Genomic DNA, 56,831 nt, shown 5'->3' with positions numbered 1-56,831 from the left:
GTCCTGGACTCGCGGCCGATGTCGGCGCCGATCCGAAACCACAAGATCAACCCCAATGACGCACCACACCCCCTCCCCCGCGCGAAGAAGGCCCGCAATCGTGGCCGCCGTCGCGGGAGTGCTCGCCCTCACGGCCTCCATCGCCTGGGCCTCGCCCGCTGCCGCGGCGCCCACCACGCCGTATCTCCCGAAGCCGACCGGCCCTCACCGCGTCGGCACGACGACCCTGCACCTGACCGACACCTCCCGCTCCGACCCGTGGGTCCCCGCGGCCAAGACGAGGGAGCTCATGGTCTCCCTGTGGTATCCGACGGCGGCGCACACCGGCCGGCGCGCGCCTTACGTCACGCCCAAGGAGTCGGAGCTGCTCCTGAAGGGCTCGGGGATCAAGGAACTGGAGACCATCCCGCCAGACGGGCTGAGCCGGACGCGTACGAACGCCTTCACCGACGCCGAGCCCTCGGGACGCCGGCGCAGCCTCCCGCTCGTGGTGCTGTCGCCCGGCTTCACCTGGCCTCGCACTTCGCTGACGGGCCTGGCCGAGGACCTGGCGAGCAGGGGGTACGTGGTGGCCGGCATCGACCACACCTACGAGAACTTCGCCACCACCCTCCCCGGCGGCCGGGTCGCCACCTGCGCCGCCTGCGCGAACGTCAATGACGACGACTTCGGCCAGAAGGTCATCCGCGGCCGGGCGATCGACGTCCCCTTCGTGCTCGACCAGTTGACCGGACCGCGACCGAGGTGGAAGGGCAGCGCCCTGATCGATCCGGCCCGGATCGCGATGGCGGGCCAGTCCATCGGAGGGGCCGCCGTCCCGGAGACCATGTCGAAGGATTCCCGGGTGCGCGCTGGGATCAACTTGGACGGCAGCCTGTTCCTCCCGATCCGCGACAGCGGACTGGCGCGACCTTTCATGCTGATGGGCGCCCCCTCGAACGACGGCACCTGGAAACGCGACTGGGAACGCCTGACCGGATGGAAGCGCCGGCTGGTGGTGAAAGGGGCGCTGCACCCGTCCTTCACCGACTACGACATGCTGCTCCAGCAGCTCGGCGTGAGCCTCGGCAGCGGCCTGAAGGCAACCCGTTCCGTCGACATCACCCGCGAGTACGTCGCCGCCTTCTTCGACCTGCACCTGCGCGGCAGGCCGCAGCCCCTCCTGGACAAGCCCTCCCAGCGCTACCCCGAGGTGCGATTCTGCACACCGTCGGCCAAGAACTGCTGAGGTGAACGCCGGTCCACCCTGGGAGGGCGGGCGTCCCGGGCGCAGTGGGCCAGAGCCGTGAAGCGGTCGGGGTCGGCGCCGAGCATCGCGACGCGGAACAGCTCCCGAGCTCTTCTGGGGTGAGGATGCTGATCCCGGCCTCGCGGAATGAGGACCACGAGCCGGTGGTGGCGCCCGGGGATCTGCGCACGCGCAGGGCCCGGGTGATGCGGGATCGGCAGACGTATGCACTTGGCGATGCACGCGGTGCGTGCATAATAGGGACATCAGCCCGGCCCCGACGAAAGGACGCGTGTCATGAGAAGTCCCGAAGAGCTGAACGCCGCCCTGGAGAACGTCCACCGCGCCGGAATGCCCGGCCTGTTCGCCGAGGTACGGGACGGCGACGAGGTCTGGCGCGGCGCCGCCGGGGTCGCCGACCTCGCCACCGGCCGCCCCGTCTCCCCCGACATGCGGCACCGGGTCGGCAGCATCACCAAGACCTTCACCGCCGCCGCGGTGATGCAGCTGGTCGAAGGCGGTCAGATCGGTCTCGACGCGCCGATCGGCCGCTACCTGCCGAAGCTGGTTCCCGGAGAACGCGGCGGCGCGATCACGGTCCGGATGCTGATCAACCACACCAGCGGCCTCGCCGAATACCTCCCGTACGTCTACCCCTCCCTCAATGCCTTCCCGGCCCTGGCCGACACCAGGCCGCAGAGCCTGGAAGACCACCGGCTCACCCGGTTCCACCCCATCGAGCTGATCGAGAAGGGCGTCTCCGCCCCCGCCTTCAGCGCGCCAGGCGGCACTCCGGGGTTGTACTCCAACACCAACTACCTCCTGCTCGGCCAGCTTCTGGAGCAGGTGACCGGCACGACGGCCGAGACGTACATCACCCGGAACGTCATCGAGCGCGCCGGGCTGCGGGACACCGAGCTTCCCGACGAGCCGCGGTTCGGCGGCCCGCAGTCGCAGATCTACGAGGCGTGGTTCGGCATGATCGAGCCGCCGCGCGACTTCAGCGTCTTCGACATGTCGTTCGCGGGACTGGCGGGTTCGCTGATCTCGACCGTCGCGGATCTCAACCGGTTCTACGCCTCGCTGTTCGCCGGTGAGATCGTCGGCCCGTCGTCGCTGGCGGAGATGCGGCGTACCGTCCGCGTCGTCTCCCAGGAGAGCAAGATCATCGAGTACGGGCTGGGCCTGTACCCGATGGAGACGCCCGGCGGCACCTTCTGGGGGCATGGCGGGACCGTCTGGGGCGCCGGAGCGCTGGCCATGAGCAGCGCCGACGGCAAGCGGCAGATGTCCGTCGCGGTGAACATGCAGAGGTGGAACAGGCTCGACTCCACGGGCAGGCCGCAGCCCCATCCCATCGACGAAGCGCTCGCGGCTCTGTACGACGTCGCGCTGCACGGCTGACCGTGCCGGAGAAGCGGCGCGCAGCCGGTCGACCGCGGCCGACAGGTACGTCGAGTTCCACAGCGCGGCCGCGTTGACGACCAGCCCCAGCGGACCTGGTTGGTGACCAGGCATCCGGCGACCCGGGTCATGTCCGACCACTGCGTAGAGATCTTCTGCCGGTTGATCTTGTTACGGGCGATCGCCTCCAGCGGCCCGTACGACGGCGTCGTCACGTCGGGCACCTCGGCGCGCCAGAGCCGCTGGTCACCCAGGTCGGCGAAGCGAGGCGCGAACCGATGGCCCAGCATGGAGAAGATCCCGAATACCGTGTCCAAATTCCGATCCCCATCATCTGATCATTTACTGGGCCAGAGCACTTATTCGATGGATGCAGCATTCCGTGATCAGTACTGCCAGATGGCGTTGCGACGGTGTCGCGCGGGGTGAACTTCGAGATCACCGATGGCCTCGACGGCAAGAGAGCCATCGGCAGTGGCGTTGACCCTCTTGCGGATGGCTTCGAGCCTGAGGCGCAGGCGTTGGCGTGTCCGACGCTCCTCGACGTCGGCCCACTCTGATACCGACTGGTCCCGCGGGTCGGCCCTGGCCCAGGAGTAGACGTCGACCTTGCGGCGGAGGGACATCGGAAGTGGCCGGTGACCGGCCCGTCGTGCCTGTCGCAGGCATGCGGCGCTGTAACGGCGATCAACTATTGTCACTGATCGCCATGGGACTCCCCTCAGGCCACCCCCGTCGGGAATCGGACGATCAATGTGATGGGCAGTGCGGGACATGAGGCTCCCCGGGTAGCACCGCCAGGTATTTCCTGGCGCACTACTGGAAGCCGGTCGGTCCCGTTGATCGCTGTTGAGTCATGGCGGGACCATAGCATTGCGGGCGGCGAGGTAGGCGCTCCAGTCCCGTTTGGCGACGTTGGCCCACCGGACGGCGGTGTTGATGTGCAGGCCGAGAACGTCGGCCAAGATCGGCGCGGGGATGTCCTCGACCAGGGCGATGAGGGCGGCGTTGCGCGCGGGGCGGATGTCGACGCCATGCTCGAGGAGCTTGCCGCCGAACCCGGAGCTCGCGGGCCGGCCCGGGAGACAGCCAGGTGACGGGGACGGCCATGCGGGTGCGGTTGACCGGGGCGGCGGCTAACTGGCGGAGGAGGTTCGCGAGCCGGGGCGGTTGAGCAGCGGGTGGCGTCCGACGTTCAGGTGAGTGCCGTCGTCCTGGTCGCGCAGGTGCTCGGCGCGCAGCCGCCGGATGCGTGAGATGGGCATGCCGAACAGCAGGAGCAAGGCTCCGGCGGCCCGGACGTCGAGTGGCAGGGCGGAGTCGGCGAGGCAGCGCTGGAACTGGTCCCAGCGCTCTTGCTCGTCCAGGATGCCGGCCGGGTCCTGGACTGGAATGGCTGGATGGTCAGGCGGGCGGCGATGCCGCGCGCTGCCGGGCATTGAGACGGTCTCTCTCAGGATCGTCCCCCGCGGGAGAGCGCCGCCACGGCGCTCGGCATCCGCGTCGGAACGGTCCGCTCGCCCGTCAACCGGGCTCGCGCGAAGGTCCGGGCGGAACTGGGCGGGGCCTACCCCGCAGCACTCGTCATGGATGAGCCGGCCCAGCTCGACCGTTTCCGCTCCGAGGTCCCCGCGCAGGAGGACCTGCGCGCCGAGGCGGAGCGCCTGATGGTCGCAGAGCATGGACATGTCCGAGGGAAGCGGAGGGGGCTGGTTGTCGCGCTCCAAGCGTACGATCCGGCTGCCGGTCGAGGGCAGCGCGGTCAAGGGGGGCGCTGCAGGTGGAGGTGCTGGTGGGGAGGCCTGGCCGTCCCGATCGGACGGCCGACTTCGACGATCGCGCCGAGTTCCTGCGCAACGACTACGCCTACGTCGGCAAACTCCCGACAGGCGGACGCCGTGCTGCTCGCACAGGGGCGAGGTGGTCGTCCACGGTCCAGCCCGATGACGGGCGTGACGGGGCGGTCGGCGTCACTGAGCGTGGGCCCGATTGACCCCTAGTTTGTCCAATTTGTCCAAGCTTCGATCTTGTGAGCGAGCGGGAGCTACAGTGTTGACGGCCAGCAGTAAATGACAGTAAGGGCTGGCCGAAAACCCGAGGAGAACACGAATGCGAAGAACGTGGCCAATGGCGTTGGTCGCACTAGCCACTGTCGTCATGGGCGGCGCGACGCCGGCGAATGGCGATGCCGTCAATCCGGCGACCAAGGCTACGACGGCAACGGCGACAAAAGCTGCGGTCTGCGGAAGTTCGTCGCTGAACGGCCCCACCACACCACCCGCCGGTGCGGTAGTGGTGCCCGCGGGAGACAACAGCGGCGTGGATTTACGCAAGGCGAACACCACGTACTACTTCGAGACCGGCACGCACACGCTGGAACCCGCCCAATACGCCCAGATCCTGCCCGGTGAAAACGCGACGTTCATCGGCGCGCCCGGCGCGGTGCTGGACGGGAAGGGGGTGAACCAGTACGCCTTCGGCGATACGGCCACCGGGGTCACCATCCGGTACCTGACCGTCACCGGGTTCGTCGCGCCGCAGGAAGAGGCTGTGGTCAACCACAGCGCCGCCAACGACTGGGTCCTGGAGCACAACACGTTCCGTGACAACTCCGGCGCGGCGCTGATGGCCGGGGCCAGGAACCAGATCCGCGGCAACTGCATCAAGGACAACGGCCAGCTCGGCCTGAACGCGTCCCAGCACGGCGACCACATCACCGGCCTGGTGGTGGCGGACAATGAGGTCACCGGCAACAACACCGACGACTGGGAACACCAGGGCCAAGGGTGCGGATGCACCGGTGGCCTGAAGTTCTGGGCGGTGAACGGTGCCGACGTAACCGGCAACTGGGTGCACCACAACCACGGGCCGGGGATCTGGGCGGACACCAACAACAACGACTTCCTCATCGAGAACAACCTCATCGAGGACAACGAGTCGATCGGGATCTTCTACGAGATCAGCTACAACGCCGTGATCCGGAACAACACCCTCCGTCGTAACACCTGGAAGGCCGGCGCCGAGCGGGCGGCCAAGGGCGACTCGTTCCCCGATGCGGCGATCTACCTGTCCGAGGCGGACGGTGAGCCGCGCATCCCCGCGCGGACCAGCAAGATCGAGGTCACCGGCAACCTGCTCGAGAACAACTGGGGCGGGATCACCGCGTGGGCGAACGCCGACCGGTTCTGCGGCAGCGCCGCCTCGACCACCAGCGACTGCACGCTGATCGTCGGGCCGGCCAACACCTCGAAGTGCTCGGCGCCCGCCATCAAGGACCAGCCGCTCTACACCGACTGCCGCTGGTGGACGAAGAACCTCGACATCCACCACAACACGTTCTCCTTCGACCCCGGTACCGTCGACGGCGGCTGTTCGACGCAGTACTGCGGGCAGATGAGCCTGCTGTCCAACTGGGGCACGGCACACCCGGATTGGTCCCCGTACCTGGGAGAGAAGATCGAGAAGTCGATCGTCTACGAGTCGAACAACTCCTGGCACGACAACACCTACACGGGACCGTGGCAGTTCAGGATCTACGACATGGGCAGACGCGTCACGGCCGCGGAGTGGGTCGGCCCCCAGTACGGCCAGGACGCCGGCAGCACGTTCGACGGCAAGGCGCCCGCGACGCCGCCGATCACCGAGCAGAACTTCGAGGACGTTTCGACGGCGCCCTACTCCGCCTGGTACGGATCCAGCGTGACGCACCAGACCGGCGACGCGCACGGCGGCACGGGCTCGCTGCAGCTGACCAGCACCGAGGGGTCCGGCAGCGCGGTGGCGATCGACAAGTACCCCGGCTACAGCGGTGTGATCGCCGGTAAGAGCTACCGCGTTTCGCTGTGGTACCGCGAGGCCGTGGCCACCATGCCGACTGTCACCTGGAACGTGCGCTGGCGCGACGAGAACGGCACGGTGCTGCGTACCGACCCCATCTCCCTGGCCCAGCAGACGGCCTGGACCGAGGCGGCCGGCACGTTCACCGCGCCGACGGGCGCGACCCGCGTCGACTGGACCTTCGTCTGGAGCGCCCCCACCGGGTCCGCCTTCCGGATCGATGACGTGGCGATGCGCGGCGCGGAGACGCAGAAGGCCTGAAGAACACGGAGGCCCCTCTGATGGGTGCCTCATCCCGGAAAGGTGCGTGACGCACCCGGCCTGAGGCCCCACAAGTGGTCAAGGGCCCGGTTCTCGACTTGACGGGAGCCGGGCCCTTGACGTTCGGGAAACGGCGTCGGCCATGTGCCGGGTGTCGGCATACCCGACACCGGAGACGATCTCGCCGTGGACGTGCTCCGTCCGCGCTTCGGACGCGCCAAGGTGGGTGAAGGCCAGTTCGAGCACGGCCGTGCGTCAGGTGGCCAGGCGCAATCCGAGCAGAGGCCACACCTCCACCAGCGTGGTGTTGTGGCGGCCGCGGTCCGCCTGAACGCCGTTGTCCGTAGCCTGCTCTCCAGAACGGGTCCCGGCCTCGCTGTCGGCTGCCGGTCACATCGCCTCCCCTCGCTTCGCGCGTGCGTCATCACTGGCTCTCGACGGCCGTGGGCCGCGGTGATGCGCTTCGAGGATCGCACTGTGGGGGTGCACGGCCGGCCGTCCTCGTTCGACGCGGACCAGACGTTGCGCAACGCAGTCGGCACGCCGCCGTCACAAGGCGTGGTGCCGGCTCGGCATCTGCCATATCGTCCGCGGATGGCGAGGACGTTGCGACTGGCGGTTGCGCAGAGCACGGTACCCGAGAATCCGGCCGATCCCGGTGCGCTGCGGGCCAGTGGCGCGCAAGTGCGCGCTCTGATGCGAGAGGCGGTCGCGGCCGGGGCGCGGCTGGTGCAGTTTCCGGAGGGGGCGATCACGTATCCGAGCAAGCACGTGATGTCTTCGGGGCCGCCTGGGACGCTGAGCGCATCGGATTGGAGCCGGGTCCGATGGGACGTGCTGCGCGAGGAGGCCGAATCGATCGCCGAACTGGCGGGAGAGCTCGGGCTCTGGGTGGCCTTCGGCTCGATCCACCCGCTGACCCCGCCGAACCGGCCGCACAACAGCCTGTACGTGGTGTCCGATCGAGGCCGGCTGGTCACGCGGTACGACAAGCGGTTCTTGTCGAACACCGAGGTTTCGTACATGTACGCGCCTGGTTCGTCCCCGGTCGTCTTCGAGGTCGACGGCATCCGGTTCGGGTGCGCGCTGTGTATCGAGGCCGAGTTCCCCGAGGTGTTCGCCGAGTACGAGCGCCTGAACGTGGACTGCGTGCTGCTGTCGGTGATGGTCGACGACGCGGCGCGGGCGGTTGTCGCGCAGGCATACGGGAGGCTGTACGGCTACTGGATCGGGTACTCCGTCCCGGCGCAGTTCAGTGCGACCGTCCCGTCGGGGATCGTCGCGCCGGGCGGCCGCTGGCTCGCGCGCTGTCCGGCGAACGGCCGACCGGCGCTGGCCGTGGCAGATCTCGACCTGGACGCCTCAGAGGCGGATATCGACGTGTCGGTCCGCCTGGCCCGGCCCTGGCGCCGGCTGGCACGCGCCGGACTCTATGACGATCACCTGGTGTCGGGAGATCCCCGCAGTGAGACACGCACGACGTTCTGACCGTGCGACGGCGTCACCCGCCGAGCCTGAAACCGCATCGCGTCCGGCGACACGCTCGGGCTACCCTCCCCTCAACAACTCAGGAGCCCCACGATGACGACCACGCCACTGCTGGACTTACACCGCTCGCTCGACCGCCGCATGCGTCCCGAGGACGTCGCCGACCTGATCTCGCTCGCTCTCGACGGCGCGCTCTCCGCGCCTGAGCGGCTGACCCTCGACCAGGCTGCCGTGCACTCCTTCCGCCGCCGCGGCTACGTGTCCTCCATGACCGAGGAGTTCGCGAAACCTCGGGGTGGCGGGCCGCAACTCGCTGCGGTGGCGCGGCTGTTCACCCACACGGAGTGGACGGAGAGAAACGCCGACGACCCCGTGTCGCTGGCGGAGGTGGCACAGCTCGCGGGACAGGCGATCGGCTGGAGCCCGGACCGGGCCGACTACAAGTACGACCGGCTCAACCGGGCGGCCCGCCGGGAAGCGGGCGTCGACCTGCCCAAACGGCAGTACAACCGGCGGTTCCGTGCGCTCGGACGCCTCTCGGCCAAGGCCGCCAAGCTCGGCGACGGCCAGGAGTTGCGGAAACTGCTGCTGGTGGGCCGCAGCGGATTCGCGGCCACCCTCGCCGAGGACAGGTTCGCGGCAGATCCGGACGCCGCCTGCTTCGTCGCCTACTTCACCGCCCGCCGCAACCTGCGCCGCCAGTTCAGCCTGAACGGCAAGGACAACCCGTTCGACGACATTGCGCAGATGCTCCTGGCCCGCTGCGAGAAGAACCCGGGCGCCGATTGGGCGATGATCGCCGTCGTGTACGCCAAGCCGTCCATCCTCGCCCGGCTCTCCGACGCCGAGCGGGGGCAGATGCTGGGCGCCTGGTACGCGGTGATGCGGCAGTGCGCGGAGCGGCTGGAGAAGCTGTGGAAGACCCGTCCGCTCAACCGGCAGTCGATGGTGGTGCGCCGCGGGGACGACTCCTCCACCTGGAACACTGTCGCGCAGGCGTACAACGCCGCTCGTGCCGGCTGGCTGGCGTGCCTTCAGTCGATGAACGCCCTGCCGCTGCTGGACGCGGCCTGCCCAGGGAAGGTGATGCGGCTCATGGCCGCGGACCTGGCCTGGTGGCATCGAGAGACCGGCGGCGATCTGGACCCGAACACGAAGGTGTGGGCGGAACTCCCCCTGCCGTGGGAGGTACTGTCCGGGCGAGTGACGTGCACCCGCGCGGATGTGGAGCAGGCGTGCGAGGAGGCGGGTCTCGACCCGGCGGAAAGCGGCTGGACGGCCGGCCCCGCCAAGCACCGCGTGGCACGGTTCACCCCGACGCCAGAACTGGTGCACGGGGTGACGATCGCCGATCCGGTGTGGGCGTCGCTGCTGCGCCGGGCCGGTGTGTTCAGCGGTAAGCGGATCAAGCCCGACATGGCCGATGACGCCGCTCACGGCCTGGCCGCCGATGTGGTCGTGGCGGATCTCCCGTTGCGCCCCTTTTCGGGTGGCGAGTAGGCACCCTCATGCGCGAAGATGAGGAACGCCTCGCTGTAGCTCAGTGGTAGAGCGCCCGGCTCTTCGGACCGGGTGGACGCTGGTTCGAGCCCAGTCAGCGAGGCCTGATCATGCCTGGACCTCGGTCGTTGACGGGCGTTTCCGCGAGGAACAGGGCGCTGGACGTCCACCAAGGGCACGACCCAGGCCGATTCCCGGGCAAGACCAAAGGCGAGCCGGGGAACCCTGGCGAAGCGGCCGGTGTGATGGGCGCCGGACCGTGACCGGCCGGACGATCCGGGTGGGACGTCGCATCGCCGACAGGGGTGACGTTCGACCTCATCGGCGGCGCGGGTGAGGTCGTCGGTGGTATCGGAATCGGTCGTCTGCGAGAGCCTCGGATGTCGATCATTTTTCCCGGCCTCGGTCCACCGGATCACCGGACTTGGCCGCTTCACGGGCCACCCTCTCGGGGCGATGATTCACGGGAGGAGGCCGTTCACGATGGCACGCACGCCCTTGGCGTAGGTGTCGCGGGCGGTCAGGTCTTCCCATCGCCTTGCCACCGTGCTCAGCCGGGGGAACTCCTTGGCATCCAATTCGGCGAAGACCCGCTCTCGGTAGGTGGGTCCGCCTTCTTCTCGCCGCCGGCGAGCCGCCGCCCGGCCGCTGATCTCGCCGGCGGTGTAGCGCCAGATGATCCGGTACGCGTCCACCGCCTCCTCGATCGTCAGCCCCCCGCGTACGGCGGCATCGACGATCTGCTCCGGGTACCACAGCGCGCCCACCGACATGAGGTCGTCGGCCTTGAGGACGTCCACGGCCCACCGGCATCCGGACACGGCGTCATGCATGGCCATGGCGGCGGCCACCATGCGCTCGTGTGGCTCGTCCGGCAGTTCGGGGCGGGGAATTCCGGCCGCGTAGTCGTCAAGGAGCAGCAGGAGGAGTTCCTCCTTGTCGCGTACGTGGTGGTAGAGCGCCATCGCCGTGCTGCCGACCTCTCTGGCCAGCCTGCGCATGGTGAGTGCGCCCGTCCCGTCTTCCTCGATCACTCGCAGGGCGGCGGCGAGGATCTCTGGCCGCGAGATCTTGGGTGGTCGTCCTGTACGCGTCGGCATCCTGCCATGCTACTTTCTATACGTGTATAAAAACTCGTGGGTCGTAGCGGTGCTCGCATTCGCGGTAGCCGTGGGGACCCTCCAGATGACCGTCGTCGTACCTCTGCTACCCGGCCTCGAACAGCAGCTCCATGTCCCGTCCACCACCGTCTCGTGGACGCTCACCGCCGGGCTGCTGTCGGGAGCGGTCTCGATCCCGCTGCTGGCGCGGCTCGGCGACATGTACGGTCGGCGCACGACATCGCTGGTCGCACTCGGCCTGCTCGTGGCCGGTTCGACACTCAGCGCCTTAGCGGGCACGCTGCCCCTGCTCATCGCCGGCCGGGTGCTGCAGGGAACGGCCGCGCCGCTGCTCCCACTGGCCATGGGCCTGGTCCGGCAGGTAGTGCCAGGCCACCGGCTGCCCAGCGCGATCGGGGTACTCAGCGCCACCATCGGGGTGGGCAGCGGCGGCGGCATGATCCTCGCCGGGGTGCTGGACGGTAACCACCGGACGGTGTTCTGGGCGCTGGCCGGGCTGGCTGGGCTGAGTTTCGTCCTGGTGGCGGCCGTGGTGCGGGAGGCGCCGGCGCGCGGATCCGGACGGCCGGACCTGGCCGGGGCGGCGCTGGTCGCGGTATGGCTCGTCTGCCTGCTGCTGGCCATCAGCAAGGGCGCGGCCTGGGGCTGGACCTCGCCACTGACGCTGGGCCTGTTCGCCATGGCGGTGGCGGTGGCGGCGGCGTGGGTCACGACCGCCCGCCGTACCGCGTCGCCACTGATCGAGATCCCCATGCTGCTGCATCGGGGGACGGTGGGGGCCACCGTGGCGTCGTTCCTGCTGGGGTTCGCGCTGTTCGCCGCCATCACCACCGTGTCGGCGGTGGCCCAGGGCGCGCTCGGGGCCTCGGTGCTGCAGGTCGGGATCTACCTGCTGCCGACGACGGTGCTGATGCTCGTGGTCTCCGTGCTCGCGGGTCCCCTGATGCGCCGTTTCACCGCTGCCGCGCTCGTGGCGGGCGGCTCGGTGCTGGTGAGCGCCGCCGCCCTGTGGCTGGCGGTGTCCAGGTCCTCAGGTGCAGACCTGTACGGGGCCGCGACGCTACTGGGGTTGGGCATCGGACTCGGCTACGCGGCGCTCGGAACGATGGCCGTCGAGCACGTGGAGCCCGCCAAGACCGCGGCGGCCGGCGGGGTGAACGCACTGGTCAGGGTCGTGGGCAGCAGCGTGGCCGGGGCAGTGGGGGCGGCGGTGCTCTCCAGCGGGGGCGCCGGATGGACCTTCGGCATCGCGGCCGGCGCGGCCCTGCTGGCGGCCCTGTTCTCCGCCGTCCACGGAAACCTCTCGCGAAAGGAACTGGTATGACGGACGAACAGCGCATCGTCGCATGGGGCGACGAGCTGATCAAACTGCACGACGGCTTCCGCAGGGACCTGGCGGACCTGCGGTCACCGCGGGCGGGTGCAGTGGACTTGCGTACACACTGCCTGACGTTCTGCGATGCCCTCCACGCCCACCACGAAGGCGAGGACAACGCGCTCTTCCCCCATCTCGGCGCCGAGCACCCCGAGCTGGCTGAGACCCTGACCCGGCTCCGCTCGGAGCACCGGGTGGTGGCCCGGCTGATGGAACGGATCAGGCAGCTTCTCGACCACGACGGTACGGCGATCGGCGAGGAGTTGGACCGGCTCGCCACTGAACTGGAGGCCCATCTGGACTACGAGGAGGAGCAGTTGGTCCCGATCCTCAACAAGATGCTCACCCTCCCCGAGGAGGCCTAGCCTCGCCGCAGGACATTGGGGACGAGGTGACCGTCAGCGCGTCTGAGCGTCGTACGGCAGGCCATCCGTCGCGCCGCGCAATGCCAAGACGTGAGCGGGACTGCCGAAGTTGACCGCCATCGTCGGGCGCAGGGGCCGCCGGCCCTCGATGTCGAACAGCCCGGAGTTCACCAAGGTCGCGCCATGGGTGTCGGTGGCGTTGCCGAGCAACTCGTCCAGGGTGTCGTGGCCCTCGCGGGCGGTCGGGACGATCTGCTTGGTCCCGTAGGTCGACCACTGATCGGACACGTGTGTGTAGGCCGGGGGCTGACCGCTGTGGTGGTCGCCGCCGCCTTGTCCACGGCGGTCTCGTCGCCTGCCTACGCGGCCAGCAGCACCTGTTCAACCCCGCAGAAGCCGGACAACACATACGGCTCGTGCACCACCGGCACCCTGGCGGCGACTAACGGCTGGATCAGTTGGCAGGCATCCCCGTACCTGACCGGCGAACTGTGGGACGTTGACCTCAACGTCAAGGTTGGTCCGACCTACACGTGCGGTGGAACGACATGCGGTGCGGTCACGCGAGGCCCGACCAACCACTACCGGCTCAAGATCACCCACCTCGTCCCCCTGCAGTCCGGCTGGGGGAAGATCAGCAACAGCTAGTGCCGTGACCGGAACTTGCCGGGTTGCGTGCCCGCTCGCGGTCGGGTGCCCGTGCGCAGGAAGCAACCCGGTGAACTCCTCTCGGACGCCCCTGGGAGGCGGTTCCCACAGCGCGTCCTGTGGATCTTCCTGGCGCGTCCGTTCGGGCTGCGATCACCGCAAGGATGTCGCTCGGCGCCCGGGAACGCCTTGCCGGGCAGACGCCCGGCTTGCACCTGTCCGGATCGCGGGCCGATTGGACCTGTCGTATGCCGAGGTGCAGCACCCTCTGATCTTGACCAAGTGCGAGTTCGAGGAAGCGCCGGTCCCTACCGGAGCCCGCACCGGCCTGGTGGACCTCGCGGACTCCCGGGCGCCCGGACTGCAGACCGTAGACGCCGTGATCGGCGGGGCACTGCGCCTGGAAGGCTGCGAGATGGCCGGCTGTGCTCCTCCCGTGGCGAACGCCGCGTCGATCAGTTCATCAACCTCAGGAGTCGAGCACGGCGGCGATGGCTTCGATCTCCACGAGTTGATCTTCGTAACCCAGCACCGTGACGCCCATCAATGTGCTGGGAACGTCGTGATCACCGAAGAAGGCCCGGACTACCGCCCAGGCGGCCCCCAGGTCCTGCTGCCTGCTGGACGCCACGAGAACCCTGGTGCTGATGATGTCATGCAGGGAGGCGCCGGCCTCCGTCAGCGCGGTCTGCATGTTTTCGAGGGCCTTCGCTGCCTGACCTGCGTAGTCTCCCACCGCCGCCGTGGACCCATCCTTGTTCAGCGGGCAGGCGCCGGCAAGGAAGATCAGGCGGGATCCGGGGGGTGCCGTGGCCGCGTAGGCGTACTCGGCGACGTCAGACAAGGAGGACGAGCGGATCAACGTAACTGCACGGCCCATGGTCGTTTCCCTTCGAATCAGCCAAGAACGTGGTCACCATGTCAAAGGATCTTTCGTTACGCCACAGGTTTATCCGGCCTGGGAGTCTTGCCGCTGCCCTTCTTGTGGTGGGTGAGTTGTGGCCTTTGTTCTTGCCAGTGGGGATGAGGAGCTTGCGGGCGATGTCGGGCATCGGTACGCCGCGGGCGCGCAGGCTGCGAGCGTAGGCGATCATGTCGTCTGAGGCCGGCGAGCGGCCGCCCTCACGGACCGAGGAGTCGTGGAGGCCCCGCACCGGGCCGGTGGGCAGTTCCAGGTCCTCGGCGATGGTCGGCAGCTCGGCCGCGCTACGGCCGAGGCGTTTCCTCTCGTGCACGGTGAAGAAGACCTGCTGGTGCGCAACGGCCTGCTCCTGCGGTCCCGGTCAGGTGGGAGATCCCCGGAGCGTGTCCGATCCGTACAAGACCGATGCCGATCTCGCTGAATATCGTCACGGCTGTGCGCCTCGCCGGCGCATGAGGACAGCCGGAAACGGACTGTCCGAATCGTTGTGCCCGTAGTGAGATCTGGTTGAGACGGAGTGCTCGTGAATATTGGAATTGGTCTGCCGATCGCCGTTCCCGGACGTCCTGCGCGGGAGGTCAAGCAGTGGGCGGAGGACAGCGAGCGCCTCGGCTTCCACTCCCTGGGATCCATCGACCGCCTGGTCTACGACATCCTGGACCCGCTGGTCTCCCTCGGCGTCGCCGCGGCGGTGACCGAGCGCGTCCAGCTGTTCACCAGCGTGCTGAACGTCGGATGGCGGGGCAACCCGATCCTGTTCGCCAAGCAGCTCGCCACCATCGACCTGATCTCGGAGGGCCGGCTCACGGCGGGCCTGGGCATCGGGGGCTGGCCGGACGACTTCACCCTCAGCGGTGCTCCCGAAAAGGGCCACGGCAAGATCTTCGACGACACCCTGACCGAAATGCGCCGTGTCTGGGACGGGGAGGTCACCAGCGTCTCCGGCCCCGCCCCGCTGCCCGGCAAGGGCCGTCCCAAGCTGCTCATCGGTGGCCTGATCCCCGCCGGCTATGCCCGCGCCGCCCGCTTCGGCGACGGCTGGGTGGCGCCGACGCTGAGCCTGGACCTGCTGGTGAACGGCGTGCAGGGCGCCACCGAGGCGTGGGCCGCGGCTGAGCGGCCCGGCAAGCCGCACATCCTCACCGGCCGCTACTTCTGCTGCGGTTCCGAGGCCGTCCAGCTCACCGACGAGTACGTGGCCCACTACTACGGCTCCAGGGAGTCCCCGTACTACGAGCCGGTCCGGGCCGACTCGCTCGACTCCGACGAGCGCCTGCTCAAGGAACTGATCGCTTTGTCGGACGCGGGCGTCGACGACCTGGTGCTCTACCCGGCCAGCAGTTCCCTGGACCAAGTCCACCTGCTGGCCGAGGCGCTGGAGCGGGTGGGGGCCCGGCGGAACCCGACCTTCGAGTTCACCACGGGCTGACCTGGACCGGCCGACGCACCACCTGAACGACGACACGTGAGGACATGTCAGTGATCGAGCAGACCCAGCCGACGGGTGCCCCCATTCTGACCGCCGGGGCGGTGACGATACTGGCCGACAGCGTCAAGGGCCCGATCTTCCTCCCCGGCGACCCGGGGTACGCCGAGGAGGCGGAGGGCTTCGACCGCTCCGTCGTACACCACCCGGCCGTCATCGTCGGCGCGGCGGGCGCCGACGACGTGGTGGCCGCGGTGCGCTTCGCCCGCGACCACGGCCTGGGCGTCGCCGTACAGGCCACCGGCCACGGTGTGGGATTGCCCGCCGACGGGGGCCTGCTCATCTCCACGCGGCGCATGGACGGCCACCGGATCGACCCCGAGCGCCGCACCGTGCGGCTGGAGGCGGGCGCGCTGTGGCGGGAGGTCATCCCGTCCGCCGCCCGCCACGGCCTGGCCCCGCTGAACGGCTCGGCGCCGTTCGTCGGCGCCGTCTCCTACACGTTGGGCGGCGGCATCGGCGTCCTGTCCCGCCGTTACGGTTACGCCGCCGACCACGTCCGCACCATCGAGGTCGTCACCGCCGACGGCGAACTGCGCACCGCCTCGGAGGAGGAGAACGCCGACCTGTTCTGGGCGTTGCGCGGCGGCAAGGGCAACTTCGGTGTGGTCACCTCACTTGAGGTGGAACTGGTGGAGGTGTCGCGGATCTACGGCGGCGGCCTGTACTTCCCGGCCGAGTCGATCCGGGATGTGCTGCACTTCTACCGCACATGGGTCACCGGGGTGCCCGACGAGCTCAGCTCCTCCTTCTTCATGATGCCCTGGCCCGATGTGCCCGAAGTCCCCGAGGAACTTCGCGGGCGTTTCGCCCTGCACCTGCGCCTGAGCTACCTCGGCTCGCCGCAGGACGGTGCCCGGCTGGTCAAGCCGCTGCGCGAGATCGCCACGCCGCTGCTCGACACGGTCACCGACATCCCGTACACCGAGGTCGGCACCATTCACAACGATCCGCCGACGCCCGGCTCGTACCACATCGACAGCTTCCAGCTCACCCACCTCGACCATGACGCGGTCGAGGCGATCCTGGCGCTGGTGGGCCCCGGGTCGAACAGCGCGGTCGGCATCGAGATCCGTCATCTCGGCGGCGCCCTCGCCCGTCCGCCGCGCCTGCCGAACGCGGTCGCGCACACCACCGCCCAGTTCCAGCTGTACTCCGCCGGTGTCCTCGGCATCGGTGAGGACCAGGCCGTGTACGCCGGGCACGACCGGGTCATCAAGACCCTCGCCCCGTGGAACAGCGGGACGCGCATGCTCAACTTCATGGCGGGCGTCGCCCACACCGACCCGGAGGACGTGCGCCAGGCGTTCACGCCGGAGGCGTACGAGCGGCTGGTCGCCGTCAAGACGGCCCACGACCCCGGCAACATGTTCCGCTTCAACCACAACATTCCGCCGGCGGGCGGAGGGAGTCGATGAGGAGCTGAAGCGGGCCCCGGCAGCCTTCACCGACCGGGTCACCGCCGACGGCCGCTTCGAACAGGAATCTACCTAACCTTCAAAGACCCACGGACGAGCCTCGCCCGGCTCGGGCGCATCAGCCACCCGGCAGCGGCGAGTGTGAGCACCCAGCCGATCACTTCGATGAGCAGGTGATCGGTTGCGTTGGGGACGGATTGCAGCAGGTACACCCGGACGCTGTTGATCGCTCCGTGTGTCAGGACCGCGGGCCAGACACTCCCCGACTGCCGGCGAAGTGCGAGCAACAGCGGAGCCCATGGCAGCATGCCCGCGAAGTAGATGACGATGTCCCAGGGTGGTCGATCACCGATGACGGCGAGGACCGGCAGGTGCCAGACGATCCAGACCAGACCGCTGACAAGGGCCAGCGGCCAGAATCCCCATGACGCGGCGCGCGTCGCCAGCCAGCCGCGCCAGCCGAACTCCTCGCCGATGGCGAAGACCGACTGCATGAGGAAGACCGGAACGATCCACATGGTCGCCGTGAGGATCTGGTCAAGCGGGTTGAGCCGCCAGATCCCCAATGCCAGTGCGGTGGCGGTTTGGATCGCGGCGATCGCGGCGATGAGGCCGATGCCGATGCCGGCCCACTTGGGTGTGCCGCGCCACCTGGTGGCGAACGTCTCTCGGAACGTTCCGGGGCGTCGGGCAAGCCACATGATGATCGCTGCGAGCAGCGGGGTCAGTTGCAGGATCGGAGTGATCAGGTTGTAGAAGGCCGTCGGGACCAGCCGGAAGACCATCGGAACGGACAGCGCGAAACACAGCAGGACGGCGATCGCGAAGAACCACGTGACATCGATACCTGTTGATCTGGCAGAACCGGAGCGCGTGGAGGACGCCGTCATGATGACCTCGTCTCGTGCGGGCGCGAGGATCCAGCTCGATGAGTGATCTTGGTGTAGCGCGGATCGGCCATCTTGAACTCGGGGAGTACCTGGACGACCGGGTCGTCCACGGAGTATCGGTCCGTCAGCAGCGTGATCGTCTCGACGGACGAACCGTCGATCAGCTCCTGGTCACCGGCATAGGACGGGGATGTCCAGCCGACGGGCATGACGACGCCGAGAGGTAGGAGACGTAGGAAACGCACGATCTCGAAGCTAGGGCGGGCGGAATCGTCCGGCCTCACCCGAAGGGGTGAACCTGGTACCGCCCGTCAGGATGGAAATGGTGGCGAGCGACGAGCCCGTCCTCGCAGGCGTAGATCACCACGTGCACGCGGTCACGCAGGTCCAGCTTGTGCAGGATGGCCCGGACGTGCGACTTCACCGTGCTCTCACTCGCCACCAGTGCCCCGCCGATCTCGCCGTTGGACCCTCCATGAAGACGCCTGATCGTCCTGCAGGATCGGAGGCGACAGGTTCATGCCACGAGCAGCCGGCGCGGCCTCAAGCGCCCTGAGGTCGGGTACCCGGTCCTTGAACCTCGATCTCCTGCCTCGCACCGGTCACCCAGGGCCCGGCCACGGTCAGCCGCCTGGTGCGCAGGGCCACGGCCCCGAGGGCGGCCATCGCCGCGAGGCAGAGCCAGGCGAACACGTCGCCGATGCGCGCATATATCGTCGGATCACTGGCGACAGGGACATACGCGGACATCGTCTGCTGCTTGGTGGTGAAGTAGTCGGCCGAGGTGAGCGTCCGGCCCTGCGGGTCGAAGACCGCGGCCAGGCCGTTGCTGGCTTGCCGGATCAGCGAGTAGCCGTTCTCCACCGCCCGGACGGCCGACTTCTCGGTGTGCGTGGCGCCGAAGCCGTACCAGTCGTTGGACGGCACCATCATCAGGTCCACGTCGGCGGCCTGCCTCATCAGGGCGGGGAAGTCGGCGTCGAAGCAGATGACGTTGGCCAGGCGGCCGAACGGGGTGTCGGCGGTCGGCACCCTGCCGTCCCCGGGGTCGAACGGATCCATTCCCGGCACCGGGCGGGCCTTCTCGTACGTCCATCGGACCCGCCCTCTCGGATCGACGAGCACCGTCTCGTTACGCATGTACGGCGGCGCACCTGTGATCACGATCATTCCGGCGTTCACATAGCTGCCGGTCCTGACGGCGACGGCGGCGATCTCGTCGATCAGCCGCTGCCTGTCGGCCTCGCGTGCCGCACCGCCCGCCTCCGGCCAGACCACGATCTCGGCTCCGGCGCCCGCCTCGCGTTCGGTGGCGGTCAGCAGGGAGTCGTTGACAGGGGCGAGCGCCCGCCGAGCCGTGTCGGGATCCGCCCCGGCGAGCTGTTCAGGCGAGGGAAAACCGTTCAGGGCCTTGTTGGACGCCTCCAGAACCGACCGTGCGGGACTGACTCCAGCCACCCGTACGGTCTCGCCGGCGGGCGCCGCGAACGCCAGGCGCATGCTTCCGCCGACGAGCACCAGCGTCAGCACGGCCCCGAAGGGTGTCACCCGCCGCCAGGTGAATCCGTCCTGCCAGAGGTGGTTGCAGACGGCGGCGAACCAGGCGATGAGGAAGCTGATGCCATAGCCACCGGTCACCGAGGCGAGCTGGAGCAGCGGGAGGTTGTCGTGCTGGGTGGCGGCCAGCGAACTCAGGATGTTGCCGACGGGACTGACATTCGCGAGCGCGTACTCCACGCCGACCACCCCAAGGGGGAAGACCAACGTGGCCCACGCCCCGGGTAAGCGCGCCGCGACGAGACGGTCGAGAACGTACGGCACTACGCCCGCCAGCGCCATGACCAGGGAGAGCGCCAGTACCGGACTGAACACCGGCAGTCCGCTCTCGTAGAGCCAGAACGTGGTGGACACCACGGTGGCGAGTGCGATGCCGCCCATCGCCGGAAGCGTCCGGCTGGTGCGGGAGAAGCGTAACAGCAGGATCAGATAGATCCATGCCGCCCCTGCCACCTCCCATCGGCCGTGCGCGGCCACGAGCGAGAGGGCGGTTCCGGCAGCGAGCGCTGCCCAGCGAGTCACATGATTCATGCGGCGAATGTAGGCAGCGCGGACCTCACCTCCCCATCCCGAACCCCCCGAACCGCAGTAGGGAACACCCCCGGCCTGGTGCCGCGCCCCTGATCCCACCCGGACGTCCCGAAGCGCAAGGACGTGCCCGCGGTGGTCTCCGCCGGAGAGGGCTGGAGGCGACCGGAAGGCCGCGCAGGCAAGGGACGAACCCGCCTCTACTCAACCCGCGACACACCAAGGCATCCACCGAACCCGGGGCGATTCACAGTGCCGCCGACGGACAGCCTCTCGAAGTAGCCGCGGAGTTCGGCGTCGTCGCCGCCCAAGACGTCGCGGTAGAACTCCATCGCCTGCCGTGCGTTCCCGTTGCGGGCACCGACGGTTGCCCGAACCTGGCGTTGACCGCCGAGGTTCTGGCCACGCGGGAACTGCTTGCGCGTCTGGACCTGTAGGGAGTGACCGCTCAGGGGGCTGAGGATTCACGCCGGAAAGCCCCCCAAGGAATCACGACATCCCGTGTCGCGTATTGCCCTCCAATGCGCGCTGGGCGTTCCTTGCCGACTTCTTGTCGGCGAAGACTGGGCTCCAGGACGTCCTGTGCCCCGACCCCGACCCCGGGCCTGAGGTCAGAGCTGAAGCTGCCGTCGCAGGCTCGGTCAGCTCGCGGCAGTGGGCGGGCTCAAGGGCGTCGAGGCTGCACGGACCGCTCGTCCGCAGGGGGCTCAGGTGGCGGCCGGGCTCGGGCCGGACGGAGGTGGCGGTGACCACGTGCTGTTCGGGAGGAACGCGGCGAACACCCCTGACAGCAAGACCAGTGCCGCCACGCTGACGTTGGTGACCGTCGCGGCGGTCGCCGCCGATTGGGACGGGACGTGGAGGGCCAGGAAGACGGCTCCGAGGCCGGCGATGCCGGCGACCTGACCGAGCTGGGTCACGGTCGACATCAAACCGCTGGCGTTCGCCGCGTCCGTCGGCGCGACACGGGTCAACGCCGCGTTGAGGGCGGGGCTGCAGGCCGGCCCCATGCCGGCTCCGACTTCGCCCGGATCTGGAGCGCTCTGGCCGAACACCCCTCCCGGCACTGCTCCCTTCCCGACCACCTCCATGAGCCCGGCGGCACAGCAGACGACCTTCGATGAGCGGCGATCTCAGGCACCCGACGCCCTTGGCGCGCCGCGCGGGTCCTCAGGGGTGCTGCGGGCCTGGGATCGGGCGGCCTGTACGCCGGCCTGGAAGCGGGTGTGGGCGCCGAGCCTGGCCATGAGCTCGGCGATGCGCCGCTGGGCGGTGCGGTAGCCGATGCCGAGCTGGCGGGCGATGGCCTCGTCGGTCAGGCCGGTGAGCAGGAGGGCGATCAACCGTTCGTCGTCCTGCGGTGCCTCGCGCGAACCGGTCAGCCGCATCGGCAGCGCCCGCTCCCAGGTCCCCTCGAACAGCCTGCTCAGCGCCTCCAGCAGCCCGGAGGGGTGCACCAGGAGCGCCGCGGAGTCGGGTGACTCGTAGCGCAGCACCAGCAGCGCGAACCGGTCGTCGACCAGGTAGAGCTTCATCGGCAGGCTGGGCAGCACCCTCGCCAGCTGGCCCGCGCCGATCATCTCCTCGATCAGCCGTAGCGCGCCCGGCCGGTCGATGAAGTCGCGCTCGTAGATGACCCGGCTGGTGATGCCGCGCTCCAGCAGCTCGCGGTGGGCGGCCACGCTGGCGTGCCGGTCGAAGTACGGCGGCTGGGAGAAGGTCCGTACCTGGTGGCGGGCCGCGCGCTGGAGCTGGTGGAGGCGTTGCCGTACCGCGGCGGCGCCGGTGATCACCTCCACGACCAGCGGCTGCCGCTGCTGCCCGGAGGCACGCTGCTGGAAGGCGTCGTCCAGGTCGGCGGCACGCTCCCTGGCGCGTGCGAGCCCCTCTTCCGCGACGGTGAGCAGCGCGTCGAGCGCGACGTCGGGGGCGACGGCGACGTACCGCGGCGGTTCGTCCGGCAGCCGGTTGACCAGGCCCTTGCTCTCCAGCCCGCTCAGCAGCGCGGGCAGGCCGGGGCCGGCGAAGCCCGCGGCGAGCCGGTCGAGGGTGGCCGGCGAGCACTCGACGAGCAGCTCGTAGAGCTCCTCCTCGGCCGGGTTCAGCCCGAGCGCTTCGAGCGTCATCGCAGCCAGCCGCGCAGGACGGCCTGGTAGCCGGCCTGGAACCGGGTCTGCGCGTCGAGCTGGACCATCATCACCTGCACCCGCCTGCGCACCGTGCGCACGCTCCAGCCGAGCTGCGCCCCGATGGCCGCGTCGGTCAGCCCCGAGATGAGCAGGGGCAGCAGGTCCTCGTGCGCGTCGGCGGGACTGCGCTCCTCGGGCAGCCGGGCCTGCCCCTGCCGCACGCCCAGCGGGACGGCGCGCTGCCAGTTCATCTCGAACAGCGCGCCGAGCGCCTCCAACAGCGTCGGGTCGTGCACCACCAGCGCGGATTCGACCAGGTGCAGGTCGTGCCGGAGCGGCACGATCGCCGTCGGCCGGTCGTTCAGGACGAGCTTCATCGGCACCTCGCCGACCCTGGCCTGCTCGCCGGCGGTGATGTAGTCGGTGACCACCGTCAGCGCCCCGGGCAGCTCCATCGCCTTCCTGTCGTACAGGACGCGGTAGTTCACGCCCCTCGCCAGCAGATCGAACTCACGCGCGTTCTCCCCGATCACCCCGGCGTACGGCGGCGCGTCGAACACCCGGATCGAGCGGTGCGTCTCCCTCTGGAGCTGCTCGAAGCGGTCGTTGACCGCCTGCCTGCCGATCACCACCTCCACCAGCCCGGCGGCGTCGTGCTCGGCGCCCGCCCGGTGGAAGGCGGCGCTGAGCCCGGCGATGCGGCCCCGGGCGGCGGTCAGTGCCCTGGACCTGGCGCTGATCAGCGTGTCGAGGCCCATGCTCGGGGCTACCGCGGCGTACCTGGGCGGGTCCTCCGGCAGCCGGGTGACCAGGCCGAGTTCCTGGAGCCTCGCGCAGAGCGCGGCCTGCGGGCCGGCGAGCCGTTCAAGGTCGGCGGCCGTGATCGGCGAGACCTCGATCAGCGTCTGGTACAGCGCCTCTTCGGCCGTCGACAGGCCCAGGGACTCGAGCATGCGCCCATCGTGTCCTCTTCCCGCCAACGGCGTGAAGAGGTCGAAAGGTCATCTTTCCGGATATGGCGCGGAATGGGAGGTTTTGTGTGCTCGATCTTGTACTACTCCGAGGAGAACCATGGCTCGCCGCCCGCTCGCCGGGCTGACCGCGTTGGGGTTGGTCCTGTCCATGGGGATGGCCACGCCCTCCCCTTCACCCGAGTCCGCCGACACCCCGCCCCCCACCCCGGGCGCCTTACCCGCCGCCACCCGGCTCACCCTGATCACCGGCGACGTGGTGACGTACGGCAAGGCCGCCGACGGCACCCCTCGCGCCGACGTGGAACCGGCCAAGCGCGCCGGAGGAGCGCCGGTGTCCTTCGTGACCCTGCGGAAGGGCGACTCCTTCTACGTCTTCCCCTCCGACGCGATGGCCCCGGTGGCCTCGGGCCAGGTGGACAAGGGCCTGTTCGACGTGGCGTACCTGGCCGCCAACGGCTACACCGACGCCGAACGCCCGACCCTGCCGGTCATCGTCCAGTACGGCACCGCCAAGCAGGCCGCCGCGACGCTGTCGGCACGGGCCGACGCGCTCCCGGCCACCGCCTCGCCCGTCGCCCTGGCCAGCGTCGGAGGCGCCGCCGTCAAGGTGGACAAGAAGGCGGCGCGGGAGTTCTGGGCCGCGGCCGCCGTGTCCCCCTCCGCACGCACGACCGCGCCGACGACGATCTGGCTCGACCGCAAGATGAAGCCCGTGCTCGACAAGAGCGTGCCGCAGATCGGCGCGCCGCAGGCCTGGGCCGCCGGCTACAAGGGCAAGGGCGTCAAGGTCGCCGTGCTCGACACCGGCGTCGATCCCGACCACCCCGACCTGGCCGGCCGGATCGGGGCGATGGCCAACTTCACCGACGATCCCGACGCCCGCGACGGCCACGGCCACGGCACCCACGTCGCCTCCACGATCGCCGGCTCCGGACGGTACACGGGCGTGGCGCCCGAGGCCACGCTCCTGGTGGGCAAGGTGCTCAGCTCATCGGGCTCGGGCACCTCGTCGCAGGTCATCGCGGGCATGCAGTGGGCCGCGGCGCAGGCCAAGGTGGTCTCGATCAGCATCGGCGGCGAGTACGAGGACCAGAACGGCCCCATCAACCAGGCGGTGAACACGCTCAGCGCCGAGACGGGCGCGCTGTTCGTCGTGGCCGCCGGCAACGACGGCGGCAACCGTACCGTCAACGCGCCGGGATCAGCGGCGGCGGCGCTGACGGTCGGCGCGATCGACCGCGAGGAGAAACTGGCCCCCTTCTCCAGCCGAGGCCCGAGCCCGTTCGACTACGGGCTCAAGCCCGACGTGGTCGCGCCCGGCGTCGGCATCGTCGCGGCCCGCGCGCGGGGCACGTCGATGGGTTCGCCCGTGGACGAGCTCCACACCGCCGCCTCCGGCACCTCGATGGCGACCCCGCACGTGTCGGGCGCGGCGGCCATCCTCGCCGGGCAACACCCCGACTGGACGGGCCCGCAGCTCAAGGCGGCGCTCATCGGCACCTCGAAGGACGACGGCCTGACCGCCTACCAGCAGGGCGCCGGGCGCATCGACGTGGCCAGGGCGGTCACCCAGCAGGTACGCGGCTCGGGCAACCTCGACTTCGGCTTCCTGAGCTCCCCGCAGAGCGGCCCGGCCACGAAGACGATCACCTACACCAACGACGGCGACCAGGCGGTGACGCTGGCCCTGCGCGCGAGCATCGCGGCGCACCGCGGCACCGCCCCCGATCGGGTGCTCAAGCTGGACCGCGACACGGTGACCGTCCCCGCCCACGGCGCCGCGGACGTGGCCGTCTCCTTCGACCCGTCAGGACCGGCCACCTGGTATGAGGGTTCGGTGGCGGCCACCGGCGGCGACGTGGTCGTGCGCACGGCCGTGGGCGCGTTCGTCGAGCCGCGCAGGGTCAAGCTCAAGACCGAACTGATCATGCCGGACGGCGCGACCGACGCGGTCTCCGTCCCGTGGATGTTCCTGCGTACCGACGACCGCGACGACCTGGACGCCTTCTACCAGACGGTCGAGGGCGAGGCGAGCGTCTACCCGGGCACCTTCAGCGTCAACACCATCGCCGCCTGGCGAGGGGAGAACGGCGAGTGGCAGCAGTCGCTGCCGACCGCGCCCGAGGTCAAGGTGGACCGGGACACGACGGTCACCCTCGACCTGCGCAAGGCCCGCGAGGTCCGCCTGGACACCCCCCGCACGACCGAGACCTATCTGTCCCACTACGCCCTGCGGCGCACCACCGCGAGCGGCATCGTGGCCGACTTCCTCTCCTCCTACCCGGCGTACGGGCTGCACCATTACTGGATGTTGCCCACCGAACCGGTCAAGCAGGGCGCCCTCGACCTCACCGGCCAGTTCTGGCAGGGCGCGCCGCTCGTCACGATGAAGGCCGCCGGACGCACGCTCGCCCCCCGCTACGCGGGCATCACCCCCGACATCCCCAAGCTGACCGGCAAGCAGACCATCCCGCTGGTGGACGTGGGCCACGGCACCGACCTGTCCGGCCTGGACGTACGGGGCAAGCTCGCCCTGCTCGACCTCGGCGACCTCTGCCCGGAGACGACCTGCTCCGGCGACGGGCTCGACCGCGTGGAGGCCCTGGCGGCCGCCGGCGCGGTGGGCGTGCTCGGCTACGGCGCGTCGGGACGGGCCTTCCTCGACCCGACCGGAAGCTGGGCCTTCTACCCGATCCCGACCATGAGCCTGCCCGCCGACCAGGGCAGGGCACTGGCCCGCAAGCCGGTCGACGTCAAGGTCGAGGGCAGCCCGGCCACGCCGTACATGTACTCGCTGTTCTTCCCCGAACGTGGCCGGATCCCCGCCGTCCTCGACTACCGGGTGACCAGGAAGAACCTCCAGGAGATCGACGACCGCTTCCACTCGGACCGCCCCGGCACGGTGCGCATGAGCTGGACCCCCGTGCTGATCAACGGCTCCGAACCGTTCGTCGCGTGGGGTCTCGACGGCACCTTGCAGGCACGGACCACGGTGACCGAGTACGTCGGGCCGGTCTCGCCCGACGTGACGTGGCAGCGTGACGTCCGGATGCGGTACGACGAGGGCACCCCCTCCAGGACCGGCTACACCACGGTCGCGCTCGACGTCTTCACCAAGGCGGGACGTCGCACGGAGCGGTGGGGCATGCAGCCCCGAGTGCCCGGCGGCCCGCGCGACAGTGACCGCGTGATCGACTCGGGCACGGTCACCTGCTTCGCGTGCCGTACCGGCGACCTGTTCACGGCGGCGGTGCCCGTCATGGGCCCCGAACCCAACCACCAGGAGCCCTTCACCTGGAGTGCCAACTTCCAGGCGTGGGCCGGCGGCAAGGACGAACTGCACCTCTACCGCAACGGTCAGGAAGTGCCCCTGGAGGAGAAGATCGGCGCGCTCGGGCCCGTCGGGATCAGGCTGCCGACCTTCACCCTTCCGTCCGGCGAGGCCGAATACCGGCTCACCGACACCTTCCACACCCCTCAGCCGGGACAGCGGTTCGCGACCGACGTCGAAACGGCCTGGACCTTCCGCTCCAAGCGCCCCGAATCCGGGATGAAGGACCTTACCGACGGCCTGTGCGCGGGCTGGCTCGTCACCCAGATCCTGGCTCCCTGCGCGCCGGTCCGCCGGCTCAACCTCAGCTACGACCTGGACCTCGACCTGGACAACCAGACCACGGCCGGGCTCGCCCGCCGTATCACCGTCACCGCCTACAACGGCTCCTTCGGGCAGCCCGACGCCAAGCTGACCACGCTCCGGCTCTCGGCCACCTTCGACGGCGGCGCCCACTGGGTACCCGTCCCCATGTCGGCCTCCGGCGACCGCACCTTCACCGGCACCATCACCCACCCGCCCCTGTCCCGGACCGACGGCACCGTCGGCCTCCGCGCCCAGGCCACCGACCAGGAAGGCAACACCGTGGACCAGACGATCCACAAGGCCTACGGACTGAAGTAACCCGGACGAACAGCCAGAAACCCCCAGACCGGCGTACCCGAGCGGGGGGTTTCTGTCGGAACGCGAACAGCGCACCCTTGCAGTGAGGGAATGCACTGTTCGCGGCCATGGAATCCCCCGCTTGGGGCGCCCCGCTCTCGCGTCGAGCGTCATCCTTTGGGACGACGCCGTCGCGACCTCCGGAGGAGCCGGCCGAGACCCCGTGACGATGTGCGGGGCACCCCCGCGGCAGCAGATTGGGCCGGGTGAACACCTCTCCCCCGCGAAACCGTCCCACGATCGTGCCGACCCTGATCGTCGCCGTCTGGTCGGTGAGCCATCTGCCCCTCAGCCTGCTCTGGGCTCTCGGAGGGCCCGCATATCCCTTCGACGCCGGCCGTACGGGCGCGGGCAGCACCCTGCTCGATCCTCTTCCGGCGGCAGCCGGCGGGGCCGTGCTCGCGGTGTCGGCGCTGGTGGCCGGCGTCGTCGCCGTGCTCGCCGGCAGAGGTCCGCTCGACCGGGCCCCCGCCGTCGTGGCCGTCGCGCTCGGCGCCGGCCTGGCGGTGCTGCTGCCTGACGTGCGCATCATGATGACCGCTGGATATCTGCCGGTGATGCTGGTCGCCGCGCTCGCCGGCCAGGCCGAGTTCTCGATGATCGCGACCATGCTCACGTGGCCGAGCGTCAACCTGCTCATCCTGATGGCGGCCGGCGTCAGCCTGATGCTCCTGGGGACGCGCGCGCTGACAGCAGGGGCCGGGCGGCCCGGTGGCGCCGCCCGCGCGCTACGGGTCGGGCGGTACGCGACCGCCGTCGCGGTCGCCGTCCCCGTCGTCTACGCCGTCACCCGCTTCGGCTGGTTGCTGGGCGTGCCTGTCGGGATCAGCGACCGGTTCCTGGCCCACATCGCCGAGATCACCCCGATCGGCGCCGGTCTCAGCACGCTCGGTCTCATCGGTGCGGGCCTGACCTTCGGCCTGGTGCGGCCGTGGGGCGAGATCTGGCCGCGCTGGGTGCCGTTCCTGCACGGGCGTGCGATTCCGGCACGGCTCCCGGCCTACTCGGCTCTGGCCGTCTCCCTCCCCGTCACCTCCGCCGGGCTGATGTACGTCCGCAAGAAGCTCACCGGCGAGCAGGTCGGCCCTGCGGGGGCGGACACCGAGCTGGGGGCCTGGCTGCCGGAGATGTTGTGGCCGCTGTGGGGTGCGGCTCTGGCGGTGGCGGCGCTGGCTTACCTCTCCCGCCGCCGGCGCCTCGTTCACGCACACCGACCATAATGGTGGGCGTGCGAGAGTCCCCGTCATCTTCCGATGCCGCGGTTGACTCGTTTCTCGACCGGCATCAGGTGAGCACCGATGCCCTGCTCGCGGTGCTGCTCTTCCTGCCGCTCGGCCTGGTCTCGTTGAGCCTGCTCCGGGCCTCGGACAGTCCTCTGCCGCTCCGCCTGCTCGCGGGTCTCGGCCTGCTGGTGCTGCACGGGTGCGTCGTTCCGCGTCGGCTGCGCCCGCTGGTGGCGTACGGCGTGGCCGCCGCGGCGATGCTGCTGCTGGTGGCACTCCCGCCCCTGCATGACCCGGGCGGCGCCTACTATCCGGCGGTGCTGCTGCCGAGCACGCTGGTCTTCGGGCTGCTGCTCTACACGGCCTGCGGCCGGCTCGGCCTGCTGCCCAGCCTGGCCTGTCTGGGTGTCGCCCTGACGGGTGTGGCCCTGGTCCTGGCGCGCCTGTGGAATCCGGCTTCATGGGGCGGCTCGTCGGGCTCCTACGAGCTGGTCGCTTGGCGGATCGGACTGTCGGTCGGCCTGGTCGCCGCAGCGGCGTGCCTGTGGTCGCTGGGCCGCCTCGGCCGGATCCGGGTGTTGTTCCTGTCCGAGCTCAGAGCGAAGGCCGAGCGCGCGGAGGCCGACCGTGCGCGGGAGCGGCAGGAGGCGGCGCGGGCGGAGCGCGACCGCATCAGCCGCGAGATGCACGACGTGGTGTCCCACTCGCTCGCCGTCATGGTCAGCCAGGCGGAAGGTGGCAGGCTGTCCGCCCCAGGCTCGCCCGGGGCAGACGTGTTCGCCACCATCGCCGGGGTCGGGCGCGAGGCCCTGCGGGACATGCGCGGGCTCCTGGGCGTGCTGCGCGCCGACGGCGGCACCACTCCGCAACCGGGCCTCGGCGATCTCTCCGACCTGCTCGACCAGGTACGCGACACAGGCGTCCGGCTCGCCGTACAGGAGGTCGGGGACGCCCGGCCGCTGCGCCCCGCCGTCGACCTGACCGCCTATCGTGTCGTCCAAGAGGGACTGACCAACGTGATCAAACACGCGGGGGCGACGGCCGCCGCCGACATGACGCTGGCCTGGCGCGCGGACAGACTGCACATCACCATCACGAACGACGGCGCCGGCCCGCCCGCCGGAGAGGCCGGCGTCGGGCTGACCGGGATGCGCGAACGTCTCAGCATGGTGGGAGGCACCCTGGAGGCCGGCAGACGCTCCGGCGCCGGCTTCGAACTGTCGGCCACCCTGCCTTACGAGCCGAGGAGTCTCCCATCATCCGGATCATGATCGTCGACGATCAGGAGCTGCTGCGCAACGGCCTGACCATGGTCGTCAGGTCCCAGCCCGACATGGAGGTGGTCGCCGAGGCCGCTGACGGCCTGGCGGCCCTGTCGGCGCTGGAGTCGCGGCACGTCGACGTGGTGGTGATGGACATCCGCATGCCCCGGATGGACGGTGTCCTCGCCACCAGGGAGATCCAGCGGCTGGACGACCCGCCGAAGGTGCTGGTGCTGACCACGTTCGATCTCGACGAGCACGCCCTGGCCGCGCTGCGCGCCGGTGCGAGCGGGTTCATGCTGAAGGACGCGCCAGGTGAGGAGATCATCGCTGCGATCCGGCACGTGCACCGGGGTGACTCGATCATCGCGCCCGCCACGACCCGCCGGCTCATCGGGCGGCTCGTCGCCAAGGCCGACACCGACCCGGAGGCCGTGCTCAAGGTGCTCACGGAGCGTGAGCGTGAAGTCTTCCTCAGCCTGGCCGGAGGCGCGTCCAACGCCGAGATCGGAGTCGAGTTGTTCCTGTCGGAGACCACGATCAAGACCCACGTGGGGCGCATCCTGACGAAGCTCGGGCTGCGCGACCGGGTCCAGGCGGTGGTACTGGCGTACGAATCCGGCGTTGTCACTCCGGGCGAACGTTAGGCGCCGACTCACGCGCATCGCGTCCAGGCCGCTGGGTTGAGGTCGGCGCCCGGACTGGTCGATCCCATGGGCCATCAACCGCGATCGCCTCCTTCCTCAAGTGGACGGTCCGCCGGCGGCGTTCTCTGCACGAGGGCGATCTCACGGACCCGAGCGGGAGGGCCCAGTGCCATCGGACTCCCTGCTCGACAGCGCTGAGCGGCGGCCCACACGTCCTGGGCGCCCCAAGATCGGGTTGTCCCAGCGCCCGATCTCAGGGGGCGAGGGACTCGTACAGGGTGCGGGCGAAAGCCGCGGCCGCCTCGTGGGTGTCGGAGTGTGCGGGGGTGGACATGTGGCCGAGGAAGGCATGCTGGAAACAGGCGCCGACCAGGAGACCGGCGGCGGCCTGGACGTCCGCGTCCGGATTCAGGCGGCCCTGTTGTTGTTCGGCGCGCAGGTACGCGGCGATCGCTTCGTTGACCTTGTGGGGGCCGACGTCCTTGCGCCGGATCTCGGCCTTGTGGGCGGCAAGGGTGGCGGGGTCGGCGAACATCGAGGCGAACATGGGGAAACCGCCGCTGTAGAAGGTGATCGCCGCCGTGGCGATGGCGGTGAGGTTGTCCACGACGTCCCCGGTTCCGGCCTTGCCGTGCAGCACCTCGGCCAGCCGGCCGAAGCCGGGTGAGCGTTCGCGCATCACCGCGACCAGCAGGTCGGCCTTGTTGGTGAAGTGCTTGTAGAGGGCGGCCTCGGTGAACCCGGCGGTGCGGGCGATCTGTCGCGTGGTCACGTTGGCCAGGCCCTGCTCCGCCATGACCGTGGCGGCCGCGTCGAGGATCGCGTCCCTGGTGCCCATTGCTGCTCCTTCGCAACTTGACGTAGTTAGTAAACGCTCGCTAACGTCACTCTACCAGTTAACGAGCGTTTACTAACCAGGAGTCCCTGATGAAACTTGCCCTTTTCGGCGCTACCGGTGGCACCGGACAGCAGCTGCTCGACCAGGCACTCGCCGCCGGCCACCACGTCACCGCGATCGTCCGCGATCCGACCCGGCTGCGCCGGCCGGACCGCCCCGGGCTCGACGTGGTGACCGCTGAACTGACGGACGCCAACGCGATCGGCGCCGGCGTGACCGGCCAGGACGCCGTGGTGTCCACCCTGGGGCCCAGGCCGGGCGCGGGCGGGTCGGTGTGCGCCGACGGCGCCCGCGCGATCATGACGGCGATGCGAGCCACCGCGACCCGCCGCCTGATCGTCGTCACCGCCGGCGGGCACATCGTCGACGAGGGCGACGGACCGCTGAACCGAGCCCTGGTCAAACCCCTGCTACGCCGTCTTCTGCGAGAAGGATTCGCCGACTTCGCCCGCACCGACGAGGCCGTCCTCTCCAGCGGTCTGGACTGGACCATCATGCGGCCTCCGCGCCTGACCGACGGCGAGCGCCGCCCCTACCGCACCGCCATCGACCGCAACGTGCGCCGCGGCATCACCATCGCCCGCGCCGACCTGGCCCACGCCATCCTTGCCGCACTCGCCGAGCCTGCCACCGTCGGCCACAGCATCAGCCTGGGGTACTGACCATGAGAAGACGGATCGTCATCTCCGTGATCCTGCTGGTGTCCGTCGTGCTCACCGGCACCGGCGCCGTGGCCTATCTCACCTTCCTCCGCCCGCCCGACAACCCTCCGGCCGACCTGTGCGCTCAGGGCCCGCCGGGCGAGCGCCCCCGCGTGGTCGCGGCCGGCGCCAGCATGACCCAAGGCACGCTCGGCGCGGACTGGGTGGCGGCCCTGCGCGCACGGCCCGAGCACCGCGCATACGAGTTCGTCAACGCGGGCATCAACGGCAACACCACCGCCGACCTGCTCCAGCGCCTCGACACCGACATCCTGGCATGCCGGCCGGCCGCGGTCCTGCTCCTGATCGGCACCAACGACGTCCGCGACGGCGTGGCGCTGGAGCGCTACCGAGCCAACCTCGGCGCGATCATCGCCCGCATCCAGGCCCGCACCGCCGCGCGGATCGCCGTGATGTCCCTGCCGCCACTCGGCGAGAACCTGGACACCACGATCAACCGATCGCTCGCCGGATACAACGCCGCGATCAAGGAAATCGCGCACCGAGCACAGGTCCAGTACCTGCCCGTGCATGAGCGCATGGCCGACCACCTGCGGACACAGGGCGGACGACAGCCGTACGCCTTCAGTTTCCCGCTGGCCTTCGCCATCGCCGCCCAGCATTACCTGCTCGGGCGCAGCTGGGACGAGATCGCCCGCCATGGCGGGCGCGACCTCCTCGTCGACCACGTGCACCTGAACGACCGCGGCGGAGCGATCGTCACCGATCTCGCTTCTCGCTGGCTGTCCGAGCGGCCCATCGCCTTTTAGTGCGACAGCCGTCCCCGTGATCAGCGCAGCCGAACGCCGGCCACCGGAGGACCACAGTCGCGGCGTTCACGTCCCCGATCCTGCACACGATCCGTATTGACGCGGGCTGGGACGCGATGGATTCTTGCGATGCCTTCCCCTCCTTCTGGCCGCGTTGACAGGAGTGAACCGATGAAGCAGTTCAACCAGCGGCCGAAGCGGAAGTCGACGCGCCGGTGGCCGTCCCCGGAGCGCGGGGCCGGCGATCAGGTCCAGCCCGGCGGCGCCCAGGTCAGGGCGGAGGATCAGGACAGCGACGATGAGGGCACGGTGGCGGTCGTCGAGGAGACCGCGTTCGTCGTCCACCAGGCACAGGTCATCGGCCAGGAGCCGCTCAGCACGATCGAGCCGCTGACCAAGACCAAGCGCACCGAGACCGTCGTCGTCGAGACCGTCGTCGCGAAGGCGGCCGACCTGGTCAAGCTGATCGGCGTCAAAACCCCGGAAGAGCTCCAGAAGATCATCCTACGGCCGCGTCTCGCCCAGGCGGTGGCCGAGGAGGCCGTCCTGTACTTCGCCACGGAGGGGAGACTGGGCGATTGGCCGAAGCTGCTGCGACTGTGGGCCGAGTGCACGGAGGCGGATCGGGAGAAGGTCCTGAACACGCTCCCGGACGTCGTGATCCAGCCGGTGTTCACGCAGATGGTCGACACGTACGTGGAGGCGATGTCGAAGCACGCGGAGCCGGACTATTTCGACATCTCCGCCGCGTTCGAGGTGACCATCGACGAGTTTTCGCTACAGGCGTCGCCCAGCCTGGACAAGGAGGCGGCGCCGGGCGCCGTCGGCAAGGCGATCGTGCTCGGGCCGCCGAACGTCTTCGCGACCAAGGACGGTCGCATGATCGACGTGCCCACGCCCGCGAAGCCTGGCAACCTGTACACCCATCCCTCGGACGAGGTGCTGGAGACCATGAACGACGTCTCCGGCGTGAACCTGCCGACGACGGTCACCTTGACGGCCAAGAACGAGCTCTGGCTCGGGGGCGGCCCGAGCCCCGACGACGTACGCCAGGGCGAGCTCGGCGACTGTTTCCTGCTGTCGCTGCTCGGTGCCATCGCCCAGCATGACCCCGACCACATCCGGCGGATGGTCAAGAAGGACGACGACACGTACGTGGTCACCTTCACCCGCACGATCAAGGACAAGAACCAGGAGTTCCGCGTGCCCCAGCAGGTCAAGCTGGACACCCTGATCTTCCCGCACAGCAACCAGAACGCCCTCCTGGGGGCCCGCGCCCGGGTCCAGATCGGAGGCCCCGTCCACCGGCGGCGCAGGACGCTCGGCGCCGACGACGATCCGGGCAACGAGTACCTGGAAAAGTCCTACAAATTGCGGACCGCCATGTGGGTCCCGATCGTCGAGCGCGCGTACGCCGTCCTGGCCGGCGCCCACGGCCTCTTCGCCGACAAGGAATCCTCCGACGAGGACGTCAACGGCTACGTCGCCATCAGCAACGGCAGCGTCGCCAGTCACGCCATCCTCTCCTGCCTGTACGGCCACCGCTTCCGGCGGAGCGGCTCGGTCCAGGTGACGAATCTGAACAAGTCGATCTCCCGCCCACCCGGCTCCCTCGACCGGCCCAGCTCGGAGCTGTTCAACCTGCTGCTCATGGTCGGTCATCAAGCCGCGAACCCCTCGCCCTGCCTGGCGATCCCCACCGCGGCCATCAGCTGGCGCGACGTCGGCGGGCAACTGGTCGACCTGTTCCGGAAGCAGCTCGGCGATGCCCGGCTCGACGACTTCGAGCGCCTCGACCCGCATCTCGCCGTCATCGTCGAGAAGCTAGAAACCGCCATAAAGGCGGGCGAAGAGGGCCTCACCCCGTTGGAATCCGACGCGAAGTTCCAGGACGCGTGCGCCGCCGTCATCAAGGACCTGCTCCCCCGCCGGTCAGAGGCCCCATGGGCGAGCCGGGTCGTCAAGCTCCTCGCCGCGCTGGCGCCGCCGGTGAGCATGCCCGCGTCGCAGCCGTACCTGTTCGCCCGGCACGCCTACATGATCGGCGCCGTGGATCTCCAGCCTGCCGGGAACTGGCCGGCTCCCGATTACGAGACCAACCCGGCGCGCGGCGGGTCGCTGAACAACCTCGCGGCCATGGCCACCGCCCTGTCCACGCTCGACACCCGGGCGTCGACCATCACCCTGATCAACCCCCACCACAAGAACTCCCCCAACCTGGACAAGAAGCTCGACGCGGCGACGGACACCGGCACGTTCCGCCTGACCCTCGCGGAGTTCCTGGGCTTCTTCACCCAGGTCGACTACGGCATCGTGAGCCGAGACGCCTAACGCCCGCGGCGGGCCGGGCACAGGATCGTCTCGACGTTCAGCTTCGGGCCCCGGAACCCGGCAGAAACGCGCCGCGCGAGAACAGGGCCGCTGCTCAGCGCCGGGCCGGCAGTGGAGCGGCCGAGCTTGAGGGTGCGGGCGGCCTCGGACCGAAACCCCGCCGGACGCCGATGCCCACGAGGGCCGGGCCAGCGAAGAGGGCTGCTCCTGATGGCCCCCCTCGCCCGATGCCGTCGACACCGTGCGGGCCTGGCTGGAGGACCTGCCCAGGATCGAGCCCGAGCCGGACCGTCGGGTTGGTCCACCCTTCCCCGCGATCCGCTGTTGCCGACACGCCATTCCGATTCGGCGGCATGCCAGAGAAGGCGACCGCACAAGCAACGGTCCCCGCACTTGGATGTGTTGTTGTCGATGAAGATCGCGGCTTCCCAGATGGATGGCGAACGCGGGGTGGCGACGGGCACGGTCTTGGCGGCGTTGATGTCCGCGTCGAGCTCGATGCAGTACTCGCCCGTGCTGATCTTGCGGACGTTGGTGACGCCGGTGGAGCGCACGACGGTTCCGTCGGCGTTGACCATGGCGGCGGCGCGTGTCCAGGGGTGTGCGCGCCGCCGATGGCGGCCAAGGCCGGGATGGCGGCCGCGAGCGCGACCCCCGACACGGAGTCCTTCGCTCTGACCGCCCCAAGTAACAGCGCCTCGCAGGGGAAATCTAGGACCCCGCGCTTGAGTTGCGGCAAGAGGGTTCCCGCACGTTGACCATCAGCAGTGCGGTGGGGGCAGGTGCACCTTCATCACGTTGATCTGCTTGAACCGGGTGATGAGGTCGAAGTTCAACAACCGGGTGATGCCGAACCCGATGAGCGAGGCACCGCGGGAATCGACAGAGTTGGTCTCCACGTTCAGGTTCGTCTCGAGCCGTGCTCGCCGGCCGCAGCCCGGTCTTCTCACCGACCGGCGGCCCGGCCCGCACCCCCGCCGGAGCCGATCTTGCCCGGTCACCGTCCGAAATTCGTTGGGCGTCTGTCGGACGTTTGTGCGATCATCCGCACGTGACAGATGAGGCCGATCGGCACACATCGTTCCCCACCAGTTCGAAGCAGGTGCGCTTTGTCGAGCTGTCGAGCGCTGCGATGTCCGCTCTGCTCGATGGGGATCTGCCCGCGGCCAGCGACACGGCTGGGGTCGCGCTGACCGAGTACTTCGTGACAGATAGAGCGCGGTGGCTGTGGCAGGTTCGGATCGACCAGATGGCCGCCGATCCCCGCCACGCGCGGTGGATGGCGCGGCAGGCGGTGACCGGACCTGAAGGTGTCGTCATCGGTCATGCCGGGTTTCACGGACCGCCCGATGAGGCGGGCATGGTGGAGATCGGCTACGCCGTCGCCCCTGACTTCCGCCGCCAGGGCTACGGCCGAGCCATCCTGATCGAGCTGTTGCGTCGGGCGGCGGCCGAACTGGAGGTCAAGACCGTACGGGCGACGATCAGTCCCGACAATGCGGCGTCCCTGGCCACGATCGCCGGCTTCGGCTTCGTCCAGGTTGGCGAAGATTGGGACGAAGAGGAAGGTCTCGGACTCATCTTCGAAGTCCCCGCCAACCGCAGCGGCTAAGGCGCGACCAACCTGGTGAAGGTGGCTCGACGGCGGCCGCGGCGGCGAGGGCACTGGAGAGTTTCAGAGCCCGAGTCATGTGACTGTCCCCGCTCTGGGGGGTGACGGTGGGCGCGCCTGGGGCTGTGCCGCGAGATATCCCGATCACGGCAGTTGGACCGCCAGGAGCGGCAGTGGCGGGAGTAACCCACCACCTTCACCGCCAAGACCTCAGCCTTGATGCTCTCTAAGGGCACAACGCAGAGGTCAGCAGGGTCATGGCCGCCTGGTGAGGGTCGCCGGAGAACGGGGTGATCGACAATGTGACCTGTCGCGAACCGTCGGCCGAGTTGAACGCCACCGTGAGATAGCCCGGGGCGCCGCCGCCGTGGCCGAACGCAGTGCCGCAGGGAAGAGGCGCCAGCTCCAGCCCCAGCCCGTACCCCTCGGTCGTGCCGGGATCCTTCATCTCCTTCAGCAGATCAGGGCGGAGCAGTTTGCCCTGGAACAGGGCGCGGTAGAACCGGTTGATGTCCCCGGTGGTGGAGATGATCTCGCCCGCCGCGCCGGCCATCGTGGGATTGAACCGTGTGACGTCAACGGGGGCGACCTCGCCACCCCTGGTGACCGGCACATAGCCGTGGGCGTGCGGGCCGTACACCTCCGGTGAGGCTCCCGGCAGGCGGGTGTGCCGCAGGCCGAGCGGCCGCAGGATCCGCTCTCTGATCTCTGTCGCGTACGGCCTGCCGGTGACCCTCTCGATCAGCATGCCGAGCACGATGTAGTTGGTGTTGGAGTACCTGTACTCAGACCCGGGCGGGAAGTCGCGCGGGAGCTTCTCCGCTCTTTCCACCAGTTCGCGTGCCGACCAGGTGCGGTAGCGCTCCTTGGGGATGCCTGCCTCGTCCATCAGGCCCGTCGAGTACTCGGGAAGGCCGCTGGTGTTCTGGAGGAGGTGCCTGATCGTGATGTCGGCGCCCTTGTCCACGAGCTCCGGCAGCCACTGCTCCACACTGTCGGACAGGTGCAGCTTTCCCTCTCCCACCAGTTGAAGCACCGCGGTCGCCGTGAACGACTTGGTCACGCTCCCGGCCCGGAAGCGCCCGTCCACCGGGGCCGGCTGAGCATGGTTCATCTTCGCCTTGCCGCCGGCGGCTCGCCAGGTCCTGTCCCCGTCGCGAACCTCGGCGATCGCGGCGACCGCACCGCCTGCGACGACCTTGTCCAGCATCGCCTGCAAACTCGGCCGGCCGCTCGGGCTCGCGTCTGCCGCCGCGGTGGCGGTCACGGCGGGCGTTGCCTGCAACGACACGGTCAAGCAGGCCACGACGGCCGCGCCGGCGCGTCTTCCCTTCACGTTGCTCCTCCGATTCACGGAGTCCGGCTCTCGGCCTCCGCCGTATCAAGATCCGACACGAGAGGGGGGTACGGCGTCGGAGTTGTCCCCTACGGGAACCCTGATTCCCCACCGACGATCTCCGACTTGGGAAGGACGCCTGTGTCGGCCTTCAGGCCAACCTCGGCCTTGCAGCTCTCTGCAGCTCAACGCCGTTCGGGGCTCATGACACGATTCCTACCGGCACCCCGCGGTCGCCACCCGAGTGGGGTTGCTGCCGCCGGAGGGCTCGCGGCCACTGTTGCGGTCTCGGATTCGCCGGCCCTGCGGTGAACAGACCTCATGAACCTGACCGAAGGGCATCAGCGGAGTCTGCAACGGGCGGCCTGACGGGTGACAGCACCGAAGGTGCCACCAGGCAGCCGCACGCCGGGCCATCCCTCGACGTCGGCCGGCGGCGGCACGACCAGCCCGGTGGCCGCCTGAGCGGCGGCGAGCTGGTAACACAGGATCTGCAGTTCGCGCTCGGCCGTCTCCAGGCGGGTTTCGGCCGTGGCCTGGCCCAGGCGGGCCTGGTCGTCCTGCGTTCGTAGCCGGTCGCGTTCGTCCTCGAAGCGGCGGCGGCCGGGGTGTCGCGAGCCGCGCGGGTCTCGGCTCGCGCCTGCTCGGCCGCGGTGCCGGGGCCCCGCAAAGCCGGCTGGTCAGAGGCCCACATTGCGCATGGCGTTGTCCCGCCAGCGGTCCACGGCCCTGATGTACCGCAACACCACCGGTGAGGCGGGCGCCCAGCGGCCATGCTTGGCGATGACCGCGACCGGGACGCCGGCGGCGTAGGCGACGGTGGCGCCGCCGGCGCGCAGGCTGTGCGCGGTGACGGTGTCGGCGTAGGGCACGTTCGCGCGTACGGCCAGGTGGCGGACGATCGTGTTGACCGCGTCGGCGCCGAGCGAGGGGCCGAGGCCACCGTGCCGATTGACCCGGCGCAGCAGCCTTCCGGTGGTTTGTCCGGCCTGGCCCAGATCGTCGAGCCAATCGCGCCAGGCGGCGACCGGGTCGGTGAGCGGGTGCGTGCCGCGCGGGATGGCGATGGTCTCGCCTGTCGAGTCTTTATCGGTCTTGGAGGTGCGGATGGTCACCTCGAGGCCGTCGGCGACCTCGCGCACGTCCTCCCGCGTGAGGGCGACGAGCTCGCTGCGGCGGCCCATCAGGGCCAGGCCGAGCACGAGCAGCAGCCGGTCGCGTCGCCCGATCGCGGTGGTCAGGTCGCAGGCGGAGACCATGGCGCGCAGCGCGTCGATGGTGATGGGCGGGGCCTCGCGCTGGCCGCGGCCGCCGGATTCGGCGCGCTGGCGTTTGTAGGCGCGCAGGGCGAGGCGGGCGGATTCGGTGGCGGGCCGTCCGGTGTGTCCGGCCAGGCGGTGCATGGTGCGCACGGCGGCGATGGCTTGCTCGATGCTGGCCGGCGCCTGGCCGGCCTCGCACAGCTGGGAGGTGTATTCGGCCAGGGTGTGTGCGGTGGCGGGCAGCGCGGTGCGGCCGTGCTCGGCGCACCAGGCGGTGAAGAGGGTCCACTGGCGGGCGTAGGCGCGGCGGGTGTTGGCTGGGACGCCGTCGGCGATTCGGGCTTGGGTGGCCGCGCTGAGGGTGTAGTCGGCTGCGGTGTGCCCGCCGGTTTCCGCCGCATTCTCTGGAGGCGCGAAGATCGGCGGCCGCTCCTGCGCGGCCGGTGTCGGCAAAGTCTCCCGCTCGTCGTGCACGCCTGTCCCCCGCCCACTCCGGCACCGATCCGGGCGCCACATTCTGACCCGCGATAAGGAAGGTTATCACGAGCTAGGCTTGAAGACATTTGCGTTTGCGTTCGCACGTAACACGTGCGTTCGTTCGCAACGAACGCTAGTCTGGCTGACTGTGGCAGACGACCAGGAACTTGCGGCAGCCGACTCATCAGCCGAGGGCGACGAGCTGCCCCTCCACGACGAGACGATGGAGACGGCCGAGGAACTGCGATGCGCCGGGCCCGGTTGTGCCAACGCCCTCCCCGGACGTAGCAGCCGCGCCAAGTACTGCAGCGACGCCTGCCGGGCCGCCGCCTACCGGGCACGTACCGCCTCCCATGCCGCACCAGTGGCGAACGCGCTGCTGCGCGCCCAAGGTCTCCTCGGCCCGCTGCTGGCCGCCGGCGAGCAGTGGCAGGCTGCCCAGGCTGCGTTGAGCGCCCAGTTGACCGAGCTGAGCAGTGGCGCTCTGGCACAGGTCCAGGCCGCGGAGCAGGCAGCCGAGGAGGCCCGCGCCGCCGCAGCAGCGGCCGACCAGCGAGCCGCGGCGGCAGATCAGCGCGCCACGACGATCGCCAACACCGCCGCCGCCCATGTCGCCGCCGCCGAACAGGCGCAGAAACAGGCGGAGACCGCCCGCGACCGCGCCGAGGAACGCGAGCAGGACGCCTGGCGCCAGGTGGGCGAACACCGGAACGCACGTTCTCAGGCCGAGCAACGCGCCACCGAAGCAATTGGCCGGCAACGCCAGGCCGAGCAGCACCGTGACACCGCCCGCCACCGAACCGCCGAACTGACCGAGCTGCACACCGCGGCGACCGCCCGTATCGCAGACCTGGAACGCCAGGCCACTGTCCAGCAGCACGACCTCACCGACCTTCGCCGCCACCTCCAGGAGCAGGAAGTCCAGACCCGCAGGGCCGAGCAGGAACGCGACCAAGCCCGCGGCACCGCCGCAGCGCACGCGGCGGAAGCCGACCGGCTACGAGAGGCGCTGATCGTCGAACGTCAGCAGCGCGAACAAGCGGTCACCGCGGCCGCCGTGGCCGAACAAGCCCGCACCCTCGCCGACCAATCCAGAACCGCGTCCCTGAGCGAGACCGAACGACTGCGCACCGAACTCAACGACCTCGCCAACGCCCTGAAAACCGCCCAGCAGCAACGCGAAGAGGCCGTCACAGCCGCCGCCGTCGCCCACGCCCTCCTACGCCAGCAACAATCCCCGCGCGTATCCGATCAGCCAGAAGCCCCGGATGCCGGCGACTCGGCGGAGGAGTCAAGAGCATCGGACTTCTAATCCGTAGGTTCCGGGTTCGAGCCCCGGGCACCCTAGCCACTTCACACCCCATCTGACCTGTGGCTTCTCGGTTCTTGCCCCCTCTCTTGAGACGCGAGAATGGCCGAGTTGGTGGTCGTCCCGTGCTCTTCGGCACGCATCCGGTACATCCACGACCGGACAGCGGGGGCGGTTTGGCGCGCTGCTTGCCTCGCCAGTCAAGTCAGACTCTCGAGAGTTCAAGTGCATACCGAACCGGAAGCCCGGCCACGCACTTCGGCATAGACACCGCTCGCCAATCAACGCGACGATCACAATGCAGAAGCGTCGCGGCTGCGTGGACCGGCCGTCCAGACCCAGCCCGCTTCGCCCGCTGAGCGGTAGCCGTCGCCATTGTACGGGCAGGCCACAGCCGGGCCCAGGCCGTCTGGATCAGGTGAATCCCACGCTCCGGACGCCCTGGGCACCGTGCTTCGGGGCACGACGAGCATCCGAACGAAAAGTCCCGTTAGCAGAGCAGCGTTGAGCGGCCTGCCGTGACTTTCCGTTCAAACGCGTCTCGCCGAAGGGTTTTCGCAGGTCATGATGGATGCAGTCGGATGACCAGAACGGCTGTGACACGGGCGGCGTACACGCGATACGCCTTGCGCTCGGTCGGGCTGGCCTCAGCAAGGGCGGCGCTCTGCTCCAGCGCGGCGCGATGGCGTGTGAGCGGGGCCGTGATGCGGACCGAGTAGCCGCGGCCGCGGCGGATGGTCCGCCCGGAAGCGAGAGCCTGGCGGACGGTTTCATCACCAGTGGTACGCAGGTGATCGGCGGGCAGTCCCGGCAGATCGAGGGTCGCGTCTGGGTCCGATGCGGGCACGCGATACTGCTCACCGGTGTTGGTCGGCGGCGCGTCGAGCTGGTCGGGCATGTTGCGGGCGCCGGCGGCGTCCAGGACGCGGCGGATGGTCTTGTGGGCGACTTGGTGCTTGCGGGCCAGGGCCTTGATGGCGGCGCCCTGCCGGTACTCCTCGACGATGGTGGTGGCCTTGTCGTGGTCGATGGCGGCGGGGCGGCCGAGGGTCTTGGCGGCGACGCCTTCGCGGGTGTTCTCGCTGATCATGTCGCGCTGGAACTCCAGGACGGCGGCCAGGACAACACTGACGACGTCGTCGTCATCGGGGCCGGCCCGGTCGGGGAGAACGTCGCCGACCAGGTGGTGCGGGGGGCTGAGCGCCGCTGTCGTCGAGCGCGAGCTCGTCGGTGGGGAATGCTCCTACTGGGCCTGTACGCCGACCAAGGCATTGCTGCGCAGCGCGGCGGCGTTGCGGGCGGCGCGTCAGATGCCGGGAGCGCGCGGGGCGGTGACCGGCGGTCTCGACGCGGCCGCGGTGCTGCACCGGCGGGATTCCTTCGCATCGCATCGGAAGGATGACGGTCAGGTCGGCTGGCTCGATTCGGCCGGGATCTCTCTGCACCGTGGCCAGGGCCGGATCGTGTCCGCCAACGTTGGCGTCCCGATCACCTTGACGGCCCGGCATGCGGTGGTCATCGCCGACCGGAAGCGGCGCGCTGCTGCCGGACGTTCCCGGTTTGCGCGACGCCGCGCCGTGGACCAGCCGGGAGGCGGCCGCCGCAAGCACGGTCCCCCGCCGGCTCGCGATCATCGGTGGTGGCGTGGTGGCGTAGGAGATGGCCACCGCCTTCGCCGCCCTGGGCTCCTCGGTGACGATGCTGGCCCGTGACGGTGTGCTGCCGCAGGCCGAGCCGTTCGCCGGCGAGCGGGTCACCGAGTCGTTGCGGGAGACTGGCGTGTCGGTACGCCCCGGCGCGGAAGCCGCATCGGGGCACCGCGACCAGGCCGGAACAGCGCACATCACGATGACCAACGACGAGCAGGTCGAGGCCGACGAGGTTCTGGTGGCCGATCGGCCGGACACCGAACACCCAGGACATCGGTCTCGGCGCAGTCGGCCTGACGCCGGGCGCCTGGCTCATGGTGGACGACACGCTGCGCGTGGTCGGGGAGGACGGAACGCCGATCGGTGACGGATGGCTGTACGCCGCCGGTGACGTCAACCGGCGAGTGCTGCTGACCCACCAGGGCAAATACCAGGCCCGCGCGCGGCCGAGGCTGGCCAGGTGCTGGTGGCGAGACTTGGCCTGCAGTTCGGCGCGGTGCGTCCGGCTTGGGCCAGATGCTGGAGCGCGCGTGGCCGCGTGCAGGCCCCAGCGGCCGTCCTCGACCTCTTCGCCCTTCGCCCGGCCCAAGGGCCACCGCGCTCATGCAGGAAACCACACCCGCAGCGTCTGATCATCATCGGCGTCGGGCTCAACCCGCAGCCCCGCCCCAGTCAGGGCTCGGCTGTAGGTGGCCACTTCCATGGCCGCATCTCGGCCCGGACCGGCGTAGGCCACCAGGAAGGGCGTACTCGCCCGGCCACCCTCGACCAGGAACCCGGGGCTGGTGTCGCCGAACTCCACCAGCCCGGCACCACGCAGGATGTCACGGACCCGCTCGGCGTCGCGATCCCGCTCGCTTCACAGCGGCCGCCGGCCCTGGCCGTACCCGAACTCCGGCCTCTCATCGCTCATGGCCCACACCGCAAGCGAACAGACATCAGTGCAGGTCAGCGAAATCCGACCAAAATTTCCCCGGGACTACAGGGATGCCTTCCGGGACAGCGGTAGGACTTCACCTCGCCGTACGAAGCCGTCACCAGGTCACCGCCACGGCGACCAACCCCCACGCCAGACCCGCCCGACCAGCGGCGGCATGGCGATCCCCATGTAGCCCATCATCGTGAACCGTGCTCGGGCTTTGGGCGCGAGTGGTTACAAGGCTCCTGTGGGCGGGGTGTGGGGCTCGTGGGTCTGCTGGGGCGCCGTCCAACTGGTGAGGAGCCGGAGCGCTTGCTCGGTTTCGGAGCCCGGCTCGACGTTGTAGACGCACAGGGTCTGGTCGTCGTCGCCGGGCGCCTGGAAGGACTCGTAGGCGAAGTGGAGGTCGCCGACGAGGGGATGGTGGTAGGACTTGGCGCCGTGGGTGCGGCGCAGCACGCGATGGTCGTTCCACCAGGTGGAGAACTCGGGTGACTTCAGGGTGAGCTCGCCCACGAGGTCGGCGAGCCGGCGGTCGTTGGGGTGACGGCCGGCCTCCAGGCGGAGCACGGCGACGGTCTCGGCCGCGATCCGCTCCCAGTCCCCGACCTTCTCGCGGGCCTGGGGGTCCAGCAGGTAGAACAGGGCCAGGTTCCGCCGGGGCGCGGGCAGGGCGTCGAAGTCGGTCAGCACCTCGCGGGCCAGGCGGTTGGCGGCCAAGACGTCGGTGCGACGGCCCAGGATGAAGGCGGGCACGTGGTCGAGCGTGTGCAGCATCAGATGCAGGCCGGGCCTGACCCGCTGCGGTCCGGCCGGGGCTCGGCGGGCGGTGGCGGGGCTGGCCAGCAGGTTGGTGAGATACTCGCGTTCGGACGGGTTGAGCTGCAGGGCCCGGGCGAGCGCCTCGATCACCTCGGGTGACGGGGAGCCGCCGCGGCCCTGCTCAAGGCGGGTGTAGTACTCGGTGCTGACCCCGGCCAGGCGGGCCACCTCGTCGCGGCGCAGCCCGGACACCCGGCGGATGCGCCCGTCGGCGGGCAGCCCGGCCCCCTCCGGGGTGATCCCGCCACGCCGTGAGCGCAGGAAGTCGGCGATCTCGCTGCTTCGGTCCATGTCTCCAGTCTGGCCGAGCCGGGCATGCCCTGCCGTCGCCCGGGTAGCCCTGTCAGTACCAGCCTCGCCAAGACCTGCCTGGTCAGGGCGAATTTCGGGGCCCGTGAGGGGCCGGGCGAGTGGTGTCCTGGTTCAGGAGCCGGCGGCGATCGGCCGCACTCCTCCCGTCTCGAAAGGTGCGCACCATGACCACGCAGACCTCTCCTCGTCCCCTCACCGGCCGCGTCGCGGTCATCACCGGCGCCTCCAGCGGCATCGGTGAGGCCTCCGCCGAGCACCTGGCCGAGCTGGGCGCCCGCGTGGCCGTCCTGGCCCGGCGCGCTGACCGGCTGGACGACCTGGTCGCCCGGATCGACAAGGCCGGGGGCCAGGCGCTGGCCCTGGCCGTCGACGTCACCGACGCCGCAGCGGTACGGACGGCCGCCGACCGCGTGGCGGCCGAGCTGGGCGACGCTGACCTGCTCTTCAACAACGCGGGCGTCATGCTTCCCGCCCCGATCGAGGAGCTGGCCACCGACCAGTGGCAGCGCCAGATCGACCTCAACATCACCGGGCTCATGAACGCCATCGCCGCCTTCACCTCTCAGCTGGTGAGGGCCGCCGCCGAGCGCGGGGTGGCCGACCTGATCAACACCTCGTCGATCGCGGCCCAGAACATCTTCCCGAACTTCGCCGTCTACTCCGCCACCAAGGCGTACGTCACCCATCTCTCCCGCCACCTGCGGGTCGAACTGGGTCCGAAGAAGGTGCGCGTCTCGGCGATCGAGCCGGGCATCGTCGGAACCGAGCTGCAGAACCACGTCACCGACCAGGGGGCGCTGGAGTGGCTGGAGGGCTCCAAGCAGACGCTGGAGTGGCTGACGCCGCAGGACATCGCCCAGACGATCGGGTTCCTGGCGAGCCTTCCGCCGCGGGCGAACCTTCAGCAGGTCACCATCATGCCGACCGGTCAGCCCAGCTGACCTGCCCCGATCCAGGACCCTTTGTTGCTCAGGCGGCGGCCTACCGGTCGCTCGCCTGGCCGCGGAGACGTCCGGGCGGCAATCCCATCGACATGTGCACCGCGACCTCGCGCACCCGCCATCCGGCGCACAACGTCGGCGCGTCCCATGTCGCTGGATGCCGGTCAAGGGATCGGCCTACTACACCGCCCGCAGTGAGGCCGAGCGCGAGGCCATCAACGCCTGGATCCGCGCCTCCGCCCCGTTCGACGCGGTGGTGGATCTCGACCGCGTCACCGCCTCACCCGCCGACCGCGACCGGCTCGACCCCGCCTACGACTCAGACGATCACCTCCACCTCAACGACGCCGGCTGCCGCGCCCCTGGCACCGCACGTGTGGAGGCGATCGTGGAGGCCGTGGGCCCAGGGCTGTCTGCGGTCTGGCGCCGGACGGGTCAGGCCGCGTCACGCAGCCTGGCGAAGTCGATGTCCAGGCGGGGCTCGTACGCCTCGGGCGTGATGGCGAGCTCGTGGGTGGAGTACCCGCCGAACCTCATGATGTGCTCGGTCAGGTAGGGGGAGACCTCGGCCAGGTCCTCGGGGTCAATCTTCCATCCCTCGGCCTGCAACTGCCGGACCACGTCGGCGAGGTCGAGCGTGTTGTGGAAGATTACGCAGTTGGTGAGCAGGGAGTTGAACTTCATCGCCTTCTCCCGCTCGATGGGGTCGTTGTCGGCGATCACCCGGCGCTGGCCGAAGTGCAGCCACTCGGCGAAGCCGTTGTAGGCCCGGCGGCCACGGTGGTGCCGTTGTCCCACGCCTGCGACATGTCCGGCCGGGCGTGCGCGTCGACCACGGAGTGGCGCGTTCCAGGCCGCCTCGCGTTGCAGGGGCAGGCCGTTGCCGACGATTACGGTGGAGCCCTCATGCCCGGTGACGCCGAGAGCAGCGGCGATTCGCCGACCAGGCCGGCCCTCGAAGAGGCTGAGCGCAGAGGCGCGCCACCCGTCTCGGGTTCGCGGTGACGCGTTCCCCATATGGTGATCTCGATTACGGTCACAGATACGGTCAACTCACAGCCCAGTAGGGGCGCGTCTGCCCATAGGGGTGAGGCGCGGCGGACTTGCTCGATAGTGGCGATCTCTTGCTCAATCCCGCTCTCCTCAGCGGAGAGGCGGAAGCAGCGCCTGCGGGTGATCACGTGACGGCTATGCTCGCAGCAGCCTGTATCCGGAAGTGGTGAGGCACTGACCGACGCAGTGAGGTATCCGTGGCCAGTAATGCACTATTCGGCCGCCGTGCCGAGCTCGAACAGCTGTCTAGCTTTCTCGACGCGGCTCGGCGGCATGGCGACGCGCGGCTGATGTGGGGTGACCCCGGCATCGGCAAGTCCGCTCTCATGGCCGCTGCGGCCGAGCTGGCAGTCACGGCGGGAATGCGCGTGCTGCGAGCGTCGGGGTCAGAGTTCGAAGCCAACGTCAGTTACTCCTGCCTCAATCAGCTGCTCCTGCCGGTCGAAGCCGACATCCAGCACCTGCCGCCGCAGCTTCGAGAGGCATTGTCGGTGGCGTTGGGGTTCGGCATCGGCGCGCCCACAGACGCGCTCCTGGTCTGCAACGCCGCACTCCTGCTCGCCAAGAGGGTCGCCGCTGAGACACCGCTCGCCCTTCTGGTGGACGACGTTCAATGGATCGACCGGGCCAGCGCCGTCGTGCTGGGATTCGTCGCCCGCCGGCTGCAGGGGGTCGGGGCCGCCCTGCTGTTCTCCGCCAGGACGGGCGCAGTGAGTTCCGCGGCGCCTCGCGGGTTGACCGAGATGGCCGTCCAGCCCTTGGATCGAGCGGCGGCAGGGCAACTGGTCGACGTCCACTTCCCGGACATGCCGGTACGGATCAGGAATCGGCTGCTCGATCTGGCACAGGGCAATCCGCTGGCCTTGACGGAACTGCCTTCGACGTTGCTGGGCGCGCCGCATCCCGCGGTGGCGCACTCGGAGGTGGTCCCGCTCAGCGACCGGCTCCAGGCGATGTTCGCCGCGCGGATCGCCGATCTGCCGGCATCGACCCGGAGAATGCTGTTGCTGGCCGCGTTCGAGGGCACCGGCGACGTCCGGGTGCTCAGGGTTGCCTCGGCGAATGAGGCCGGGCTGTCCGACCTCGCCCCCGCCGAGCGAGCGCAGTTGGTACGCGTGGACGACGCCACGGCGCGGATCGCGTTCCGGCACCCGCTGATCAGGTCGGCGATCGTGGCGGGGTCCACGCACGAAGAGCGCCGGACCGCGCATGTCGCCCTCGCCGGCGCCCTGCCGGGTGACCAGGAACGTCGTGCGTGGCATCTGGCCGCGGCCGCCGTCGGCCCGGACGAGACGGTGGCGGCGCTGCTGGAGGGCTCGGCGCATCGCATCATGCTGCGCGGTGACGCGTTAGCCGCGGTCGCCGCGCTGATCCGGGCGGCCGAGTTGAGCGTGACGAGCGCCGATCGAGGGCGTCGGCTGTCCGAGGCCGCGTACATCGGCGCGGAGGCGAGCGGGGCCATCGACGACGCGAAGACGCTCCTGACCGACGCGCGGCGGGCGGCTCCGGATTCCACTGGCTCGCTTCACGCGGCCAACGCGGCCGCGTTCCTGATGCTCAACGGGGACGGCGACGTCGCCACCGCCCACCGACTCCTGCTCGGCGCCATCGAGACCGCCGAGCACGGCTACCGGGCGGAGGATCCCGCGCTCGTCGAGGCCATGCACACGTTGATGCTGTTGTCCTGGTACGGCAGCGCTCCGGAATACTGGGAGCCGTTCTACCGGGTGTTGGAGCGGCTGGAGCCGCGACCGCCCGACGTGTTGTCGCTGGCGAGCAGGACCTTCCCGGACCCGGTCCGCACGGGGGCGTCGGCGCTGGCGAGCAGCCGGCGCATCCTCGACACCATGGCGGACGAGACCGACCCCACGCGGATCGTGCGGGTCGGCACGGCCTCGGTCTATCTGGATCGGCTGGGTGACTGCCGCGAGTCCTCGTGGCGGCTGGTCCAGCAGGGACGGGACGGAGGCGCGCCCCGGCGGCACCTCGGCGCCCTCATGCACCTGTGCCTGGACGACTTTCTCGTCGGCCGATGGGACGAGGCCGAGGAGCTGGCCGGCGAGGGCCAGCAGGTCTGCGAGACCAGCGGTTTCTCCTTCTTCGCGTGGTACTTCCTGTACAACAGGGCGATCCTCGCCGCCGGACGGGGACGCGTCGAGGAGGCGTACGCGCTCGCCGACGAGATCACCCACTGGGCGCTCCCCCGCGGTGTGACGGCCGCGGCGCTGTTCGCCCAGCACCCGCGTGCCCTGGCTGCGCTGGGACAGGGGGACTTCGGCGCGGCCTTCCACCACGCGGCCGCGATGAGCCCGCCCGGCGCCCTCGCCGCGTACGTGCCTCACTGCACGTGGGTCATGCTCGACCTCGTCGAGGCGGCGGTGCGGACAGGGCGGATGGTCGAGGCCAGGGCGCACGTCGAGGCGATGCGGGCCGCCGACGTGGCCGCGTTGTCGACCCGGATGACGCTGGTCCAGGCAGCGGCGGAGTTCCTCGTGTCCGACGACGACGGGACGAGGGAGCGGCTGGAGTCGCTGTTGTCGGGCCACGTGGCGGAACGGTGGCTGTGGGACGCCTCCCGCGTCCGGCTCGTCCTCGGCGAGAGGCTGCGTCGTGACAGGTCGGCGTCGCAGGCGCGCCGGCACTTGCTCATCGCCCGCGACGGCTTCGCCGCGATGGCCGCCGGGCCCTGGGTCGAGCGTGCGCAGAACGAGCTGCGCGCCGCCGGACACCGGACGGCCGAGGCCTCGGCAGGCGGCCCGGCCGCCCTGACCGCGCAGGAGTTGCAGATCGCCGAGCTGGCGGCGAGCGGCCTGACCAACAAACAGATCGCCGAGCGGCTGTACCTCTCGCACCGGACGGTGGGCGCGCACCTGTACCGCATCTTCCCCAAGCTCGGCGTCGCCTCCCGCGCCGGGCTCAGGGATGCTCTCTCCCCGGATTCCGAAGCCCCGCGCTGAGCTCGTCGGCCTGTGCCTCCTTCTGCTCCAGCAGCCGCTCCAGCAGGCGCCGGGTGGTGGGGTCGTCGGCCCCGACCCAGCGCACCGCCTCCTGCAACGACTGGACGAGGATCCGCGCCCCCACGAGGTCCTGCGTCACGATGCCGGTGAGATCGCCGTCCTGGAACGCCTGGAAGGTGATGCGCGACCGCGCCGGCAGGTGCCGTGGGTCGTGGTCGGCGGCGAACCCGAGCTGAGCGATGCGGGTCGCGAGCAGCCGCGCGCCGGCGCGGTCACGGTCGGCGCAGCCGTGGAGGAACTCCGCGACCGCTCGATGCGACGGCCCGCGGACGAGCAGGGCGTGCTGCTCGTACTGCAACGAGGACACGACCAGGCTGGCCAGCAGCACGTTCAGCAGGTGTGCGACCGCTTTGAGCTCGGCCCGGTTCGAGGGCGTGACCGCACCGTCGTCCGGGTCGAACAGCGCCCGGTCCCGGACCTCCCGCATGCGCAGGACGGCCGGCGGCTCTGAAGGACTCGTCACGTGTCGATTGTCGGGCACACGCCCGAGCCGCGCATCTGTCAAATGACCTAACCGCATCAGCAGTTAGGTCATCGGCCGCCATGGGCGCTCAAGGCGGGAGTCGGATGACTGATGTGGCGCCGGCCGGGCGGCGCCGACAGTGGGCTGCGACAGATCCACCCGTGAGGAGTGATCCCATGACCATCGGCCACGGCTTCCACGCCGCCATGACCGCGCAGCCCGGCCGGGGCGACGACCTGATCGCCGCCCTGCTCGACGCGCCGTCCCTGCCGAACGACGACTGCCGTGTCTTCCTGGTCGGCCGCTCGGCCGGCGACCCGGACACCGTTTACGTCACCGAGGGCTGGGTCAGCCAGGAGGCCCACGCCAGGTTCTTCGCGACCGAGCAGGCACAGACGTTCGCCGCCGCCCTCCAGCCGCTGCTGGCCGGGCAGCCGCGATACGCCGACGAGATTCCCGTCGGCGGCAAGGCCGCCCTGTGAACGAGGAGACCACCATGCCCCGTCCCGGCCTCGACCCCGAACTGCGCGCGTTCCTCGCCGACCTGCCTCCCATGCCCGAGCTCGACGCGGAGGTGCTCACCGAGCTGCGCAGACTGCCGTCCACGCCAATCGACGTCATCCTCCAGGGCCGCGCCGCCGGCCACCGCGAGATCACCGCGCCCGTCCCCATGTCGATCTTCACCCCGGCCAGGACCGGTCACGCGCCGGCCCCGTGCGTCTACTGGGTCCACGGCGGCGGCATGGTCATGGGAGACCGCTTCTCGCAGATCGACATCCCCCTGGACTGGCTCGACCTGTTCGGTGCCGCCGTCGTCTCCGTGGACTACCGGCTGGCGCCGGAGGCCACCGGCACGATCCCGGTCGAGGACTGTTACCAGGGCCTGCTCTGGGTCGCCGAGCACGCCGATGAGCTGGGCATCGACCCGAGCCGGATCGTCGTGGCGGGGGTCAGCGCCGGCGGTGGCCTGGCCGCCGGGCTCACCTTGATGGCCCGTGACCGGGGCGGGCCGCCGATCGCCGGGCAGGTGCTGATCTGTCCCATGCTCGATCACCGCAACGACACCGTCTCAAGCCGCCAGTACTCCGGCGCGCCCGGGGTCTGGACCCGCGAGATGAACGCGTTCGGCTGGCGATCGGTCATCGGCCGCGGCGAGGTGTCCGGCTACCTGTCGCCCGCGATCGCCGACGACCTGTCCGGCCTGCCGACCACCTACGTCGACGCCGGGACGGCCGAGGTGTTCCGCGACGAGGACGTCGCGTTCGCCACCCGGATCTGGGCCGCGGGCGGCCAGGCGGAGCTGCACGTCTGGGCGGGCGGTTTCCACGGCTTCGACGCGCTGTGCCCCGGGGCTCGGGTCTCGGTCGCGGCCCGGCGTACCAGGAACGACTGGCTCGCCCGGGTGCTGGGCACGTCTCCCGGAGCCGTCCGGTGAGCGCCCACGACCGCGCCGCGTTCCTGCACGAGTTCGCACGCGCCCCCTTCACCGTCGGCGCGGTCGCGCCGAGCGGCGAGCCGCTGGCCGACCTGATCACCGCGCCTGTCACACGTGACGCTGACCCGCTGGTCGTCGAGGTCGGTCCGGGCACGGGCGCGTTCACCGCGGCGATCCAGCGCCGGCTCGGCGGCCGTGGCCATCACCTGGCCGTCGAGGTCAACGAGCGCTTCGCGCGGCGTCTCGCCACCCGGTACCCCCGGATCGACGTCGCCGTGGCCGACGCCCGGGACCTGGGCGAGGTGCTCGCGGCGCGCGGCCACCACCGCGCGGACGTCATCGTGAGCGGACTGCCCTGGGCGGCGTTCACCGCGAACCGCCAGCACGACCTGCTCGACGCCCTCACCGGCGCCCTCGCCCCGCACGGCGCGTTCACCACGTTCGCGTACGCGCACACGCGATGGACGCCGCCGGCGCGACGGTTACGGCGATCCCTGGACGGGCTGTTCGAGGAGGTCGTGGTCAGCCGGACGGTGTGGGCCAACGTGCCGCCCGCGTTCGTCTACTTCTGCCGCCGGCCCCGTGTCGCGGCCCTGGCCCTCGATTAGATGCGGCAGAAGACTTCGCCGGTCGGCGAGGACCACCGGGCGACGCCCTTCGAACTGTTCTTCGACCTCGTCTACGTCTTCGCGATCACGCAGCTCACCGGCTCCATGGCACGCGAGCGCGACGCCGACGGCGTGTTCCGGGGGCTGCTGATGCTGGCGCTGCTGTGGGGCACCTGGTCCGGCTACACCTGGCTGGGCAACCATTCCCGGGCGGACGGCGGTCTGCTGCGGGGCGGGATGGTCGTCGCGATGGCGGCGATGTTCGTGGTCGGCCTGACCATCCCGGAGGCGTGGGCCGATGGACCGGGCGCCTTCGTGCTGGTGGGCGCCTACCTGGTGGTCCGGTGGGTGCATCTCATGGTCTTCGCCGTGGCCGCGGACGGTGACACCGGGCTGCGCCGTCAGATCGCCATCACCTGGCTGCCCATGACGGCGAGCGCGGCGCTCCTGGTGTCCGGGACGGCGCTGGGGAGCTGGACGCAGGTGCTGCTGTTCGCGGTCGCCCTGGTGGTGGACTGGGCGGGCATCTACCTCACGGCCAGGAACGGTCACTGGCGGCTGCGCAGCCCGACGCACCTGACCGAGCGGCACGGGTTGTTCCTGATCCTGGCCATCGGCGAGTCGGTCGTCGCCGTCGGCGTCGGCGCCGCAGGACGGCCCATCAGCGCGGGGCTGCTGCTGGCGGCCGTCCTCGGCATCGCCGTCGCGGTGTGCCTGTGGTGGCTCTACTTCGACGTGGTGGCGGGCGCGGCGGAGCGCAGGCTGCGCGGCGTACGTGGCGAGGAGCAGGTCATGCTGGCCGTCGAGGCCTACACCTACGGGCACTTCCCCATGATCGCCGGGATTCTGCTCACCGCTCTGGGCGTCGAGGGCGTGGTCGCGCACGCCGGCGAGGGTGCGCACTTGGGTGTGTTCTCCGCGCTCGCGCTCCATGGCGGGGTCGCGCTCTACCTCGTGGGACATCTGCTGTTCAGGCTCCGGACGCACCGCACGCTCGGCCGCCGGCGACTGGTCGCCGCCTGCGTCGTCCTGGCCGCGGCGCCGGTCGCCGCGGTTCTCCCGCCGCCGGTCGGGCCGGTCGTCGTGGTGGCCGTCCTGGCCGCGCTGATCGCCGCCGAGAGCCGCCCGCCTCGTGAGCAGGAATGGGCAAGGACGCGCGAGCTTCGGGGATCGTCCGCCCGGCGCGGGACTGATTACCTAGCCCCGAGAGAAGGAGGACGATGACGAACCATCACCGCAGCGTGATCTCGCTCCAGGTCAACGGCGTGCCGCACCGGCTGGACGTCGACAACCGCACGACGCTGCTGGACGCGTTGCGCGAGGACGTCGGCCACACCGGCCCCAAGAAGGGCTGTGACCACGGCCAGTGCGGCGCGTGCACCGTGCTCCTCGACGGCCGGCGGATGGTCTCCTGCCTCACGCTGGCGGTGGCCGCCGAGGACGCCGAGGTCACGACCGTCGAAGGGCTGGCCGGTGACGGCGAGCTGCTGCCGCTGCAGCGGGCGTTCATCGGGCTCGACGGCTTCCAGTGCGGATACTGCACGTCCGGGCAGCTCTGCTCGGCGGCCGGGATGCTGGCCGAACACGCGGCGGGCTGGCCCAGCGCGGTCACCGCCGACGTGTCCCCGGACGGCCCCCCGTCGGTGCTGGACACGGCGGAGGTGCGGGAGCGGATGAGCGGCAACCTGTGCCGCTGCGGCGCCTACCCGTCCATCGTCCGGGCCGTGCTGGAGACGGTCGCCCGGAAGGAGATCGCGGGATGAGGGAGTTCGCCTACGAACGCGCGACGGACGTCCGTCAAGCGTTGATCGCAGCCGGCGGCGGCGCCCGGTACCTGGGCGGCGGCACCAATCTCGTCGATCTGATGAAGGCCGGGGTGGAGGCTCCCACGAGGCTGGTCGACATACGGCGGCTGCCGCTCGCCGGCGTCGCCGAGGCCCCGGACGGCGGGCTGGTCGTCGGCGCCACGACGACCAACAGCGACCTCGCCGCCCACCCCGAGGTACGGCGGCGCTACCCAGCGCTGAGCCAGGCGGTGCTGGCCGGCGCGTCCGGCCAGCTCCGCAACATGGCCACGGTGGGCGGCAACCTGCTCCAGCGGACCCGGTGCGCCTACTTCGCCGCGCAGGTGTGCAACAAGCGCGTCCCCGGCTCCGGCTGTCCCGCGATCGCCGGGGAGCACCACAACCACGCCGTCCTCGGCTGGACGCCGAGCTGCGTGGCCACCCATCCCTCCGACATGGCGGTCGCGATGCTGGCGTTCGACGCGGTCGTGCGTTACGAGACGCTCGACGGCTCCGGGGAGCTCCCGCTGGCGGAGTTCTACCCGCCCGTCGGGGACACGCCGGACCGCGAAACGGCGCTGCCGCCTGGCGCGTTGATCACCGCGGTGGCCCTGCCCGGGAGCGCGGTGTCCCCGCGCTCGCGCTACCGGAAGGTCCGCGAGCGCGCGTCCTACGCCTTCGCCACCGTCTCCGTCGCGGCGGCGCTCGACCCGGACGACGGCTCGGTGCGCATCGCTCTCGGCGGGGTCGCCTCGCGGCCCTGGCGCGCCCGCACCGCCGAGGCTTTCCTGTCGGACGCTCCCCTCACGCCCGAGGCGTTCCGGGCCGCCGCGGACGCCGAACTGGCCGCCGCCGAACCGCTGCCAGGCAACGGCTACAAGGTGAGGCTGGCCGGCAATCTCATCGAGACCGTCCTGAAGGAGCTCCTGCCATGAAGAACGCGGTCGGGGTCGCGCGGCCGCGGATCGAGGGCCGGGCCAAGGTCACCGGCGCCGCCCGCTACGCCGCCGACGTGCCGGTGCCTGGCCTGGCCTTCGGCGTGGTCGTGCTGGCCACCGTGTCGCGGGGCCGCATCAGGGACATCGACGTCTCCGCCGTCCAGGGCATGCCCGGCGTGCTGGGTGTGATCGACCACCGGAACGCGCCTCGTCTCGACCCGGCGGCGGGCGGCTTCTTCGGCCCGGACGGCCAGTTGCAGCTGTTGCAGGACGAGGTGATCCCCTTCGCCGGACGGCCCGTCGCGCTCGTCGTGGCCGAGACGCTCGAACAGGCCCAGGCAGCGGCCGAGGCGCTGCCGGTGACCTACGACGAGGAGCCGCACGACACGGCCTTCACCGCCGACCACCCGGCGAGCCGTCCAGCGGTGACGATCTTCGACGAGCCCGTGGACGTCGGCGACGTGGAGGCGGAGCTCGCCGCGTCCAAGGTGGTGGTCGAGGAGCGGTACCGCACCCCCGAGGAGCACTGCAGCGCCATGGAGCCGCACTCGGCGACCGCGTGGTGGGAGGGCGAGCACCTGGAGGCGATCGACTCCAACCAGGGACCGTTCTCCGTGGCCCGCACCCTGGCCACGCTGTTCTCCTTGAGCCCGGAACTGGTACGCGTCCGCACCGAGCACGTCGGCGGCGGCTTCGGCTCCAAGGGACTCTGCGGTCCGCAGCTGATCCTGGCCGCGATGGCCGCGCGGCTGTTCGGCCGGCCAGTGCGGGTCACGCTCACCCGCGCCCAGGTGTTCCTGGCGACCGCGATGCGGCCCGCGACCGACCAGCTGATCCGGATCGGCGCCGACGCGGACGGCCGGCTGCGGGCGATCCACCACGAGGCGGCGTTCGAGATCTCGCCGCTGGTGGAGTACCTGGAGGGCTGCACCGAGCTCACCAAGACGCTCTACGCGGCCCGCGCGATCCGGACCCGGCTCAGCGCGGTGCCGCTCGACATCCTGCCGCCGTACTCGATGCGGGGACCGGGCGCCGCGCCCGGGTCGTTCGCCCTCGAATCCGCCATGGACGAGCTGGCCGAGCAGCTGGGCATGGATCCGCTGGAACTGCGGCTGCGCAACGAGCCGAAGGTCGGTCCTGTGTCCGGCCTGCCGTTCAGCAGCCGCAATCTGGTCGCGTGCCTGCGTGAAGGCGCACGCAGGTTCGGCTGGGACACCCGCGATCACCGGCCGCGGACGCGGCGGAAGGGGCCTCTGCTGGTTGGCACGGGGCTGGCCGCGACGTCCTTCAGCGCCGGGGCCTTCCCCTCCTCGGCCACGATCACCGCCGAGGAGGACGGGACCTTCACGGTCGCCGTCGGCGCCACCGACCTCGGCACCGGCGCGCGCACCGCGCTGACCGCGATCGCCGCCGACGCGCTGGCGGTCGGCACGGACCGGATCCGGCTCCGGATCTCCGACAGCGGCCTCGGTCCCGCGTGGGGCGCGGGCGGTTCCCGGGGGACCACGTCCTGGGGCTGGGCGATCACCGAGGCCGCGGAGAAGCTACGCGGCCAGGGCCGCCGCGGGACGGTCACGGCCGACACCACGAGCTCGCTCGGCGGGTTGCCGTCCCTGGAACGGCACGCCTTCAGCGCCGTGTTCACCGAGGTGACCGTCGATCCGATGACGGGCGAGGTGCGGGTGCGGCGGCTGCTCGGGATCTTCGCGGTGGGCCGGGTGGTCAACCCGCTCATGGCCCGCAGCCAGGTCGTCGGCGGAATGATCGGCGGGCTCTCCATGGCGTTGCACGAAGAGGGCCTGCGCGATCCGGTCTCCGGCCGGCACGTCAACGCGGACTTCGCCGGCTACCACATCGCCGCGCACGCCGACGTGCCCGACATCCAAGCCAGCTTCGTGCCCGACCACGAGCCCGGCATCCCTATGGGCGTCAAGGGC

At 70.2% G+C, this 56,831-nt stretch carries 53 protein-coding genes, 1 tRNA gene and 1 pseudogene (1 of these 55 only partly in view); 32 read left to right on the top strand and 23 right to left on the bottom strand.

All coding sequences use genetic code 11. From position 1 onward, the window contains the following. The first annotated feature begins 100 nt into the window (after nucleotides 1-100). Complete coding sequence (locus ABZ815_RS37910) at nucleotides 101-1,228, top strand: alpha/beta hydrolase (protein WP_357706024.1); 1,128 nt, start codon at nucleotides 101-103, stop codon at nucleotides 1,226-1,228. Nucleotides 1,229-1,525: 297 nt separating this feature from the next. Next, entirely contained in the window at nucleotides 1,526-2,632 is a 1,107-nt protein-coding gene (locus ABZ815_RS37905; RefSeq protein ID WP_357706023.1) for a serine hydrolase domain-containing protein, read from the top strand. 89 nt (nucleotides 2,633-2,721) lie between these two features. Here the strand turns inward: ABZ815_RS37905 and ABZ815_RS37900 are convergent. After that, nucleotides 2,722-2,946 (bottom strand): annotated as a pseudogene (locus tag ABZ815_RS37900) (Tn3 family transposase); the annotation flags it as partial. A gap of 111 nt (nucleotides 2,947-3,057) precedes the next feature. Between ABZ815_RS37900 and ABZ815_RS37895 the strand changes: the two are divergent. Next, complete coding sequence (locus tag ABZ815_RS37895) at nucleotides 3,058-3,192, top strand: hypothetical protein (protein WP_357706022.1); 135 nt, start codon at nucleotides 3,058-3,060, stop codon at nucleotides 3,190-3,192. A gap of 576 nt (nucleotides 3,193-3,768) precedes the next feature. Here the strand turns inward: ABZ815_RS37895 and ABZ815_RS37890 are convergent. Next, a complete protein-coding gene (locus ABZ815_RS37890) occupies nucleotides 3,769-4,071 on the bottom strand; it encodes a hypothetical protein (RefSeq protein ID WP_357706021.1) in 303 nt (100 codons plus the stop codon). Between the two features lie 688 nt (nucleotides 4,072-4,759). On the opposite strand from ABZ815_RS37890, the gene ABZ815_RS37885 reads away from it, so the two are divergent. The 4 genes from ABZ815_RS37885 to ABZ815_RS37870 all read left to right on the top strand — a co-directional run bounded on the left by ABZ815_RS37885 (nucleotide 4,760) and on the right by ABZ815_RS37870 (nucleotide 9,821). Continuing rightward, nucleotides 4,760-6,730, top strand: a complete 1,971-nt coding sequence (locus tag ABZ815_RS37885) for a right-handed parallel beta-helix repeat-containing protein (RefSeq protein ID WP_357706020.1) — start codon at nucleotides 4,760-4,762, stop codon at nucleotides 6,728-6,730. A 594-nt stretch (nucleotides 6,731-7,324) separates the two neighbouring features. Next, nucleotides 7,325-8,218 carry a carbon-nitrogen hydrolase family protein gene (locus tag ABZ815_RS37880; RefSeq protein ID WP_357706019.1) on the top strand — a complete coding sequence of 298 codons (894 nt, stop codon included), beginning with the start codon at nucleotides 7,325-7,327 and terminating at the stop codon, nucleotides 8,216-8,218. Nucleotides 8,219-8,311: 93 nt separating this feature from the next. Continuing rightward, nucleotides 8,312-9,718, top strand: a complete 1,407-nt coding sequence (locus tag ABZ815_RS37875; protein ID WP_357706018.1) for a hypothetical protein — start codon at nucleotides 8,312-8,314, stop codon at nucleotides 9,716-9,718. A gap of 29 nt (nucleotides 9,719-9,747) precedes the next feature. After that, nucleotides 9,748-9,821: transfer RNA gene (locus ABZ815_RS37870), tRNA-Lys, on the top strand. 358 nt (nucleotides 9,822-10,179) lie between these two features. On the opposite strand, the gene ABZ815_RS37865 is transcribed toward ABZ815_RS37870, so the two are convergent. Continuing rightward, nucleotides 10,180-10,818: a helix-turn-helix domain-containing protein gene (locus ABZ815_RS37865; RefSeq protein WP_357706017.1), complete on the bottom strand. Its 639-nt coding sequence runs from the start codon at nucleotides 10,816-10,818 to the stop codon at nucleotides 10,180-10,182. Nucleotides 10,819-10,840: 22 nt separating this feature from the next. Between ABZ815_RS37865 and ABZ815_RS37860 the strand changes: the two genes are divergently transcribed. Beyond that, a complete protein-coding gene (locus ABZ815_RS37860) occupies nucleotides 10,841-12,163 on the top strand; it encodes an MFS transporter (protein WP_357706016.1) in 1,323 nt (440 codons plus the stop codon). Then, nucleotides 12,160-12,579, top strand: a complete 420-nt coding sequence (locus ABZ815_RS37855; protein ID WP_357706015.1) for a hemerythrin domain-containing protein — start codon at nucleotides 12,160-12,162, stop codon at nucleotides 12,577-12,579. Before ABZ815_RS37860 ends, ABZ815_RS37855 begins: the two co-directional genes overlap by 4 nt. 33 nt (nucleotides 12,580-12,612) lie before the next feature. Here ABZ815_RS37855 and ABZ815_RS37850 read toward each other — a convergent pair whose 3' ends face one another. Beyond that, complete coding sequence (locus ABZ815_RS37850) at nucleotides 12,613-12,867, bottom strand: hypothetical protein (protein WP_357706014.1); 255 nt, start codon at nucleotides 12,865-12,867, stop codon at nucleotides 12,613-12,615. A gap of 27 nt (nucleotides 12,868-12,894) precedes the next feature. Here ABZ815_RS37850 and ABZ815_RS37845 point away from each other — a divergent pair, with 27 nt between their 5' ends. Continuing rightward, nucleotides 12,895-13,227 carry a hypothetical protein gene (locus tag ABZ815_RS37845; protein WP_357706013.1) on the top strand — a complete coding sequence of 111 codons (333 nt, stop codon included), beginning with the start codon at nucleotides 12,895-12,897 and terminating at the stop codon, nucleotides 13,225-13,227. A gap of 469 nt (nucleotides 13,228-13,696) precedes the next feature. Here the strand turns inward: ABZ815_RS37845 and ABZ815_RS37840 are convergent, their stop codons facing one another. Next, nucleotides 13,697-14,107, bottom strand: coding sequence for a Rid family hydrolase (locus tag ABZ815_RS37840; RefSeq protein WP_357706012.1), 411 nt, complete (start codon nucleotides 14,105-14,107; stop codon nucleotides 13,697-13,699). Beyond that, entirely contained in the window at nucleotides 14,064-14,462 is a 399-nt protein-coding gene (locus tag ABZ815_RS37835; protein ID WP_357706011.1) for a hypothetical protein, read from the bottom strand. Before ABZ815_RS37835 ends, ABZ815_RS37840 begins: the two co-directional genes overlap by 44 nt. A 210-nt stretch (nucleotides 14,463-14,672) precedes the next feature. Here ABZ815_RS37835 and ABZ815_RS37830 point away from each other — a divergent pair, with 210 nt between their 5' ends. Continuing rightward, nucleotides 14,673-15,578 carry an LLM class flavin-dependent oxidoreductase gene (locus tag ABZ815_RS37830; RefSeq protein WP_357706010.1) on the top strand — a complete coding sequence of 302 codons (906 nt, stop codon included), beginning with the start codon at nucleotides 14,673-14,675 and terminating at the stop codon, nucleotides 15,576-15,578. Between the two features lie 50 nt (nucleotides 15,579-15,628). Beyond that, entirely contained in the window at nucleotides 15,629-17,053 is a 1,425-nt protein-coding gene (locus ABZ815_RS37825; RefSeq protein WP_357706009.1) for an FAD-binding oxidoreductase, read from the top strand. Nucleotides 17,054-17,121: 68 nt separating this feature from the next. Here ABZ815_RS37825 and ABZ815_RS37820 read toward each other — a convergent pair whose 3' ends face one another. The 7 genes from ABZ815_RS37820 to ABZ815_RS37790 form a co-directional block, all read right to left on the bottom strand. Beyond that, nucleotides 17,122-17,943, bottom strand: coding sequence for a CPBP family intramembrane glutamic endopeptidase (locus ABZ815_RS37820; protein ID WP_357706008.1), 822 nt, complete (start codon nucleotides 17,941-17,943; stop codon nucleotides 17,122-17,124). After that, nucleotides 17,940-18,188 (bottom strand): hypothetical protein, encoded by a 249-nt coding sequence (locus tag ABZ815_RS37815; protein ID WP_357706007.1) that lies wholly within the window; start codon nucleotides 18,186-18,188, stop codon nucleotides 17,940-17,942. The genes ABZ815_RS37820 and ABZ815_RS37815 overlap by 4 nt, the downstream gene beginning before the upstream one ends. A gap of 35 nt (nucleotides 18,189-18,223) precedes the next feature. Continuing rightward, nucleotides 18,224-18,433: a LuxR C-terminal-related transcriptional regulator gene (locus tag ABZ815_RS37810; protein ID WP_357706045.1), complete on the bottom strand. Its 210-nt coding sequence runs from the start codon at nucleotides 18,431-18,433 to the stop codon at nucleotides 18,224-18,226. 53 nt (nucleotides 18,434-18,486) lie between these two features. Then, the gene (locus ABZ815_RS37805) at nucleotides 18,487-20,031 is read right to left on the bottom strand and encodes a nitrilase-related carbon-nitrogen hydrolase (RefSeq protein WP_357706006.1); all 1,545 of its coding nucleotides are present in this window, start codon (nucleotides 20,029-20,031) and stop codon (nucleotides 18,487-18,489) included. Between the two features lie 704 nt (nucleotides 20,032-20,735). Beyond that, complete coding sequence (locus tag ABZ815_RS37800; RefSeq protein ID WP_357706005.1) at nucleotides 20,736-20,948, bottom strand: hypothetical protein; 213 nt, start codon at nucleotides 20,946-20,948, stop codon at nucleotides 20,736-20,738. 213 nt (nucleotides 20,949-21,161) lie between these two features. Next, nucleotides 21,162-22,154 (bottom strand): LuxR C-terminal-related transcriptional regulator, encoded by a 993-nt coding sequence (locus ABZ815_RS37795; protein WP_357706004.1) that lies wholly within the window; start codon nucleotides 22,152-22,154, stop codon nucleotides 21,162-21,164. Next, on the bottom strand, nucleotides 22,151-23,110 hold the full coding sequence (locus ABZ815_RS37790) for a transcriptional regulator (protein ID WP_357706003.1): 960 nt from the start codon (nucleotides 23,108-23,110) through the stop codon (nucleotides 22,151-22,153). The genes ABZ815_RS37795 and ABZ815_RS37790 overlap by 4 nt, the downstream gene beginning before the upstream one ends. A 118-nt stretch (nucleotides 23,111-23,228) precedes the next feature. On the opposite strand from ABZ815_RS37790, the gene ABZ815_RS37785 reads away from it, so the two are divergent. The 4 genes from ABZ815_RS37785 to ABZ815_RS37770 all read left to right on the top strand — a co-directional run bounded on the left by ABZ815_RS37785 (nucleotide 23,229) and on the right by ABZ815_RS37770 (nucleotide 30,257). Continuing rightward, entirely contained in the window at nucleotides 23,229-27,086 is a 3,858-nt protein-coding gene (locus ABZ815_RS37785) for a S8 family serine peptidase (RefSeq protein ID WP_357706002.1), read from the top strand. A gap of 245 nt (nucleotides 27,087-27,331) precedes the next feature. Continuing rightward, complete coding sequence (locus tag ABZ815_RS37780; RefSeq protein WP_357706001.1) at nucleotides 27,332-28,345, top strand: hypothetical protein; 1,014 nt, start codon at nucleotides 27,332-27,334, stop codon at nucleotides 28,343-28,345. A gap of 68 nt (nucleotides 28,346-28,413) precedes the next feature. Next, nucleotides 28,414-29,619 carry a histidine kinase gene (locus ABZ815_RS37775; protein ID WP_357706000.1) on the top strand — a complete coding sequence of 402 codons (1,206 nt, stop codon included), beginning with the start codon at nucleotides 28,414-28,416 and terminating at the stop codon, nucleotides 29,617-29,619. Next, nucleotides 29,616-30,257: a response regulator transcription factor gene (locus ABZ815_RS37770; protein ID WP_357705999.1), complete on the top strand. Its 642-nt coding sequence runs from the start codon at nucleotides 29,616-29,618 to the stop codon at nucleotides 30,255-30,257. The genes ABZ815_RS37775 and ABZ815_RS37770 overlap by 4 nt, the downstream gene beginning before the upstream one ends. 253 nt (nucleotides 30,258-30,510) lie before the next feature. Here ABZ815_RS37770 and ABZ815_RS37765 read toward each other — a convergent pair whose 3' ends face one another. After that, nucleotides 30,511-31,095, bottom strand: coding sequence for a TetR/AcrR family transcriptional regulator (locus ABZ815_RS37765; RefSeq protein ID WP_357705998.1), 585 nt, complete (start codon nucleotides 31,093-31,095; stop codon nucleotides 30,511-30,513). An 89-nt stretch (nucleotides 31,096-31,184) separates the two neighbouring features. Here ABZ815_RS37765 and ABZ815_RS37760 point away from each other — a divergent pair, with 89 nt between their 5' ends. From ABZ815_RS37760 to ABZ815_RS37750, 3 genes are all read left to right on the top strand, one after another. Then, nucleotides 31,185-31,817, top strand: coding sequence for an NAD(P)H-binding protein (locus tag ABZ815_RS37760; RefSeq protein ID WP_357705997.1), 633 nt, complete (start codon nucleotides 31,185-31,187; stop codon nucleotides 31,815-31,817). 26 nt (nucleotides 31,818-31,843) lie between these two features. After that, nucleotides 31,844-32,626 carry a GDSL-type esterase/lipase family protein gene (locus ABZ815_RS37755; RefSeq protein WP_357705996.1) on the top strand — a complete coding sequence of 261 codons (783 nt, stop codon included), beginning with the start codon at nucleotides 31,844-31,846 and terminating at the stop codon, nucleotides 32,624-32,626. 171 nt (nucleotides 32,627-32,797) lie between these two features. Next, nucleotides 32,798-34,957, top strand: coding sequence for a hypothetical protein (locus tag ABZ815_RS37750; protein WP_357705995.1), 2,160 nt, complete (start codon nucleotides 32,798-32,800; stop codon nucleotides 34,955-34,957). A gap of 761 nt (nucleotides 34,958-35,718) precedes the next feature. Here the strand turns inward: ABZ815_RS37750 and ABZ815_RS37745 are convergent. Further along, the gene (locus ABZ815_RS37745; protein WP_357705994.1) at nucleotides 35,719-36,036 is read right to left on the bottom strand and encodes a Tn3 family transposase; all 318 of its coding nucleotides are present in this window, start codon (nucleotides 36,034-36,036) and stop codon (nucleotides 35,719-35,721) included. Between ABZ815_RS37745 and ABZ815_RS37740 the strand changes: the two genes are divergently transcribed. Next, entirely contained in the window at nucleotides 36,009-36,569 is a 561-nt protein-coding gene (locus ABZ815_RS37740) for a GNAT family protein (protein ID WP_357705993.1), read from the top strand. The genes ABZ815_RS37745 and ABZ815_RS37740 overlap by 28 nt on opposite strands. A gap of 226 nt (nucleotides 36,570-36,795) precedes the next feature. Here ABZ815_RS37740 and ABZ815_RS37735 read toward each other — a convergent pair whose 3' ends face one another. Then, nucleotides 36,796-37,905: a serine hydrolase domain-containing protein gene (locus ABZ815_RS37735; RefSeq protein WP_357705992.1), complete on the bottom strand. Its 1,110-nt coding sequence runs from the start codon at nucleotides 37,903-37,905 to the stop codon at nucleotides 36,796-36,798. Between the two features lie 680 nt (nucleotides 37,906-38,585). Further along, nucleotides 38,586-39,641, bottom strand: coding sequence for a tyrosine-type recombinase/integrase (locus tag ABZ815_RS37730; protein ID WP_357705991.1), 1,056 nt, complete (start codon nucleotides 39,639-39,641; stop codon nucleotides 38,586-38,588). Between the two features lie 151 nt (nucleotides 39,642-39,792). Between ABZ815_RS37730 and ABZ815_RS37725 the strand changes: the two genes are divergently transcribed. Continuing rightward, nucleotides 39,793-40,956 (top strand): hypothetical protein, encoded by a 1,164-nt coding sequence (locus ABZ815_RS37725; protein WP_357705990.1) that lies wholly within the window; start codon nucleotides 39,793-39,795, stop codon nucleotides 40,954-40,956. 559 nt (nucleotides 40,957-41,515) lie between these two features. Here ABZ815_RS37725 and ABZ815_RS37720 read toward each other — a convergent pair. After that, complete coding sequence (locus ABZ815_RS37720) at nucleotides 41,516-42,043, bottom strand: hypothetical protein (protein ID WP_357705989.1); 528 nt, start codon at nucleotides 42,041-42,043, stop codon at nucleotides 41,516-41,518. A gap of 416 nt (nucleotides 42,044-42,459) precedes the next feature. Between ABZ815_RS37720 and ABZ815_RS37715 the strand changes: the two genes are divergently transcribed. Then, nucleotides 42,460-42,609, top strand: coding sequence for a hypothetical protein (locus ABZ815_RS37715; protein WP_357705988.1), 150 nt, complete (start codon nucleotides 42,460-42,462; stop codon nucleotides 42,607-42,609). Nucleotides 42,610-42,612: 3 nt separating this feature from the next. Further along, nucleotides 42,613-42,969 carry an FAD-dependent oxidoreductase gene (locus ABZ815_RS37710; RefSeq protein ID WP_357705987.1) on the top strand — a complete coding sequence of 119 codons (357 nt, stop codon included), beginning with the start codon at nucleotides 42,613-42,615 and terminating at the stop codon, nucleotides 42,967-42,969. Nucleotides 42,970-43,203: 234 nt separating this feature from the next. On the opposite strand, the gene ABZ815_RS37705 is transcribed toward ABZ815_RS37710, so the two are convergent. Together ABZ815_RS37705 and ABZ815_RS37700 are read right to left on the bottom strand one after the other, a co-directional pair. Further along, complete coding sequence (locus tag ABZ815_RS37705) at nucleotides 43,204-43,404, bottom strand: hypothetical protein (protein ID WP_357705986.1); 201 nt, start codon at nucleotides 43,402-43,404, stop codon at nucleotides 43,204-43,206. 351 nt (nucleotides 43,405-43,755) lie between these two features. Beyond that, the gene (locus ABZ815_RS37700) at nucleotides 43,756-44,634 is read right to left on the bottom strand and encodes a helix-turn-helix transcriptional regulator (protein ID WP_357705985.1); all 879 of its coding nucleotides are present in this window, start codon (nucleotides 44,632-44,634) and stop codon (nucleotides 43,756-43,758) included. A 185-nt stretch (nucleotides 44,635-44,819) separates the two neighbouring features. Between ABZ815_RS37700 and ABZ815_RS37695 the strand changes: the two genes are divergently transcribed. Then, nucleotides 44,820-45,596: an SDR family oxidoreductase gene (locus ABZ815_RS37695; RefSeq protein ID WP_357705984.1), complete on the top strand. Its 777-nt coding sequence runs from the start codon at nucleotides 44,820-44,822 to the stop codon at nucleotides 45,594-45,596. A 40-nt stretch (nucleotides 45,597-45,636) separates the two neighbouring features. Here ABZ815_RS37695 and ABZ815_RS37690 read toward each other — a convergent pair whose 3' ends face one another. Both ABZ815_RS37690 and ABZ815_RS37685 read right to left on the bottom strand, forming a co-directional pair. After that, nucleotides 45,637-45,858, bottom strand: coding sequence for a maleylpyruvate isomerase N-terminal domain-containing protein (locus ABZ815_RS37690; protein WP_357706044.1), 222 nt, complete (start codon nucleotides 45,856-45,858; stop codon nucleotides 45,637-45,639). A 173-nt stretch (nucleotides 45,859-46,031) separates the two neighbouring features. After that, entirely contained in the window at nucleotides 46,032-46,394 is a 363-nt protein-coding gene (locus tag ABZ815_RS37685) for a Tn3 family transposase (RefSeq protein WP_357705983.1), read from the bottom strand. A gap of 452 nt (nucleotides 46,395-46,846) precedes the next feature. Between ABZ815_RS37685 and ABZ815_RS37680 the strand changes: the two genes are divergently transcribed. Then, on the top strand, nucleotides 46,847-49,606 hold the full coding sequence (locus ABZ815_RS37680) for an AAA family ATPase (protein ID WP_357705982.1): 2,760 nt from the start codon (nucleotides 46,847-46,849) through the stop codon (nucleotides 49,604-49,606). Here the strand turns inward: ABZ815_RS37680 and ABZ815_RS37675 are convergent. Then, on the bottom strand, nucleotides 49,566-50,129 hold the full coding sequence (locus ABZ815_RS37675) for a ferritin-like domain-containing protein (protein ID WP_357705981.1): 564 nt from the start codon (nucleotides 50,127-50,129) through the stop codon (nucleotides 49,566-49,568). The genes ABZ815_RS37680 and ABZ815_RS37675 overlap by 41 nt on opposite strands. Before the next feature lie 176 nt (nucleotides 50,130-50,305). Between ABZ815_RS37675 and ABZ815_RS37670 the strand changes: the two genes are divergently transcribed. The 7 genes in view from ABZ815_RS37670 to ABZ815_RS37640 are tightly spaced (at most 14 nt apart) and all read left to right on the top strand, a layout consistent with a single transcriptional unit that may run on beyond the window. Then, the gene (locus ABZ815_RS37670; RefSeq protein ID WP_357705980.1) at nucleotides 50,306-50,611 is read left to right on the top strand and encodes an antibiotic biosynthesis monooxygenase; all 306 of its coding nucleotides are present in this window, start codon (nucleotides 50,306-50,308) and stop codon (nucleotides 50,609-50,611) included. A gap of 14 nt (nucleotides 50,612-50,625) precedes the next feature. Next, the gene (locus tag ABZ815_RS37665; RefSeq protein ID WP_357705979.1) at nucleotides 50,626-51,564 is read left to right on the top strand and encodes an alpha/beta hydrolase; all 939 of its coding nucleotides are present in this window, start codon (nucleotides 50,626-50,628) and stop codon (nucleotides 51,562-51,564) included. Further along, complete coding sequence (locus tag ABZ815_RS37660; RefSeq protein WP_357705978.1) at nucleotides 51,561-52,172, top strand: methyltransferase domain-containing protein; 612 nt, start codon at nucleotides 51,561-51,563, stop codon at nucleotides 52,170-52,172. The genes ABZ815_RS37665 and ABZ815_RS37660 overlap by 4 nt, the downstream gene beginning before the upstream one ends. After that, nucleotides 52,173-53,396, top strand: coding sequence for a low temperature requirement protein A (locus tag ABZ815_RS37655; RefSeq protein WP_357705977.1), 1,224 nt, complete (start codon nucleotides 52,173-52,175; stop codon nucleotides 53,394-53,396). It begins immediately after the preceding gene. Beyond that, a complete protein-coding gene (locus ABZ815_RS37650; RefSeq protein ID WP_357705976.1) occupies nucleotides 53,393-53,935 on the top strand; it encodes a 2Fe-2S iron-sulfur cluster-binding protein in 543 nt (180 codons plus the stop codon). Before ABZ815_RS37655 ends, ABZ815_RS37650 begins: the two co-directional genes overlap by 4 nt. Then, nucleotides 53,932-54,891, top strand: a complete 960-nt coding sequence (locus ABZ815_RS37645) for a xanthine dehydrogenase family protein subunit M (RefSeq protein WP_357705975.1) — start codon at nucleotides 53,932-53,934, stop codon at nucleotides 54,889-54,891. Before ABZ815_RS37650 ends, ABZ815_RS37645 begins: the two co-directional genes overlap by 4 nt. After that, nucleotides 54,888-56,831, top strand: the 5' portion of a protein-coding gene (locus ABZ815_RS37640; protein WP_357705974.1) for a xanthine dehydrogenase family protein molybdopterin-binding subunit. Its footprint extends 114 nt past the window's final position; the window shows 1,944 of its 2,058 coding nt (coding positions 1-1,944); the start codon lies at nucleotides 54,888-54,890; its stop codon lies off the right edge, out of view. The genes ABZ815_RS37645 and ABZ815_RS37640 overlap by 4 nt, the downstream gene beginning before the upstream one ends.

It is taken from the genome of Nonomuraea sp. NPDC047529 (assembly GCF_040642995.1).
Classification (GTDB): Bacteria; Actinomycetota; Actinomycetes; order Streptosporangiales; family Streptosporangiaceae; genus Nonomuraea.
This window is presented reverse-complemented; position numbering and strand designations above follow the sequence as displayed.

Coding starts and splice junctions, on each gene's coding strand:
- ABZ815_RS37880 (WP_357706019.1), top strand. CDS start 7,325: ATGGCGAGGACGTTGCGACTGGCGGTTGCGCAGAGCACGGTACCCGAG.
- ABZ815_RS37720 (WP_357705989.1), bottom strand. CDS start 42,043: ATGATCAGCGAGAACACCCGCGAAGGCGTCGCCGCCAAGACCCTCGGC.
- ABZ815_RS37710 (WP_357705987.1), top strand. CDS start 42,613: ATGGCCACCGCCTTCGCCGCCCTGGGCTCCTCGGTGACGATGCTGGCC.
- ABZ815_RS37670 (WP_357705980.1), top strand. CDS start 50,306: ATGACCATCGGCCACGGCTTCCACGCCGCCATGACCGCGCAGCCCGGC.
- ABZ815_RS37665 (WP_357705979.1), top strand. CDS start 50,626: ATGCCCCGTCCCGGCCTCGACCCCGAACTGCGCGCGTTCCTCGCCGAC.
- ABZ815_RS37645 (WP_357705975.1), top strand. CDS start 53,932: ATGAGGGAGTTCGCCTACGAACGCGCGACGGACGTCCGTCAAGCGTTG.
- ABZ815_RS37700 (WP_357705985.1), bottom strand. CDS start 44,634: ATGGACCGAAGCAGCGAGATCGCCGACTTCCTGCGCTCACGGCGTGGC.
- ABZ815_RS37695 (WP_357705984.1), top strand. CDS start 44,820: ATGACCACGCAGACCTCTCCTCGTCCCCTCACCGGCCGCGTCGCGGTC.
- ABZ815_RS37715 (WP_357705988.1), top strand. CDS start 42,460: ATGCGGTGGTCATCGCCGACCGGAAGCGGCGCGCTGCTGCCGGACGTT.
- ABZ815_RS37650 (WP_357705976.1), top strand. CDS start 53,393: ATGACGAACCATCACCGCAGCGTGATCTCGCTCCAGGTCAACGGCGTG.
- ABZ815_RS37875 (WP_357706018.1), top strand. CDS start 8,312: ATGACGACCACGCCACTGCTGGACTTACACCGCTCGCTCGACCGCCGC.
- ABZ815_RS37655 (WP_357705977.1), top strand. CDS start 52,173: ATGCGGCAGAAGACTTCGCCGGTCGGCGAGGACCACCGGGCGACGCCC.
- ABZ815_RS37745 (WP_357705994.1), bottom strand. CDS start 36,036: ATGTGTGCCGATCGGCCTCATCTGTCACGTGCGGATGATCGCACAAAC.
- ABZ815_RS37840 (WP_357706012.1), bottom strand. CDS start 14,107: ATGGGCCGTGCAGTTACGTTGATCCGCTCGTCCTCCTTGTCTGACGTC.
- ABZ815_RS37790 (WP_357706003.1), bottom strand. CDS start 23,110: ATGCTCGAGTCCCTGGGCCTGTCGACGGCCGAAGAGGCGCTGTACCAG.
- ABZ815_RS37820 (WP_357706008.1), bottom strand. CDS start 17,943: ATGACGGCGTCCTCCACGCGCTCCGGTTCTGCCAGATCAACAGGTATC.
- ABZ815_RS37885 (WP_357706020.1), top strand. CDS start 4,760: ATGGCGTTGGTCGCACTAGCCACTGTCGTCATGGGCGGCGCGACGCCG.
- ABZ815_RS37795 (WP_357706004.1), bottom strand. CDS start 22,154: ATGACGCTCGAAGCGCTCGGGCTGAACCCGGCCGAGGAGGAGCTCTAC.
- ABZ815_RS37805 (WP_357706006.1), bottom strand. CDS start 20,031: ATGAATCATGTGACTCGCTGGGCAGCGCTCGCTGCCGGAACCGCCCTC.
- ABZ815_RS37785 (WP_357706002.1), top strand. CDS start 23,229: ATGGCTCGCCGCCCGCTCGCCGGGCTGACCGCGTTGGGGTTGGTCCTG.
- ABZ815_RS37765 (WP_357705998.1), bottom strand. CDS start 31,095: ATGGGCACCAGGGACGCGATCCTCGACGCGGCCGCCACGGTCATGGCG.
- ABZ815_RS37905 (WP_357706023.1), top strand. CDS start 1,526: ATGAGAAGTCCCGAAGAGCTGAACGCCGCCCTGGAGAACGTCCACCGC.
- ABZ815_RS37770 (WP_357705999.1), top strand. CDS start 29,616: ATGATCGTCGACGATCAGGAGCTGCTGCGCAACGGCCTGACCATGGTC.
- ABZ815_RS37865 (WP_357706017.1), bottom strand. CDS start 10,818: ATGCCGACGCGTACAGGACGACCACCCAAGATCTCGCGGCCAGAGATC.
- ABZ815_RS37890 (WP_357706021.1), bottom strand. CDS start 4,071: ATGCCCGGCAGCGCGCGGCATCGCCGCCCGCCTGACCATCCAGCCATT.
- ABZ815_RS37750 (WP_357705995.1), top strand. CDS start 32,798: ATGAAGCAGTTCAACCAGCGGCCGAAGCGGAAGTCGACGCGCCGGTGG.
- ABZ815_RS37760 (WP_357705997.1), top strand. CDS start 31,185: ATGAAACTTGCCCTTTTCGGCGCTACCGGTGGCACCGGACAGCAGCTG.
- ABZ815_RS37855 (WP_357706015.1), top strand. CDS start 12,160: ATGACGGACGAACAGCGCATCGTCGCATGGGGCGACGAGCTGATCAAA.